Here is a 57,671-nt window from a genome sequence, read left to right as displayed (position 1 = left end):
ACCAAATGTCATGACAAGAATAACTGTCGTCATCCCGACGATGGCTCCTAAATCAACGAATCCGGCAACCCAGTTTTGACCTGCGACTTTCAACGCAAGCGAAACCGGACTATCGACACCTTCAAATTGTTTGAACGGGACGATTCCGACCATGATTGCAGAGACGACGACGTATAAGACAGTAACGATTGCGAGCGATCCTAAAATGCCAACCGGTAGATTCCGACCGGGATCTTTTACTTCTTCAGCCGCTGACGTCACTGCATCGAAGCCAAGGTAAGCAAAGAAGGCAATCGCCGACGCTTGCAGGACGCCGCTGATTCCGAATGGTGCAAATGGTGTGTAGTTGCTTGGTTCAACGTACCAAATCCCGACGACGATGAACAAGATGACGACGGCGACTTTGACGAGTACCATCACATTGTTCACGCGTTTTGTTTCCTTGATTCCAAGTGACAACAAGAACGTAATGACCATCAAAATCAAGAAGGCCGGTAAATTAAAGAACGTGTCACTGCCAGGTACGGCGCCCGGTGCCGCACGGAGCGCCGTCGGAAGTTCGATGCCGAATCCTGATAACAACGACTGGAAGTAACCTGACCACCCTGTCGCGACGGCACTCGAAGCCAGACCGTATTCTAAAATCAAACACCACCCGATGATCCAGGCAACGAGTTCGCCAATCGTAGCGTAGGTGTACGTATATACACTACCCGAGACAGGAATCATCGAGGAAAATTCGGCATAACAGAGGGCGGCTAACGCACAAACGATGGCTGAAATAATGAATGAGACCGGTAATGCTGGACCTGCGTATAAGGCGCCTGTTCCTGTTAAAACGAAAATACCTGTACCAATGATGGCACCGATTCCGAGTAAGATTAAATCGAAACCAGATAGATGACGCGCAAGCTTAGAATGACTTTTATTTTCCATCATCACGCTGACATCTTTTTTACGAAGCAAACTCATGATTCATCCTCCGAACTTTTCACTTTTTTCTGAATATTCAATTCATTTTCTGATTGACCTTCTCATCATAACAAACGATGTTAGCTTTTATAAGTCGCCCTTTCTGTGTTTTTTCACAAATTGGTCAAACCACTTTTGTTTACTTACTACAATGCATATATGCAAAGATGCGTTGACGCACTAAAAACCCCTTCGCAAGTGCACGAAGGAGTCTCTTTTCTACTTACGGACGATCATTCGGATGATCGAGGTTCGGTCCAAGATCCGGGTCAATCGGATAATCATCCTGTTGTGCCAAATCATTTTCAGGAAGCGCACCTTTTGGCTTACCGTGCGTCGGTTTCTCATCAGTCGATTCCGTCGAACGGGAAGCACGTGGGGCACGGTCTGGTGTGACATCATCTGCTGCTTTCGAAGCTGCATCTTTAGCCGCTTCTTTCAGGCTCGGCTTAGGAGCTGATGGAGTTCGGTCCGAAGCAAGACTCGACGTATCAAGCTCTGTCTCTTCTGCTTTCTTCTCGAGACGATCAAGGTAGCGCGAAGCATTATCGCGACCACCTAAACCAAAGGCGAGGCCGAAGGCAAGGGCGGCTGCTCCGAGAATCAAGATGAAGGCCGAGTTGACGATTGTCGCTGCGACCCCAAGTTGATCGAGTGCCATGAAAATCGCGAGGGCTAAAATCGCATAACGTGCAACATTCGATAAGACTTTAAGATCAGAACTGCCGAACAAACTATCCATCGCGCGTTTGACCAAGTTACTGACGATAATCCCGATTGCGAGAATGACAATCGCCGTCAAGACACTCGGAAGGAAGGCAAGGACAGCTCGTCCGAGATCGACCATGAAGTTCAGACCAATCAGGTTAAAGGCTTCGACGACGAACAGGACGACGATGATAATCTCAGCGAGAGCACCGACGAGTGAAGAAGGTGACATCGACGTATTGTTAGCATCCCAGTTTCCAATTTTCAAGTGACGTGTCAAATTGTTAAAACCGAGTCGGACGAGAAGGTCGGTGACGAATTTTTTTACGAATCGTCCAACATAGACACCGACGAGAATCAAGACGACGCCGATTACAATGTTCGGAATCATTCCGAGGACATCGTTTAGCATGTTGATTGCTGGTGCACTGATTCCCTCGATGTTCAGTTGATCAAGTGCTGAAATCGTGATTGGAATCAAAATCAAGATGAAGACGACTGTCCCAAGAATTGACGAGACCGATTTTGAATCTTTTTGATTGTCTGTCCCGATGTTAAAACGGGAAGCAAATTTATCCGTCCCAATCGCATGAAGGAAATTCGTCACGATATCGCGGACGATTTTTGCGACCAAGAACCCAACCAGTAAAATAGCTGCTGCTGCGATCAGTCGTGGGATGAAGCTTAAGAACGAGGATAACAATTGACTGAACGGTTCCGAAACACTGTCAATGTTGAGGGCATCGAGTACACCTGGTAGGAAAATCAATAAGACCAAGTAGAAGACGATATCCCCGGCAATTTTCGGATAGTTCGATAGATCGGCTTGTCCTTGTAACATCTTGTTTGAACGAACCTTTTCGTTCGCCATCAACTTCGTTCCACCTTTGACGATGACCATCCGTAAGACGACGGCAATAATATAGGCGAACAGTAGAACGAGTGCAGCTTTTAAGATGTTCGGAATTGCCGCAAGCAGCGTGCTCATCGTGTCTGCGAGTGGTGCTGCAATGATGCCAAGATTAAGAATGTTGAACACTAAAATTAGTACAAAAACCATTAAGACCCAAAAAATAACTGTTCCAACGACTTTTTCTGGTGTCCATTTCTTTTTCTTCGTTGTTGCTTCAGCTGACTTTTCTGGCATCAACTTCTTGACGACACCTGACTTTTCTAATGCCTTTTGAATGCCGTTCGCAATCAATTTCGCGATCAGCCAACCAATTAGGAACACAATCAGTGCACCTAATATGTTACCAAGAACACCGAACATTCCGTTCAGGCTCAGCGAAGTATCATTCCATACATTGTTCATCCTGTCACACTCCTTTTTTCTAAAGATGGATTATCGGCATACCTTTACATCTATCATTTCCCCCTGTTGTGAATGACGTAAACGCGCTTTCAGTCAAATTGACAGACAATTCAAGAAACACTAAAAAACGGATGGTTCTCGCGAGAACCCTCCGTTTCGACATTGTTTATTTGATTAATGTGACGTTGCCTTTCCGGCGACGGTCTGATCGTGTAAGACGTCTTCAATCGCTGCATACCCGCCATCGATGTTGATGACATTCTTCACACTGAGTGATTGGAGGACGCTGACCGCCATCCGTGACCGGACCCCTGACGCACAGTGGACGGCGATCGGTTGGTCGCTCGGAAGCTCTTCATGACGTGACGCAAGTTTTCCGAGTAAAATCCGGTGAGCCTGTTCATAATGGCTCTCCTCCCACTCTGTTTTATTACGGACGTCAAGGACATAGACGTCACCGGCTTCAGCTGCTGCGATGGCTTGGTCTGCAGTCCAGTCCGGATAACTTTCTGTTAACTGACTCGCTGTCAGTTTTTCGACATCAATCAATGTCACGAAACGATCCAGTCCGATCGATTGTAAATCCGTTTGAATCGTTTCCAGTTGATCCGTTGCTGCGAGAATGGCGATATCCTGATTGAAATCGACTAACCAGCCTGCCCAGGCGACGAATTTCAAATTGTAGGGAATGTTGATTGTCCCCGGTACATGTCCCGCACCAAATGTTTTTCCGTCTCGTGTATCGACGACTTGCATCGTCTTGACGAGTTCTTCCACCGTGTTCGCTTCAGCAAGGCGTGGACGATCGACTTCTGTCGTCACGACAATGCCTTCTTTGTTAACTTTTTTCATCATCGCAAAGTAGTTCGGTGGTTCTGGTTGATCCGTTGTTAATTCTTTAACGAATGCCGCTTCATCCTCCATCCGGAGTGCCCAGTTCGTCACTTTTTCGTAGCCGACCGTCGATGTCGGAACAGCACCGAGGGCTTTCCCGCACGCGCTTCCTGCACCGTGTCCCGGCCAGACTTGTGTGAAGTCAGGCAGTTGTTTGAAGCGTTTCAAGGACTGAAACATTTGCTTCGCACCGAGGGCTGTCGTTCCTTGAATACCGGCTGCTTCTTCCAGTAAATCCGGACGTCCGATATCGCCGACGAAAACGAAGTCACCTGTGAAAATCCCCATCGGAACTGTTTGGTCACGATCGTATAAGACAAACGAGATGTGTTCCGGCGTATGACCTGGTGTATGCATGACTTCAAGCGTCACATTCCCGACTTTGAACGTCTCCCCGTCTTTGACGAGACGGGCATCAATCTCTGAAGCAAAACCATACTTCCAAGAAGCATCGCCTTCGTTTGATAGATAAGCTGTCGTTCCGAGACGTTTCGCGAATTCGCGTGTCCCAGAGACGAAATCGGCATGAATGTGTGTTTCCGCCGTCGCCGAAATTCGAAGCCCTTCTTTTTCCGCTTCTTTGAGATACGGTTCGATGTTTCGTGCCGGATCGATGACGATTGCTTCCCCCGTCTTCTGGCACCCTACCATATATGAAGCTTGTGCTAATTTTTCATCATAGAAATAGCGTAATAACATAACGATTCCTCCTTTAGTTGAATGGTCGTACTCGATTGATCGTTGCTTAGCGTGTGACGTTTCCTTCCCAGCTCATCATTCCGCCGTCGACGTTCGTGACGTCGAAGCCTGCTTGCTCCAAATACATCGAAGCATTCATGCTCCGTCCACCCGATAAACAAATGACGTGGAGCGGTTGAGAGGCATCCAGTTCAGTCGTACGTTCCGTCAATTCAGATAGCGGAACATTTTTAGCTTGTTCGATATGACCGCCTGCGTATTCATCCGTTTCCCGGACATCAATCAACTGGATTGATGCATCCGTTTGAAGTGTTTGTTCAAGTTCAGTCGTTGATATGTTTTTCATGGAAGTTTCTCTCCTTTTGTTGCCCGTTCGGCAAAATGATTTCTGCCCATAATATACCCCCTAAGGTATTAAAAATCAAGAGAAAGGTTTATCTCGACAAAAAAGCAGTCCCTCTCCTCGAGGAACTGCTTTCATTATTCTCATATTGTCATACGACTTCTTTTTCGGAAAACTGGCTGTTGTAGAGGTCCGCATAGAAACCATCTGCTTTTAACAACGCTTCGTGCGTTCCTTGTTCGATGACACGCCCTTGATCCATGACGAGGATTAAGTCCGCATCTTTAATCGTCGACAACCGGTGGGCGATGACGAAGCTCGTCCGTCCGTCCATCAAGCGTTGCATCGCCTGCTGGATGAAGATTTCCGTTCGCGTATCGACGCTCGATGTCGCTTCATCCAAAATCATAATCGGCGGATCGGCGAGGACCGCACGGGCGATCGTCAGCAATTGTTTTTGTCCTTGTGAGATGTTCGAGGCCTCTTCGTTCAAGACCGTCTCATACCCGTCCGGTAACGTCCGGATGAAGTGATCGGCATGGGCTGCTTTTGCCGCATCGATAATTTCTTCTTCCGATGCTCCGACTTTCCCGTAAGCTAAATTATCGCGGATCGTCCCGTTAAAGAGCCACGTATCTTGTAAGACCATCCCGAAGGTCGTCCGTAAGTCTTCCCGGGACATGTCACGTGTGTCGATTCCGTCAATCCGGATCGCACCACCGTTTAATTCATAGAAACGCATCAACAGGTTGATTAAGGTCGTTTTCCCGGCACCGGTCGGACCGACGATTGCGACGGTTTGTCCCGGTCGGACATCGATGTTCATGTCTTCAATCAAGAGGTCTTTTCCGTAACCGAAGTCGACGTGTTCAAACGCGACGGCACCTTTCGCACGCGCGAGATGATGCGTTGTCACTTCTTTGATTTCCTCTTCTTCATCTAATAATTCAAAAACACGTTCTGCTGCTGCGACCGTCGACTGGACGATATTTGCGATGTTCGCCGTCTGCGTGATCGGTTGTGTGAATTGTCGGGTATACGTGATGAAGGCTTGAATGTCCCCGATCGAGATACTGCGTTGCGTCACTAAAATCCCGCCGACGACACTGATCAAGACATAACTGATGTTCCCGATGAACATCATCATCGGCATGATGATGCCGGAAATGAACTGCGCTTTTCGTCCGGCATCATAAAGCTGTTCATTGACGTCGTCAAACTCTGCGACGGCTTTCCGTTCGTGACCGAACGCCTTGACGACCGGATGTCCCGTATACATCTCTTCGACGTGGCCATTCAGCTGACCAAGCGTCCGTTGCTGATCGGCAAAATATTTCTGTGACCTTTTTAAAATCGGACGGATCGCAAAAATCGATAACGGTAACGTCACGAGTGAAATCAGCGTCAAGAGCGGACTGATCGTCAGCATCATGATTAAGATCCCGACGATCGTGACGATTGACGTAATGAACGATGTGACACTTTGTTGGAGCGTACTCCCGATCGTATCGATATCGTTCGTCACCCGGCTGAGCGTTTCCCCGTTCGGTCGTCCGTCATAATACTTCAGCGGTAGTCGCTCGAGTTTCTGATTGACGTCCTCCCGTAAGTCATACACCGTTTTTTGGGCGACGCTCGACATGATGTATTGCTGAATGTAACTAAATATACTACTGATGACATAAAGCCCCGCGAGGAGCAGCAAAATCTGACCAATCTTCGTAAAGTCGATTTCAGCGCCCGGCACCCCTTGGAACTTCGCATACGCCCCTTCGAACAGTTCCGTAATCGCTGTCCCCATGATTTTTGGTCCGGCGATCATAAAGACCGTACTGAGGATCGCGGCGACAAACACAGCAATCAGTGCCGTCCGCCGTGGTTTTAAATAGGCGAGTAACCGACGGAACGTCGCTTTGAAGTCTTTCGGTTTCTCCCCCATCATCATCATGTTTCCACCGCCGGGACCGCCACCCGGTCCACCCGGAGGTCCGCCGGCAGGTCGTTTCGTTGTCTGACTCATGCGATTTCCTCCTCTGACAGTTGGGATTTAACGATTTCTTGATAGACATCGTTTGTTGCGTACAGTTCGTCATGCGTGCCGATTCCTGCGACGCGCCCTTCTTCAAGAACGATGATTTGATCCGCATCCATGACCGTGCTGACACGTTGGGCGACAATCAGAACGGTCGCTTGACGCGTTTCTTCTTTTAATGCTTTTCGGAGTGTCGCGTCCGTCTTGAAGTCGAGGGCGGAGAAGCTGTCATCGAACACATAAAGGTCGGGTTTTCGGACGAGCGCCCGGGCAATCGAAAGCCGTTGTTTTTGGCCACCGGAAACGTTTGACCCGCCTTGTTCAATCACGGAATCGTACCGTTCCGGCATCCGTTCGATGAAGTCGGTCGCTTGGGCGACACGCGCTGCATGTTCGATTTCTTCTAATGAAGCATCCTGTTTCCCGAAACGGATGTTGTCCGCAATCGATCCCGTGAACAATAGGGCTTTTTGTGGCACGAAGCCGATTTTCGAACGTAATTCCTCTTGCGGGACGTCACGACTGTCGACGCCGTTGACTTGGATGCTGCCACTCGTTACGTCGTAAAAACGGGGAATCAAATTGACGAGCGTCGATTTCCCGGCACCGGTTCCGCCGATGACAGCGGTGATTTCACCAGGACGTGCTTTGAAGCTGATATCCGACAGCACCGGCGCTTCCGCACCCGGATAGCTGAACGTCACGTGATCGAAGACGAGCGTGCCCGGCTCACGGTCTGCTGAAGCGGTTCCTTCATCGACCATCGTCGGTGTCATCTCGAGGACTTCATTAATCCGTTTCGCTGAGACCGCAGCACGGGGAATCATGACGAACATGACGGATGCCATGACGAGGGCGAACATGATTTGCATGACGTATTGGATGAACGCCATCAAGTCACCGATTTGCATGCCACCGTTATTGATCCGAATCCCTCCGAACCAAATGACGCCGACGACCGTCAAGTTCATCACGAGCATCATTGTCGGCATCAAGAATGCCATGATCTTATTGACCTTAATCGAGACGTCCGTCAGATCCGCATTGGCTTGCGTCAAACGGACTTTTTCTTCTTTCTCCCGGTTGAAGGCACGAATGACACGGATGCCTGTCAAATTCTCGCGTAAGACGAGATTTAACCGGTCTAGTCGTTTTTGGACTTGTCCGAACAGCGGCACCCCTTTCCATAAAATCAACAAAATCGATACAACGAGGACGGGCATCGCGGCGACGATGACGAGTGACAGCTTGGCATCCTTTGAGACCGCCATGATTAGACCACCAATGAACATGATCGGTGCACTGACGACCATCCGTAACATCATGATGACGACTTGTTGGACTTGTGTGATGTCGTTTGTCGTCCGTGTGATCAGCGATGCCGTCCCGACTTGGTCGAACTCTTGCAGTGAAAAACGTTCGACGTGGTTAAAGACTTTCCGGCGAATGTCACGGCCAAGTCCCATCGCCGCTTTTGACGAATAATAACTTGCGGCAATTGCAGCCGTCGCACCGAGTGCCGTGATGCCCAGCATGACCGCACCAATTTTCCAGATGTAGCCTGTATTCCCGACGACAACGCCTTTATCGATGATGTCTGCCATCAAAGTCGGTAAATACAAATCGGACATCGACTGGGCAAAGACGAGGACCAATACGGCGAGGACCGCCCATTTATAGACTTTTAGATTTTTGAGTAACTTAATCATCTGTACAGCCTCCGTTTCCTGATGACAGGATGTCTTTTAAACCTTCTGCAATCTGTTCATGCGTCTTGAGCATTTGTTCAAAGGCAGCAGGATCAATTTGATCGAGGATTTGTTCGAGCCGTTGCTGCATACCCGCTTCTTGTTGTTTGATCGCATCAACGAACCGTTGCCCCTGGTCACTCAGCGTCAACACGACTTCACGCCGGTTGTCCGGATTCGTATCCCGGATGACCCAGCCGGATTGCACCAATCCCTCAATCGATTGACTGAGCGTACTCTTCGGTAAATGTGTGTGTGCCGCCAGCTCTTTTTGTGTAATCGGACTCCTTGGTGCAATCGTCACCAGGCTATGGAATTGCGGTAAGCTCAGTCCGTTTTCCTGTGCCGTCTGATGTGCCGCCCGGACGAGATGCCGCTGGACATTCCAAAAAGATTGCATCATTGCCGTCGAACGGACCGGCTCACGTTGTTCGGTTTCCATCCTTCCACCTCCATGTTCCATTTGGAATCGTTCCATTTGGAATGATTATCTATGTAAATTAATCTACGCCGATTAGTTCATAATGTCAATAAATAAACAATGTGAAAATGCACATATTTATAATCAAGAATGAGGTATTTCCAGTATAATGAGGATGAGCAGAAATCAAAGGAATTCTGAGTAAGGAGAGATGGCTTTGTTACATCAGATGGGATTATATCAAAACCCTTTTCAATCCATCGTTTCCGGAAAAAAAGTAGTTGAAATTCGCTTAAATGATCAAAAACGACAAGCAATTCAAGTCGGAGATTTAATTAAATTCACTAATTTATCTACGGCTGAACAAGTGATTGTCAAAGTGACAGCGCGACAAACTTTTAAAGATTTCCAAGCATTGTATGAGCATGTTCCTCTCGAACAAATGGATTGTATCGGATGGTCCATGAACGACTTGTTAGACGCGACCTATACGATATACTCAAGAGAATCAGAAAAAGTATTCGGAGCACTCGCATTAACGATTGAACGGAAATTTTAAATGAAAGGAGCTGATCACCATCATTGCCGCCATTAAGCGATTGATCGATCAGCAATATGCACATCCTACAGGGAGATTCGGCACATACATCGGGGAAAAGATGGTTAGGCAACATCAACCTGAGACTGAGTGGACCGTCCACCTTCTGAACGTCCAACAAGATGACGCTATTTTAGAACTTGGTTGCGGAGCAGGATATGCCATCGAACGTCTTGTACATCAAACAACAGCAAAACAGATTACGGGTGTCGATTCTTCTTCCACCATGCTACGTTCTGTAAAAAAAAGAAATAAAGAGGCTATACAGTCACGCCGTGTCGACGTTTTGTACGGTGATTTAAACAAATTAGCTTTCCCAAATGATCAGTTCGATAAAGTGTTCACCATACACACGCTTTATTTTTGGGAAAATATCTCTGGTACGTTAGTAGACATCTATAACGTATTAAAACCGGGTGGTCACTTCGTCATCACGTTCTGTGATGGGAAAAATGATGTCATCTGGACGAGCATGAAAAATTTAGTAGAAAACGAACTGCTTCCTTCCGCAAAAAAACATGGATTTTCCGAAATCACCTTTATCGAAGGCCCCCTTTCAAGACAATTTCATACGGTTGCTGTAATCGGATATAAACCTCTTAACTAAAAAAGGAACGATCGTCTTTTGACGATCGTTCCTTTTTTGTATGTTTCACTCTGGTTCAACATGGACATGAATGTCGTAGACGCCATATTCGTCCGTCAACGTATCTTCGACTCGTGTCGCGATATCATGGGCTTGGTGGATGTTGAGTGTCGAATTGACGAGAATCACGACATCGACGACTTCATTATTGCCGTAGTTCCGTCCTTTAATCGACTTGATTCCTTTGACACCTTCGAGGTCAAAAATCACGTCCTCATACATCTTCAGCTTTTGTTCATCAAAGCCGTCCGTCAGTTCGTGGGAAGCTTCCGAGAAAATATCCCATGCCGTTTTACAGATTAAGAAACCGACGATGATCGCCGTCACGATATCAAGCCACGGCATCCCGAACTGGGAACCGATGATTCCGATCGACGCTCCGATACTGACCCAGGCATCCGACCGATTGTCTTTCGCCGCTGCCATGACGGCCTTGCTGTCAATTTCTTCAGACAGTTTGCGGTTATACCGATAGACAAAATACATGACGACTGCCGAACCGATTCCGACATAGGCAGCTACGATATCTGGAGATTCTTGTTTTCCTTCAAATAAACTTGAAATCGTATCAATCAACACTTGGAGACCGACCGCCATCATAATGAAAGAAGCGACCATCGACGCAATCGTCTCACTTTTCCAGTGACCGTATTTGTGATTGTCATCTGCCGGACGACGGGAAATCCGTAATCCGATTAACACAGCAATCGATGCGATGATATCCGTCGTATTGTTCAAACCATCTGCCCGTAAAGCGGCAGAATCCGCTGAATAGCCGACAAGCAGCTTAATTACGGATAATAGGATATAGGCGGCAATGCTAATCATCGCACCGCGTTCGCCCCGTTTTAAATTATCGAATTTTTGTTCGTCCATCATTCCGCCCGCCCCCACTTACTCGCTTAATTCCGAAAACTTATCGTAGCAGTTCAATACAAGTGGGTCTAGAGAAATCATTTTGTTTATAACTAGATAATTAATAAATGACCAATTTTGTTTCTCATAGGCAAACTAACTCAAGTCTTAATATCCCAACATTCTTGAACAGAAAAACCGCTTACATCTCTTGAACAACCAACTTTTTTGCGGGAATTTATTGAACAAAAAAAAGCATAATCCGTGCATCTTCGTACCGGAGTCAGTAGACTAAAGACAAACGATCATACTATAGGGGGATTTACACATGAGTAACTACATCAAGAGTGAAGACACGTTCAAAGAGTTAATCGCAAGCGATACACCCGTCATCATCAAGTTCGAAGCTGACTGGTGCCCGGACTGCAAACGGATGGACTACTTCATGCCGGACGTCGAGTCACAGTTTAAAGAACTTCCAATCTATACGATCGATAAAGATGAGTTCCCGGAAATCGCATCCGATAATGTCGTCATGGGAATTCCAAGTTTACTCGTTTTCCAAAACAACGAGAAGCTTGGTCACTTGCATAGCGCCAACGCAAAAACACCAGGAGAAGTGACAGACTTCCTCAAAAAGAACTTTAACTAAACGCATGAAGCCCCACTTTCCATTCAGGAGAGCGGGGCTTTTTTTAGCGTTCGCAGGCGATGCCGTCTTTGTCACGGTCTTTTGACTTATTGAGATTATACGTCGCTAAGCTTACATGTTGGGCGTACTTTGTTTTCTTATAAATGGCTTTCCCATTTTTATCGTAACCCGTTCGGTTTTTCAAACCCTTTTTCTTCGAGACGCCACCTTTATACGTTTTTTGCATCTCCGTACAGTTTTTAAACGCCTTCGCCTTAGTCGCTGCGTCACTTTGACCAGATGTAGCGCTAAGTAATGAAATACTAAGTACACCTGTCATGACAATCTTTAATGCTTTTTTCATCAGGTTACCTCCGTTTCTAAAAAACCAAATCTTAGTGATAATTTGATTATAATAGATTTCTTTAGAAATAGTTTCCTATTTTTAAACTTTAGATGTATGACTTATCTGACAGTTCAAAAGACAAAGAAAGACCCGCTTCATTATGAAGCGGGCCCTAGCGTGTAGACAAACGCTTATTAAGTGTGAACATGCCGATTTGAGACGGATTGCGCTCAACTGTCTGCATGCCCGGCTTTCTGTCACGGTATTACCTAAAAAGCGTCACGTCTCGTTGACTCCTACGGGAAAAAGTGCGTTTTTAACGCGACTTGCCAGAGGCAGGCAAGACCCTGCTCGTTGTCCGTGAGGATCAAGGAGCAACGGCTTGCGCCTCGCCCGAGGAAAGCAACGAAAAAAGAGACGCTTTCTCTCCCGATAGCACATAGTTCGTTGTCTACAGTCTGAGACCCGCTTCGTTATGAAGCGAGCCTTTATTTGTAATTACTACTTAGTAACGTAACCGTTCAATCTTGATTTTCTTATACCGTAAGCTTAGACCAAAGGCGATCAAGAGATAGAGGAAACCAATTAAAAATGAAAAATCACCATACGGAATTGCAGTAAAGGCATTCCAACCAAACATCGGCACGACAAACAGAACATACAGTGGATATTGGATTCCTGACATCATGTCAAACCACGACTGATCCCAGAGATGATTCTCAAACAATGTGATCAAGTAGACGACCATCCCACCGATGAAGCCAAAACGAAGGTAGTTAAACAGAAAACGGATGAGCGATGTGTTTTTAAGGATGAGGATTGATCCCATCAAGAAAGCAAACCAGCCAATCGACGTAAGAATTTGTACTATACCAATCGAGCCATCCGGATAGATTCCGGCTGGCCAGCCGTTCAACATAATCGAAACGAGTAATAGCGTACAAAAAAGTACGAGATAAGACTTTGTTCCCTTCGGCATTTTCAAATTCCTCCATTACTTTTGATATGAACTAGTATTCGACGTTCCTTTCGTCAAACCTTCCATAAAAAGTAAAAATATTTAATTACATAACAAACGAGCCCTAACAGGTCAGGGCTCGTCCGGTTTATTTCACTTCCAGCTTCACATCATCAATCATGATGTCATGCGCTGCAAACGGAGAGCCTGCCGCTTTTCCCATCAAGAACTTTAGACCAGCCGTATCATCTTGTCCCATCGTGAACTCGTATTGGTACGTGTTCATCGTCGGACTGACTGCTACGACCTGACTGAAGTAGCGTGTATACGCCGCATTTTCGACCGTCACTTCGAGCGGCCGTGCAACCGTCGACGACGCCTTAAACGTCAACTGGTACGTCTGTCCTTTGACGAGCGCTAAGTTCCCTTGTTCCAGTAAGACGCTCCATGGCTCCTGTCCTTCTGAAGCAATCGCGATTTTTGCAGCTTCATTCACCGTCGAGACGACCGCTTGTGCATCATAATGAACGTAGGAACTCCAGAAGTTCAGCCCTTCCGTGAACGAGCCGTTTTTTAACGGCGACTTGTCGATCTCGATCGGCGTCGTGTCAAAGAGTTCAACATCATCGATGGTCACTTCCCCTTTCTCTGATCCAAGAATGAACTGGAGACGACTTTTTAAATCCGTCGCTTCTGTCATCGTAAACGGTACTTCAAACGTCTCCATCTTACCGCTCAGCGCAATCCGTTGTTTCGGCAAGTAAGCCATCGTTCCTGTCGCATCCGTCAACTGAACGTCCATCTTGTTCACTCGTTTTGCTGCTGCTTTGAAACGCAGCACATATTGATGGTCTTTTACGAGTTGTACGCCTTGTTGCGACAGTGTCGCGTTTTGTCCTTTTTTCGTATTCGTTTTGAATGTGAAGACGCGTGTTACCGGGTCGACCGATCCCGTCCCCTTCGTTTTCCCGGCATCAAACTGCCAGTACGTCAAACGATCCATCGCTCCTTGGTCAAACGTTCCGTTGTAGATTTGATTGCCGTCCGGTAAAGCCGGTTTTGTTGCCGCTTCATCGATTTCACCGCGTGGAATCTGTTCGACACGGACGTTGCCGATTTTAACGCCCGCTTGCGCGAGACCTAAATTGAATTCGAGCCGGGCCGCAAGATCCGTTTCACCCGTCATGTCGAACGTAAACGTGTAAGGCTTGACGGTCGTCGTTAAATCAATTGATTCTTCATTCGAGTATTTCGTATAACCGCGTTCAGCACCACCACCGACTTTGACCACCATCTTCCGCGCCTGGTCGCTACTCGCGTCGAAGCTGACTTGATAACGGCCACCTTGTGCGAGCGACACGTTTTGAATCAATTGGTGCGAGTACGTCTGTGCCCCAGGCTTTGTGATCATCACGTCAGCAAATCGTGTTCCGTCCTGCTCCGTCACGTCGACCGATCCCGTGCCGCCAAAGTCAGGCAACGTCACATAGTTCCAGTAGGTCGGATCAAGTGTCTGCGCGCCGTCCGTAATCGTCTTGATCGCTTTTTCGTACGCTTGGTCATAAACGAGGTTACCGTCTTCAAGCGGTTGCTTCGCCCCGTCCGGTAACGTCACGTCTTCATAAACCGGTTCGACCGGTTCCCGGTAGGCGCGGTTCTTCAGGTCATAGACCCGGACGTAATCGACTTCCATCTCAGCCGGGAACTTCGTCGTCGCGTCGACTTCCCCGTCGAACCAGCCGCCGACAGCGAGGTTCATCACGAGATAGAAATTTTGGTCGAACGGTGCCGGATAACTGTAGTTCGTCGCCGTATTTTTTCCTTTGCTGTACCAATCGTTTTGTGTCTGATAGAGGTTTCCATCCACGTACCAACGGAGTTCACCCGGCTCCCACTCGACGGCATATGTATGCCACTGGTCAATTCGCTCACCGTCCGGGAAATGATAATCCTTGCCGGTATATTTATTGTTCGGCCAATTTTCGCCGTAATGGATCGTCCCCGCGACCTTTTCAGGCTGACTGCCCCAAGATTCCATCACATCGATTTCACCGGATGATGCCCAGGCACCGTACTTGTCCTGCTCCGGCAACATCCAAAATGCCGGCCACAGTCCTTTTCCCGTCGGCAGCTTCGCTTTAATTTCGTAACGGCCGTACGTCTTGCTGAACAATCCCTTTGTCTTCAATTTTGCCGAAGTGTAGTCATAACTTCCGAAGGCGTCCGTCGTCTTTTCCTGTTTTGCGCGGATGACAAGTTTTCCGTCACGGATGAAGGCATTGTCTTTTTTGTCAGTGTAATATTGTTTTTCGTTATTTCCCCAACCGGATGACACCCCGTTGCCGTCCGCATCGACGATCCAGTTTCCCGTATCATAGTTCCACTTCGTCCGGTCGAGTTGTCGTTTCGTAAACTCATCCGACCAAACCACTTTCCATTTCGTTTTGTCCTGTTTGTCTGCTTTTTCAGCATGCCCTGTACCGGCATAAGTTAAGACTAAGCCTGTCCCAAGTGCAATTGCGAGCCATTTCTTCATCTGTAATCCTCCTTTGACAAAAAACAGGCAAGACCGATGTAATTCGACCTTGCCTGCGACTGAGTTACGCTTCCTGTGAGAGTGTTGCTTTATGTGTCTGGATGACATCGGCATACCAATGCGCGCTGTCTTTCCATGTCCGTTCCTGTGTTTCGAAATCGACATAGACGATGCCGAATCGTTTGTCATACCCGAAGCTCCACTCGAAGTTATCGAGCAGGGACCAGAGGTAGTAGCCTTCGATATTCATTCCCTCGTCGTTCAAGTCGGAGACTGCCTGCAAGTGTTGCGCAACATAGTCGATCCGGTTTTGGTCATGGACACGACCATCGACGAGTTGATCGTCGAACGCTGCCCCGTTTTCCGTGATGAAGATCGGGAGTGACGTATATTCCGCGCGAAGGCGACGAATCAAGTCCTTGAACTCGTTTGGTGCGATGTCCCAGCCCATGCCGGTCTTGTCGTAATCCGAATACGCATCTTTGTGCAAGAAGTCATTCGCGGCACTGAACTCAACTAAGTTGCGGCTGTAGAAGTTGATCCCGAAGAAGTCACAGGCAACTGAAATCGATGCCATGTCGCCTTCTTGGATGAAGTCATACGTATGGACGTATTTCGAGAACAGGTTCATCATGTCGACTGGATACTGTCCCTTGAAGATTGGGTCAAGAAACCAGCGATTCGCATACCCGTCCGCATTGTTCATCGCCAACTGATCATTGACGGAATCCGTCTTCGCGTACTTCGGTGCGAGATTCAATGTGATGCCGATCGGTGTCGCCGAGTTGAACTCCCCTTTGAGCAGTTCGACCGCTTTTCCGTGTGACAACAGCATGTGGTGAACGGCACGGACGGCTTCGTTCATGTCCGTATGACCAGGTGCATGGTGTCCGAGGTGGTAGCTGAGGAAACCGGCACACCACGGTTCATTGTGCGTGATCCACGAATCGACGATGTCGTCGAGTTCTTCGAAGCAGACACGGGCGAAGTCGAGGAACCAGTCGACTGAGTCACGGTTGACCCAGCCCCCTTCGTCGTATGCCCACATCGGTAAATCCCAGTGGTAGAGCGTGACGGCCGGTTTGATCCCTTCTTCGCGTAAGCGTGTCGCGAGTGTCCGGTAAAATGCCATGCCTTCCGGGTTGTAGTGACCTTTCGCCGGGAAGATCCGTGGCCAGGCAATCGAGAAGCGGTACGTATCGACGCCTAGTTGTTTAATGTGTTGAATGTCTTCTTCAAAGCGGTGGTAATGGTCGCAGGCGACATCGCCATTGTGTTTTTCAAAAACTTTTCCGTCCGTATCGCAGAACGTATCCCAAATGGATGGTGTCCGTCCCCCCTCGTCGTGTGCGCCCTCGATTTGATACGAAGACGTGGCCGTTCCGAAGACGAAGTTTGATGCAAATTTCATACGCGTACTCCCCTTTAACTAACAGATTATTCTTTGACGGCACCAGCCGAGATGCTGCTGACGATGTATTTCGATAGGAACAAGAAAGCGATCATGATCGGGACGACGGAAATCGCGATCCCGAGATAAAGTGCCCCTAAGTTTTCTGCGACTTGTGAACCTTTCAAGAAGCCCATCAAGACCGGTAACGTGTATTTTTCTGGTGAGAACAACAGGACGAGCGGCATGATGTAGTTGTTCCACGAACCGATGAACGTAAAGATCGACATCGTCGCGATCGCCGGCATCATCATTGGCAAGGCGATCGTATGGAAGATGCGCCATTCGCTCGCGCCATCCATCCGCGCCGCCTCAATCAAACTTGGGTGCATGACGGTCTGCAAGTATTGACGGACGAAGAAGACCGTGAATGGACTGGCAATCGCCGGAACGATCAGCGGGATAAAGCTGTCGAGAATACCTAAATTCTTACTGAGTTCGTAGAACCCGATCAATCCGAGTTGTCCCGGAATCATCATCATGACGAGCATGAAGACGAACAGGACGTTTTTTCCTTTGAACTGATAAAAAGCAAATCCGAACGCTGTCATCGCTGAGAAGTAACCCGATAAGACAGTGACGAGGACGGCGATGATCAGACTGTTCTTGAAGCCGGACCAGATGTTGACGTAGGAGCTTAGCGCCGCATAGTTCTCAGCGAGCGAGTTGCCGGGAATCAAGGAGAACCCGGACAGGACTTCTTCGTTCGACCGGGTCGCGTTGATGATCATCATCAAAAATGGAATGATACAGGCAATGGTTAAAGCAATCAGGCTGACATAGATCAGGCTCTTGCCGAACCAGGCTTTTTTCTGTTTCGGTGGTGCCAACTTCAGCGGACGTTCTGAACGCTCCGGTTGTTCCTCCGTTTGCGGGACGATCCGCCGTGCTTCTGCATTTCGTTCCATCGGTCAGGCTCCTTTCGGTGAACGTTCTTTTCGGAACATCCCTTTGAAGACGATGATTGAAAAGACGAGCGTGATAGCAAATAATCCATAGGCGACGGCAGCAGCGTAGCCATAGTTGTTGTACTTAAAGGCTTGATTGTAGAGATAGAGGACCATCGTGTTCAAGGCACCATCCGGCGCACCGACACCGTCCGTGATCAACATCGGGAGATCAAACAGTTGCAGTCCGCCGATCAGTGACGTGATCATGATGTACAGTAAAATCGGTTTTAACAGCGGCAACGTGATTCGCGAGAAGATTTGCCAGCGTGTCGCACCATCAATCAAGGCCGCTTCGAAATAATCTTTCGAGATGCCGGATACACCGGCCATGACGACGATGAACGAGTGACCAAGCCACATCCAGGTCAGGATGAGTGAAACGGAAATCTGGGCTGTGACCGGTTGTGTCAACCAGTTGATCGGGTCGGAAATGATTCCGACTTTCATCAACATCATATTGAGTGATCCATGTTGCCAGTCGAGTAAAATCCCGAACAACAAGGCAACCGAGCTGATCGTGATTAAGTTCGGTAAGTAGAACGTCGCCCGGAAGAAAGCAAGTCCTTTTAACTTGAGTTGTAAGTCTGAGAACAGTAAGGCGAGCATCAACGCTCCACCAATTTGCAGGATGAAGTTCAGTCCCCAAATCTTGATCGTATTGAAGAAGGCTTCAATGAAGTACGTATCTCCGAGCAAACGCGTATAGTTCGCGAGTCCGACGAGTTGTTCGCCTTCTGCGCCTGTATAGTTGGTGAAGCTGTAATAGAACGTCAACGCGACCGGATAGATGCTGAAGATCAAGAAGACGATCCAAAACGGTGCAATGAACAGATAACCATGGCGATCGAGTTTTTTCACAGGTCAAACCCCTTTCTTAAACAAGAAGAGGTAGGGCGAGGTCCGCCCCACCCAGTCTCCTTATTCCGGTACTTTGACGTCCGGATACGCATTTTTGACTTTTTTGTAGAATTCAGCAAGTGCTTCGTCTTTTGATTTTTTGCCTTGGACGTATTCCATGACTGACGCACCGTATAATGTATCGAGCTGCTGGTCGTACTTCGTCACGATACCTGGTGTGATTTGATCCGCTTGATCGAGGAAGAACTCATAGTTGTTCTGTCCGCCGAGGAACTCATCTTTGAAGTCTGTTTTGATTTTGTCGGTAACTGGTGTGTATGCAAGGACGTCACCTGTTTCTTTCGCCCAATCCGTCAAGAACTCTTCGTCTTGCGTCATCATTTTGACGAAATCATATGCAAGTTTTTGTTTCTTCGAATCTTTGTAGACACCTAACCATGTACCGCCCCAGAAGTATGGGCTCGGTCCGCTTGTGACTGCCCAGTCACCCGCTGATTTCTTCGCATTTTCTTTTAAGACACTGTGTAAGCCCCATGTTGGAAGGACATACGAGAAGATTTCTGTTTCGGTTTCTTTACCGTTTTCTTTGACTTTGACCGGCTTATCCATCCCGGCGAACCATGATGGTGACCACTCTGGCGCAAGTGCTGTGTATTGTTTTGTCCGTAATTCTTTTGCGTAATCCATGTAGTTCTTCTTGTCTTCTGTCAAGACGAGCTCTTGCTTATCGTTGACCCAGGCCTGAGGATCATTACCTTGTGCGAACCAACGGATTGAACCTTCATCCGGGAACATTTTGTAGCCTTTGCCTTTCATCTTCTCAGCGACATCGAAGACGCCGTCCATCGAGTTCATCATCGCGCCGACTTCTTTTGGATCATCCGTACCGAGGACTTTTTTCGCGATGCTGCGTTTGTAATAGACGCCACCTGGTGTCGTTTGCCATGACAGGGCACGGACGTTACCGTCTTTGTCTTTCCCCATGTCATAGACATACGGGATATAGTCGTCTTTGACTTCGCCTGCGTTAAACGTTTTTTCAGATAAGTTCGCCCAGTAACCGGCATCGACCCATTGTTTCAAGAAGGCGATTTCACCAGTGAAGATATCCGGTGCACCGACGCCGCTCTCAAGTGCCGGTTTCAGCTTCGTCGGGTAGTCGGCGATCGGAACGATCGTCAACTCGACTTTGACATCATTGTTCTCTTCAAACTTTTTGATCGGTTCTTTTAACTCATCCGTGAACGACCAAATTTTCAAGACTTGTTTGCCGCCGCTCGTTTTTTCCTCTTCGCCGCCTGAACATCCTGCTAAAACGCTTGCTGTTAACGCGCCGACTGTCAAAACACTGACTAACTTCTTACGCATGTCATCCCATCCTTTTTCTGATGTACTCGCTCACCATTCTAGTAAGCGGTTTCATTTATTATCCGAAAATATCGAAAGCGCTTTCGAAAAATGCTAGAAAAAAGTTCCGAAAGCCCTTTCGGAAAGCTTTAAAAAAATATACTGTTTCGAAACCGCTCTCGCTTGTCCTCGCCTTCCACCTGCGAGAGCGATTTCGAAATCGATTGTTAGTCGTTGACGGGGCCCGTTGAATGGCGGACGATCAACTCGACGGGAATGATGTCCGTCGTCTTGAGACGTTGCTTGTTGACGATTTGTTCGATCAATAAATCCGCTGCATGTTGTCCGATCCGTTCCGTATCTTGCCGGACGGTCGTCAACTTCGGTGTAACGTATTTCGACATTTCGATATCATCGTAGCCGACGATTGAAATATCTGCTGGTACGTGTAACCCGGCTTCATGGATTGCTTCCATCGCACCGATCGCCATTTGGTCACCGGCAACGAATACTGCCGTTGGACGTTGTGGTAAGGCAAGTAACGTCTGCATCGCTTGTTTACCTTCTTCGACCGAGAAAAAACCACCGTTGATTAAGTAACCTTCTAAAATCGGTAGTGCGAGTTCAGCCATTGCCCGTTCGTACCCAGCAATCCGTGCACTTCCTGCGTCAATCGTCGTATCTCCCGCGATATGGGCGATTCGGCGATGACCGAGTTCATGCAAGTGATTGACAGCGAGTGCTCCGCCTGTCAGATTGTCCGAGAAGACGACGCTACAATCCGCGCTGTCCATATCGACGACGACGATTGGAATCGTGCTCTGAATTAACTCTTGGACGTGCTGGTCCATTTGATCGGAACAGATGACGACGATACCGTCGACCGCCCGGTGCTGAAAATGCTCGAGGTAACTCATGTCGCGGTTGCGGAGATTACGTGAAGCAAAGATTAAGTCGTATCCTTGTTGCTCCGTCGCTTGACGGAAGCTTTCGATGATCGCGTTGAAGAACGGATGCATCATCCCGACTTCGTTCGCTTCCGAGAACATGACCCCGATCGTCCAGGACCGTTTCGTCGAAAGGGACTGAGCATGCGCATTGGGTAAGTACCCCATATCCGCTGCCGCCTGAATGATTTTTGCTTTCGTTTTCTCACTGACATCGGAATAGTTGTTTAATGCCTTTGAGACTGTCGTAATCGAAAAACCTGTTAGTTTTGCTAAATCATAAATTGTGCCCATCGTTAAAACCTCATTTCACCGAAAGCGCTTTCGATAAACTTAGTATAGACGGGAATTTGGAAAGACACAACCATTTTTTTCGAATTTATTTGGAATTAAAAAAATAAATGATATCGCTTTCATTTTTAATCAGAAAAAACACAAAAGAGAACAAATGTTTGGTATACTATAAGCATCAGTCAGTCGTGCTCAAATGGAGAGGAGCATTACCATGCCGATTACCCCCTATCTGGTCTTCAACGGCAACACCCGTGAGGCGATCCATTACTACGCTAACATCTTCGGTCAAGACATCCCTGAGATCATGGAGTTTGGACCCGGTAACGGTCCGGACGGTCAACCGTTTGCAAAAGACGTCCAGTCGCTTGTCATGCATTCACAATTGATTGTTCACGGTACACGCGTCATGTTTTCCGACGCCATGCCGCACGATCCGGTGGCGATTGGCCAAAACGTCACACTGGCTCTGCATTTGCCGGACATCCAGGTCATTCACGAGACATTCGACAAGCTGGCGCAAGACGGCAACGTCATCATGCCGATTCAAAAAACATTTTGGAGTGAAGCTTACGGTATCGTCGAAGATCCGTTTGGTGTGCAGTGGCAGCTCAATCATGAAGTGAGTGAAGTGACGGCGTAAGTTGTTTCGGCTGTCATGTTTCCGTTCTCACTCGCTTTCTTCTACGAGTCTAGTGAGGAAAAGTATTCCTATTGAAAAACAAGATCCAACGAAATTCGTTGGACCTTGTTTTTTACTACTTAAATAAGGCATATCTTCGTAAGTTCATTCATAGACTGTCTAAAATAATCTCTAAAAATCAACATCAATTTTATCAGAAAACATAGTTTCACTTTTTAAATTTGTTAAATACCCCTTGAATCCGATTTGTTTTTTCGACTGAAAGAGGTATTTCTAGTACGGATGTTTCTTCGGTCATTTTATTATTGGCTGAACCAGCTATTCCTGTTACTGTCCCAAACAAACCCTTCACCTTACTTGCCGCCTCACCTTTTGATTCTTCATATTTTAGCAACTCAATATCAATTCCCTTATGTAATTCTTCCATTTCAAGCATATATTTATGACTTTCGGATTGAGCTTTTGAATATCTGTCAACTAGTGCATTATATTCAGGTAATTTTCTCTTTTTTTCCGCTAAAGAAGCATTTCCAAAGAAAAAGTCTAATCCAGCGTAGACGACTGAATCATTTAATTTACGATTATGTTGATCCTCTTCTAATTGAATTTCTAAAATTTCTGCTTTAAGGTTCGAAATATCATCTTTAAACAATCGTTGACCTTCTTGTAATGAGACGATTGACTTCTCAATCCAATTTTTTGCATCTTTCGGAGAATCTATCATTAGCCAAGTGATACTGATGTAGGATTGAATAAAGCCCGTAAAATGAACATCAAAAGCTGTTTTTCTAAATTTTGCCCGCTGTACACCGTACGCTTTAATAAATTCTTGCAGAGCATTTTTTACCATCTTTTTAGATTCCCTCGGGCTTCGATGATCATCGTTTGCTTGCTCTAAATAGGTTAGACCTACATAAAATGGCCCTTCTTGAATCGCTTTAATCTCATTCGTAAACATATCAAATAGACGCGTTTGCGCAGCTTCTAGTTCAATCAATTTGCTTGCCATTTCTTTTTTCTGCTGTACTCCGTTATAGACTTTAAATGCTGTTAACGTTCCTGAAAACATAAAATCAATCATTCATCATTCTCCTTTTATGTATGAAAGGTACTATCTAGATTGAACCTTACTTCATTTCATTTGTACTTCTTATAAAATTTTATCAAAGGGCGTTAAAGATTACCAATAAATGGAGTCAATGTTCATTTTAAAAGTCAATTTTTCTTTATCTTTAGCTTGATGGATACACACGCCCGCAAGGAATATACTATTTCTTTTAATTATCTGACGCCTTGAAAATCAGTCGAAACAAGATGCTCGATTGATTTCCAAGGAGTCTTTTACAGATATGACTAAAAACGTACTCTTCATTGTCGAGGAAATAAAATGAATTCTCTTAACGGAACTCTACTAAATCCCAGTGAGTTACGATACCTAGTAGGCGCTCCGTTGATTTTCCATGTTCCGTAATCAACAATGCCTCGAGCTTTTCTCCCTTACTAGCCGCTCGGATGAAATATTCTTTGGCTTCGAAGATGTTTTCTGTTCGCGCAATGAAACGATACGTATAAGTACGTTCATCATGCTTCATAATTTCTTTAATTTTAATTTCTTCGAAGGAAATGATATCTTCCTCCACTTTATGTGCGAGCCAATTCGTAATACCACTCTCCGTGACAAGTGCAACAAAACGGCCATCTTCGTCAAATACAGGAAACTGTGAATATTCTAATTCATTAATTCGCATTAACATCGTACTCATCGTATCGGTAACGCTTAAATAGGATACTGACTTAAAGAAAAATTCCATGCGTTTTGGAAATCTCAATTTTCGTTCAATCTCAGTTATTTCTCGAACGATACTCTCATGCGGTTCTGCAATCTTCTCTGCACCGAAGCCTGTCCCGTGCTGAATTGCATTTCTTAACTTGCCAAATGTTTTTAAACGATATGCGTTTTGTCTAATCATTGCATTTTTCTCACTAGCCTTGTCTATCAATCGTGAAAAAGGAACTTCATCGCTAGAAGTTGTCACTTCGCGAAGTATAGATTCAATCGAATGAATTCGATCAAGAAATATATCTGAATTTCTCATCGTCGACTCCTTTCTCTACTCCAATACCGTTCTCATAACTTTACAATCTTAGAAACCTATTTATATTCTATTTATCCATTTTCACAATTTTTTAATGCTTTTTCCGACGTTTTTCTATTGCTTTCAAAGTATTTTCTCTACTTTCTAATATATTTTCACTGTATACTAAGAGTGTCCTAAAATTAGGAATTAATCATTTCTTATAAGAATTTGCCCCCATTTCCTAACCTTATTTTTTATATAAAGGAGTTTTCATGCCATGAGCACTACCCGGTCAAAAGCTATTAACTTATTCCAATTCATGGCTGCTGTTAAAAAACTTGGTTTGAAGACGCAGCGTGATACGAAAACATATACAAGCATTTTAGAAGAGACGATGATGGACTATCCGAACGTCAAAGCGACGTCCGACGACAGCGGACAGACCGTCGTCGAAGTGAAATTTCTTCCTGCCTTCTCCGTCAGCCGTCCTGCCCTTCCGAGCGGATTGAACGACTGGACTGTACAGAGTGGTGAGGACATCACACCGAAGGCTTCACTCCCTGAAGAATTACGTCAGCAGTGGACGACCTATGAACTCGCAGTCCGGGACTGGAAGGACAAAAAACGCCAACACGAAAAAGCTCAATCCCTATATGACCTCATGTACCGGATGTACCAATTCCAGTCGACCGATAATGACACACATGAAATCGTCTGGACATTCGGCATGCTCCATTGGCCTTTGCACTACATACAACGTCCCTTGTTCGCTCGCCCTGCCGTGATTGAGTTCGATACGGAGAAAAGCGTCTTCCGGATCGAGACGACGCCAACGCCTTCAAAACTTGAACTCGATATGTTGCACTGGGATTCGGTCTGGATGAAGGCTGAACTTTCACAATATGAACTCGACTTCAAGGAAGACCATGCCTTTGACTTCAATCCATGGAGCACAGACGAGGTGAAAGAACGAAGCGAACAAGTATTACGCCTGTTACATGCGGATCATGCTTACGGTCAAGAAGCTGACGTCTATGTCATGCCAAGCGTCCGACTTTACCGCCGACCAAAATCAAATCACGGCTGGGTCGAAGAACATGAGCACCTGGCACAAGCCATCGAGGAAGAGTTGCCGATTTCTCCTGCACTCGAACAATTTTTCACATCGAATGATGCGGAGATTGCGGCACTCGATCAACAGGACCGCCCACAATGGACAGCTGTCGGGGAAGAAATCCTGTTCCCGCTCCCCTACAACGAAGAACAAAAGCGGATTTTGCAACAGTTGAGCAACAATGCAGGTGTCGTCGTTCAAGGACCTCCCGGAACAGGGAAAAGTCATACGATTTCGAATCTCATCTCGCACCTGCTCGCCCACGGAAAACGCGTCCTCGTCACGAGTGAAAAAGAACATGCCTTGACCGTTCTACGTGATAAGTTACCTGCTGAAATCCGTGAACTTGCCGTCTCTGTTCTCGGGGCCGATTCAAAGACCATCAAGCAGACCGAGACTTCCCTCCACGGGATATCAACGTATCTTAACAAGACATCCGCCGAAGAACTTGCACAGCGTGCGACGACGATTCGCGAGCATCTTGAATCGATTCGACGGGATATCGCAAAAACACGACGGACGATGATTGATCAAGCCGTCCTCGAGCATGAGAGCCTCGCGATCGGAGGCGAAACGAAAACACCTCTCGAGTGGGCAAAATGGGTCAGTCAATCCCCGACGCAGACACTGGTTCCGACGCCGATCCTGACGGAAACGATTCCGCTCAGCGCACCAGACATTCAGGAACTTTATGCTTTGATGCAAGACCAGGAAGCACTTGCTGAATTGAAGGTCCTCGGGCGCCGTCCAGCACGAACGGCATTCTCGGAACCACGCCGCTTTGAAGAACTTGCCCAAGAAGTGACGGTCTTACGCGCGCTTGAAGCGGAAGCTGCCCCTGTCGATTGGATGCGCCCTGCGTCAGAAGAGACGAAGGTGCAGACGCTCGACTGGTTACACCAAGCTTCTACAACGTATCCGACACTTGAATCTTGGACACATACTTTGTATCGCCATTGGCTAGCCCATCCGTCTGACGCAGAAGATTTGGAGCGAGAACGTGCCCAGTTCGAACAGACATTGCGTGAAATCGAACGACTCGAACGGACCGTCTCACTGCATGACTTCTCGCTTCCGACGACGGACGTCGACCTCTTCTCGCTCGCGACCGAACTCGTCCCACTCTTCGAAGCAAATAAAGTCAACGGGATGTTCTTCAAATGGACGAAACGGAAGAACTATACGGTCATCCTCGACGAGGTGACGATTGACGGGAAAAAAATATCCCAGTCAGAAGATGTCACGCTGTTGCTTGAGCACCTGACCTATACGGAAGAGCTACGGAAACTCGAGCGGACGTTTACCCACCGATTCGCTCACCATGCCATCGAGATTCCAGTCGTTTCTTTAACGACATACCGGAAGGCGCTTGACGTCATGCGTAAGCTCGATGCAGTGCTTAATCATTTTAAAGAAGTCGTCCGCCCGCTTCAAGCAGTCTATGCGACAGCGACGTTTTCGTATGAGCAAGACTGGTTGACGGCACAGACACATGCCCTCGAAGTCTTGTTCCGTCTCGAACGCCTCGACGAACTGGATCACCAACAGCAAGCTTGGCTCGCAACACTCGAGAATACCGAATTCACGCACCCGATCACGGCACGGGTGATGCAAGCGATTCGTGCATGGGATGCGTCACAGTATACGGAAGTCTATGAAGAACTCAGACTCTTAGAGACGAACGAGCATCGCGCGAGTCGTCTGCAGGAGCTCAGCGACCTGCTCGAACAGGCTGCACCGAACTGGGTGACGGCACTGCGAACAAACAGTGCCCCGACCTTCCACGCCCTCGAGCTGCGTGACGCCTGGCACCTTGCTTATGTCAAAAGCCGCCTCGACGACTTAAGTGATGCCGATGAGCGGGATCACTTGTATCGATTGGAACAGGAGGAAGGTCAAACTGTCGCTCGCCTCTGTGCGACACTCGCGTGGAAGGAACAACTTAAACGGATGACCCCTTCGAAGCAGGAACAACTCAACAGCTGGGCGACCTTGATTCGTAAAGTCGGGAAAGGAACAGGGAAACACGCCTCCCGTTACCGAAAGGAAGCGGCCAAACAGATGATGCAGGCGCAGGATGCGATTCCCGTTTGGATCATGCCTGTCAACCGTGTCCTTGAATCGTTCAAGGCAGCGAGTGATTTGTTCGACGTCATCATCTTTGATGAGAGTTCACAAAGCACGATGGATGCCATCTCGCTCCTGTCACGGGCACGTAAAGCCATCATCGTCGGCGATGATCGCCAAATCAGTCCGACAAGTTTTGATAACCGGGATAACGTCGAAGAGAAACGGAAAACTTATTTCGGGGATGATCCAACGATGACGCTGTTCGATGGGACGAGTAGTCTGTATTCGCTGGCCTCGGTCAAGTTCAGTACGAAGGTCGGCCTACGGGAACACTTCCGCTGTGTACCGGAAATCATCGGCTTCAGCAATGCCCATGTCTATGAAGGAACAATCGTCCCGCTTCGTCTGCCGCAACGCGCGGAACGGCTCAGTCCCGCCGTCAAAAGTCACTTCGTCAGTGACGGTTATGTCGACGAACGCATGACGGATAAAATCAACTTGCCGGAAGCACGCGCCATCGTCGCGGATCTCAAGCAGATGATGCAGGACCCGATTTACGCAGAGCGGACGTTTGGTGTCGTCTCTTTACTCGGAAACGCCCAAGCGAACCAAATCGAACGGATCGCGACGGCTGAAATCGGAATCGAGACGTTAATGAAACATCACGTCCGTTTCGGGGATGCCTATACGTTCCAAGGCGACGAGCGAGACGTCATGCTGCTGTCGATGGTCGTCGCTCCGAATAAACGCTTCATGGCGATGACGAAGGAAACGGATAGTCAACGTTTTAATGTCGCAGCGAGTCGTGCCCGCGATCAAATGATTCTGTTCCATTCGGTCTCGTTGAACGATATCGGCAATAGCAACTGCATGCGTTATAAATTACTTGGTTATTGTCAAAATCCACTCGGTGACCAAGCTTCACTCGAGAGTATTAAACATCGCTTCGACTCCCCGTTCGAAGAAGCCGTCTACCGTCGCCTCGTCGCTCGTGGCTATCTCGTCACGCCACAAGTCAAGGTCAATGGCTACCGGATCGACCTTGTCGTCGAAGGCGAACACAATCGTCTTGCCGTCGAATGTGATGGCGAACGCTGGCATGGACCGGATGCGTATGAAGCAGACATGTTCCGGCAAAAAGTCTTGGAACGAGCAGGTTGGAACTTCTGGCGTGTCCGTGGCCGTCATTTCTATCAAGACGCCGACCGGGCGATGGAATCGTTATGGACGACGCTTGAAGAGATGGAAATTAAGCCGACTTTGCTTGAATATGTCTAAGGCATACACACGATAAACAACTTGTACACCATCAAAAAAACACCTTTCATTGTCGGCTTGAGCAGTTCAAGCGACTTTTGAAAGGTGTTTTGTTTTACTTGCTTATTTAACAATAATTTTACGTTTTATGCTCGTCAGGTTCCCTGCTTTATCCGAGACACGATAAGTCAGGTAATAGGAACCTTTCTTTTTCGTATTGACGGTTCCGCTGACTTTTATCTTCTTCGTCAAAGAACCGTCCAGGTTATCTGTCGCACGTACACCCGTCATCGGGTTAAACGACGATTTGTACTTGATTGATTTTGCTGTTGACACTACCGCTCACCTTGATTGATTTCGTTAACGTCCCGTCGACATTGTCTTTGGCTGATACGCCTTTTCGTACATCAAACTTTTGATTCAGAGCAACTGTCGTACTCTTCACCCCGCTGATCACCGGCTTGATCGTGTCCTTGACCGTAATGACGCGGCTTACTTTCGTGACGTTACCTGCTTGATCCGTCACGGTGTAGATCAACGTATAGCTGCCTGCCCGTTTCGAATCGACGGTTCCTGTAATCTTGATTTGACTCGTCAAGTTTCCGTCCGTTTCATCAGTAGCCGTCACGCGATCAGATGGATTAAATGTTTGCCCTACGTCGATCGTTTTCTTCGTCGCACCGGAAATGACCGGTTTGATGACGTCACTCACCCGCTGTTCGACCTGCTCACTCTGATTGTTCGAAGCGTCTGTTGCACTGACGCGAATCACCGTACCTGCAGGAAGAACGGTTGTCGAATGAGCGAATCGTCCCGATTGATCGGCCGTCAATGCGACCGTTGTCTTTCCGATGAGAAGTGTGACGTACGCACCAGGCTCCACCTGCCCTGTGATGCGTGTTGATTGATTGGTCACTTGATCGACGACTGGTTTCGCCGGTGCCGTCACATCTTTCAACGTCACCTTCTGTAGCTTACTCACGTTCCCAGAAGCATCGGTCGCGACGACATACAACGCGTTTCCTTGCGGACGTTCGAATGAAATACTGAACTTCCCGTCCGCTCCGGCCGTCCCTTTACCAAGTTGCTTGTCTTTCGATTCATTTTCGTAAATCGTGATCGTCGCGCCTACTTCTGACTCCCCTTTGAGCTGAAGGACATCGTCCGTTGTCTCGAGTGGGAGTTTCATCGTTGGTGGGACATGATCCTCTACCACGAAGCTATACTCCTCGTTGATTAGACCGTCGATTTCAACTTTAACAGCTAACCGTGTGCCGATTTTTTGTTGGTCCAGCTTTAATTCAAATTGTCCAGAAGCACCTATGACGGTTTTTGCGACACTTTTTCCTTCTTTTAAAACGGTAACACTCATTCCGTTAGCGCCACGCCCTTTAAGCGTGCTCGATTCTTCTAAGAAAGAATCTACTTTATACGTATAGAATTGTTGCTTATTGATGTCCGACTGAATATTAAGTGCATCAATGGCGACATATCTAATAGTCATACTATTTTTAAGTGGAATGGTATCAGTAAACACTGGACTCCCTGATGTAGGTGTCGATCCATCTAATGTATAGTGAATTTTTGCACCTTTTGTCGCACTTAAGACAACCTGCTCTCCTTCAGTATAGATTCCACTCGATAACGAAGAGGTAACAACAGGCTTCGAACGATCTAAAACACTGTACGATTTAGTCCATGTATTTCCGAAAATGTCACGGAACGAAAAGTCCAACTGACGCTTTGTTCCAATTGGATAGTCTTTGACACGGAATGTTCCATCGGAGTTAATATTTAATTTTTCACCTTCCAATGTCACATCGACTACAGGAACAGTAGCACCAGAAAACGTGACTTTCCCATCCGTTTCGACGATCGGGTCTTCATAAAGTTTAAATGGCAGATTTTTATTTAGCGGGTTATTGCTTGCCGTCATACTCGATACACTATTGCTGCCGCTCATGACGACTCCACCTTGGTAAAGCGAACCTGAACCGTAGCTAAAACTATTAGCATAAATCGTCCCAGTGACACGGACGCCACCATAAATCCGCATCGCTCCAAGTACATACACATTTCCATAGACAGTAGTTCCGTTTAACGTCGCAACAGCCTTTGGTCCGATATAAAGATCTCCAGAAATTGTTCGGTATGTTAAGGATGTATTTTCTGTATAGAATGTGTTAGCTAGTGGCTCGATTCGTTTAAATACCGTAAATGTATGGCTGCTTAATCCTTCGGTCACAATTGTTTTATTTCCGTTTAAGTCTTCCACTTCAACAGAACTAATCTTCCATTCACCAGCATCTAAGCCTTCAGTCAGTTGAAGAGATGTTTGGTATTCATCTACCTCTGTCGAAGGAGAAAGTGTAACGACTTGTTCCTTCTGAGAAGGACTATGTTGATATGTTACCTTGACACCTTTTACTTTCGTGTCATCCACTGCACTAACTTTTATTTCTAGGGGCTGTGCTTGGTCAAGAAACGATTGGCTGAGTGATAGTGACTTGAATACAGGCGGTATTTTGTCGTTTTGATAATCGTTTAGATTGAACTCACCTAAATTGTTAAACGCGCCCTTCGAGGAATAAAACCACGCTTCATTCTCAGCGTTATCCTCGATGTATAGAGAGCTTGGCTTCCACACACCTGACGGTTTATCTTCCGTCATCATAAGACGCGCAACATAGACTTTCTTCTCACTATCGTAACTCATGTTTAAGAGTTCCGATTTATCAGTCTGGGGGACCTTATAAAATATCATGATTCGCTTGATCCCACTCTCAGCATCACTCGCCTTGACCGTTATCGTCACTTCTTCCCCGACCTTCACGTCCTTTTTATCTACTGACAGGCTTTCAAAAACGGGCTTTGTTACATCGGCAGAAGTGCCGGACAACGTAAAGTCGCCCGATTCATCGAATACTCCCTTCGAGGAATAAAACCACGCTTCATTCCCAGCGTTATCCTCGATGTATAGAGAGCTTGGCTTCCACACACCTGACGGTTTATCTTCCGTCATCATAAGACGCGCAACATAGACTTTCTTCTCACTATCGTAACTCATGTTTAAGAGTTCCGATTTATCAGTCTGGGGCACCTTATAAAATATCATGATTCGCTTGATCCCACTCTCAGCATCACTCGCCTTGACCGTTATTGTCACTTCTTCCCCGACCTTCACGTCCTTTTTATCTACTGACAGGCTTTCAAAAACGGGCTTTGTTACATCGGCAGAAGTGCCGGACAACGTAAAGTCGCCCGATTCATCGAATACTCCCTTCGAGGAATAAAACCACGCTTCATTCCCAGCGTTATCCTCGATGTATAGAGAGCTTGGCTTCCACACACCTGACGGTTTATCTCCCGTCATCATAAGACGCGCAACATAGACTTTCTTCTCACTATCGTAACTCATATTTAAGAGTTCCGATTTATCAGTCTGGGGCACTTTATAAAATATCATGATACGCTTGATCCCACTCTCAGCATCACTCGCCTTGACCGTTATCGTCACTTCTTCCCCGACCTTCACGTCCTTTTTATCTACCGACAGACTTTCAAAAATAGGCTTCGTTACATCAACCGCTGCTTCAACTTTCTCCACAGGAATAAAACCGATTAATAGAACTATTAAAAGTAAATATGAAATCCATTTTTTCATCATTTTTCTTTCTACCTTCTTCTTTTACATATTTTTAGTTTTTTAGAAATTCGATTTCATTACAAAAGCAAAGATATTTACAACTCAATATTACTTTATCAATTAATTCCCAATAAATGATTTTCTAACTTTAGGTCAATACTTTTTACTACTTAATTACTTTAGAAAATCCACAATCTAAAATACCTTAATATTACATTATTTAAATTATAATGGTATATTAAGTGTGAACAGTTTTTTAATTATGGATGGAAAATAAAAAGGTTTTTTTAGATATTTATAGAAAATATATATACATTATGTAGTTTATTGAGAAGGAGGATTTCATCATGGAATTTCACGTTTCTCAGAAGGAGGCGGAGTGGTCTTCTTACTGGCAGGAGCATGACCTCCAGTTCGCTCATGAACTTCCTTTAAAAAGTGAAGACATCGTGGCACTTCAGAAATGGATGAATAAACAATTTCAAAGTAGATGGCATGATTCAAGCCGTCGTATTGTAAACAGGCTTTGGAGTCATTACCCCTTCACTTGTTTACTTGCTACATCGACTATCGCGCTAAATCAGGAAGATGCAGGGTTTTGGACATTATTTGCTAACTTCTATTCAGTAAACGGCAATTTCGTTAATGATTGGAAAGAAGAAATGGACATCGCTCTACTCCGAAACTCAATCTATCGATCTGTGGATAATCATCGACGCTACTATCTCACGGCTTTAATCCATTCAGGTGTCACTTCAATTTATGCTTTAGAAAATATATACAATTATTTTATTAGCCAAGTGATTGAACAAAGAAGACAATTACCCAGTGCCATTCGTCAAGTTATGAACGGACAATGGCAATGGTCAGATCAATTAAAAAAACCAATCCTCCTTTATATCGAACAAAGTTTACGGAATCCAGAACCTCTTTTTCGCTTAAAAGAATTCTTCATGGAAAAGCGAACAATTAGTTCCTTTCCACCCTATATGCATAAAAATCTAAAGGCAATTCAAAAAATTGCTCAGGTAGAACGAAAAAAACATTCTCGGCGACAATTTATTTTTTGGGATGAAGTGCGTCACCGTCCACGTCTTAAGCTTCCTATCGTTGAACGAGAAAATGCTCATCGTGCCTATTGGATGATTGGAAATCAAACGATTCCTTGTCAACGTGAAGCTACTGAGCATTCAGTTCGTTTTCACCCTGTTGATACTGAAATTGATTATTCTCCAAGCCAAAAAATACTAACACTGATGATTGACTCAGAAGAAGAAGTCTACGAATTAACATCAACTTATCCCTATTACTTCAAGCAAAAGTTAGAGACGAGTCACTATGATTTATTACGAGGAAACTACGTTGAAGCTGGAACAGAAGTGGTTATCGTCAAACCATCGAATTTTTCAACGAATGAATCCTATCGACCTGTTTCTCATAAGTCTTGGAGTGGTTTTGAATATAAACGTTTTTCGATTCAAAGTGATACCGAACTTTACTTCCAATCAGAAGAGGGTTTCATCAGAAAACAATTCGTCACAACGTCAAAAGTAGAAGTCACTTTAGATACACCACCACTTTTTTACTCGACCGAAAAGCATTATGCGGAATTTCCAAAGTTACGATTCCATGACCTTGAAAGTTTTCAGAATTTATTAAATTGGTCTTTACAGGTCAATAATTCACCCTTCACCTTTGAACAATTTTCAGACGGCTTGATGCAACAAGGAGAAGATTTGATTTTAGATTTGCAAAAATTAAATATTAATCGGAATTTACTACAACGGGTTACCTTACATCTAAAAGATCAACATAAAGATCATACTTACAATTTAAGTTTCGTACTTTTTCCACGAGATTTTTATTATCGACGTTATCAAGATCATATTCGTTTTTCCTCACGACATCTTCAAAAAATTCGTATTTCGACAAAGACATTCAGTTCAAAAGAACAGAAGATTGATATATCGAATGATTACTTAAAGGCGTCTACACCTTTGACATTCACAATTGCTGGTCACCCTCTTTATAGTGTCGACTTCAATAAAGTATTTTTCGAATATGAAATCCTCTCTAAAAACGGTGTCGGTAAAGTATATACACCAGAAGAAGTAGATGATATCTCAATCCGAATCACTAGACTTTATCCATCACAAGAAATTCTTCATGCTTATTTATCCGTTAGTAACTCAAAAAAATCTGAACAGATACCAATTTCGATTAAACGTAATTATTATACGAATGTCATCTCCCTTAACATTTGCCATCATGTACTAAAACGTTTCGAATCTGGCAGCATCACACTCGTTATTAATGATCAATCCGAATTCATTTGTCATTTTACAGATGAGCTTCACCCTTTACTCCACATGGATGAATCATTCACTATCCATCTGGAACATCGACTTGAGTATGATATTAAATTCAAAGTTTTTCATCCATATAGCTTAGTCGAAAATGAAGCAATCTTTATTTTACCTCAAGGTTCCAATCATCTCTGCCTGAGTCCCTTTTCTGACCACGACGTCATTGTCAATGGAATCAAGGATGAGACAGATTGGTTCGGGAGCGATGACGATGTCATCACCTTCCCGAAATTGCAAAGGGCGTTATCCACCGAAAAACTAATCTCTTTAGTTCATTCATTAGACGAAACAAATTGGGCATCTTTCATCCATAAATTGAATACGTATGGAACAGCCTATTTTCAACAGCTCACCGACATCCAACCGTTCCTATTAAAACGAATTATAGAATCTTCAAAGCTAGCAGAATTAACAATTGCTACAATCGATACGAATCATGTTTCATGGGAAAACTGGGTCGACGCCTTCAGTATCTATTTATGGCCATTAAAACACCAACAATCATTCTATACAAAAACTGGAACGACAAGGCTCACCGATGAGTCATTTGGTCACTTAAGGACGTTCTCGCAGCTAAATTTATCTGACCGACATGCACTACGTCAGCAATTCAAACGATTTAACCCTGAAAATTTACATCCTCTTGATTTCAACATCATTGATAGCTGCAATCCTTATCTCGATGATCGTTTTTATCAAGATCCGAACGAAGTCATCTTATATAAACTGCATATTGAGAGTGAGCTTAAGTGGGCAGACTCTCAAATTCAAAAATGGATTAAGGCGGACAAGCTTCCACTCAAGGTACAAAAGTTGATTAATGAACGAGAGTTTCCGATAAGTGTCAATATGAATCAATTTCCGACACTCTTTTATATTACTTTACGAACAAAACTATTGGCTTTAGGGCTTTCACCTCGTTTAAACACACGTGCTAAACAACAAATCAATCAAAAGCTAAGAGGTCTTCCAGCTGTATCTATTAAAGACTTAAGTCACGACAGCTATCATCTTGTAACCGCTTGGGAGGAACGAACATGAGTATTCATCCGATAAATGCCACTGCCCGTCTCCAAAATCGATACATGGATTATTTGACATCTTTTTTTAAGATCAATAATCAAACGTTGCACGAACAGTTCAAACAAATCCTTCGTCTTAACAATCAGTTTTTAAAGGGTCCCTATCTAGAAGCAACGCTCCCTTATAAACCTGGTAAAACGATCACAGAGCTAATTCAAGAAAATATCGTCCATCCAGATATCGCACGTTTCTTGCCTGGTGGAGATACGTTTCGTTTATATCGTCATCAAGAACGTGCCATACGTCTCGCTAAAACGAAAAAATCCTTTGTCGTCGCTACTGGAACCGGGTCTGGTAAAACAGAGAGCTTCATGTTACCAATTTTTAATCACCTTCTCGAACAGAACGAAGCAAACGTTCTGACAGACGGTGTCCGTGCGCTTCTGCTGTATCCGATGAACGCACTTGCTAATGACCAACTTGATCGTCTTCGTGAACTGTTAAAAGATACGCCAGAAATCACATTTGGTCGATTTACTGGTGAAACAGAAGAAAAGAAAATAAATGCTCTTCAATCTTACAAGGCACAGTATAAAAAAAATCCACTTCCGAATGAACGATTGTCACGTGAAGAAATACGTCGTAATCAACCACACATCCTGATTACGAACTATGCGATGTTGGAGTACTTGATGATGCGTCCAGAAGATAACACCCTTTTTTCAGGACGATTTAAGAAAAATTGGCGTTTCGTCGTTTTGGATGAAGCACATACGTATGATGGTGCGACAGGTGCTGAAGTCGCTATGCTGCTTCGACGATTAAAGACCGAAGTAGAGCATGAATCGCCTTTACAGTTCATCGCTACTTCTGCGACACTCGGATCATCCGAACAAGCAAAAAGAGATGTCATGTCATTCGCAAGTAAACTGTTTGGTCAAGCTTTCTCGTTAGAAGCAGGGCAATTGGTCATGTCTGAACGGATTGACTACGACGAACTCTATTCAGCAATCGAACTACCTGACTCGACGATTTATCTTGAATTACAGACTTGTTATGCCGAAAATCGTCTACCCGACTTAAAACGCTATGGTTATCTAAAAGATTACTCAGGGCATCCTAAACAGGTGATTTATGATTTACTCGCACACGATCGACGGTTGCATACCTTACGCAAAAAATTGAGTGATGTCCATCTGTTGATTGATTTAGCAGATGAAATCTTCTCGGAGTTAAAGCGAGAAGATGCAATCGAGCGTTTAATCGCACTGATTGATATCGCGACGCTCGTCCAAGATGAAGCTCGTCCCAAACTGCTACCAGCTAAATATCATACTTTTTTCCGGGCTCTTGAAGGTGCTTATCTTGAATTTCATCCACAAGAAAAGCTCCATCTATTTCCAAAGTATAAATCCGAATCTGGTCATCCTATTTATGAGATGGGTGTCTGCCGCCGTTGTGGAGAAGTACATTGTTTTGGACACTCCCCTCATTCCGGTCTACTCGTACCCCAAAGCTCGAACGGAAAAGTCTTGAACACGATGTTTTGTTTTAAATCGACTGATGGGATGTCTTCTGATTTAGAAGACGAGCCAGTTGCAACCATCTCTCAAAAGGATTGGTGTCCGTCTTGTGGTAAAACAAGGTTTGCTTCTGAGACTTATTTACCTTGCGAATGTGATGTTCCTCTTCGTCAGATTTCAACGATTGATATTTCTGAACATTCTGCGTCCTGTATGTCATGTGGTCTTCCTTCCCATCGTACTGATGCGATTCGTCGTTTTTATACCGGAGCAGATGGTGTAACTTCAGCACTCGCAGCCCAACTGTATCAAGAACTTGTCTATGGGAATCCAACAACATCCACTGGACAAGCTAACAATGCTATCGAAGATGATTGGTTCGACAGCGATGAACCTATCGTGATAGAAGAGCAAAAAGAAACATATGAAACTCAGAACTTGATTGTTTTTTCCGATTCTCGACAGGATGCTGCCTTCTTTGCACCTTTCTTGGATCGAACATATCGTAATTATCTGTGGCGTTCTTACTTTTGGCGCGCCATTCAAGGAACGACTGACACCGTCTCTATCATGGAATGGAAAAACCTTACCCTCCATCTAAGTGGTGCGCGCTCGATTCATCTTTTTGATGATTTGACGGTTGATCAAGAAATCAAGCTTCGACTTTTCCGTGAATTCATCTTAAGTGATGATGATTTTTCATTAGAGAACCTTGGAATGATTGGATTCGACTTACCTTTAGATTCGGATGATAAAATAAAGCTCGAAACCATCATCTCAAAACAGATGCAAATCAAACCTGAACATGCTTGGTCTTTCTTAATGACCATCTTTTATTATTTACGTCTTCAGGCAATCGTCGGAATTTCAAAAGATTTAGATCGAAGACACGTTTTACTAGCGCCGAAGGACCATGTTTATGGCATCGTAGCAACCGGTGGTCATCCAACGACGTATATAAAGAATTTCGTACCCGAACGAACAAATGTGTTTTTGCAATGGTTTGAGCGGTATTATGACCGCTATGAGATTCCTTATACGACAGAAAGTATCAAAAACACACTCATGAATTTATTTAATAAAGTACTTGTTAATCCAAAATCACCGCTTCATAAAGTTTTTGATCATTACGACTCTGAGAAGAATCAGTCTGAACGTTGGGTTTTACAGGCAAATCATTTTCACGCGTATATCCCAGAACACCTCTATGTCTGCACGCTTTGTAAGGTAGTTCATACACACGATGCTGGTATCTGTAAAACACGCAACTGCAAGGGGCATCTCGAACAGACTACAATTACTACACTCGAGCAAGGTGCACATTATCGAGAAATGTACCAGACGATGCTTCCGATTGATATGGTCGTCAAAGAACATACGGCCCAACTATCAAATCGTCTCGGACAAGAGTATCAGAATCAATTCATCAAAAAAGAAATCAATGTTTTATCTTGTTCGACGACCTTCGAGATGGGGATTGATGTCGGGAGTCTAGAATCCGTCTTCATGCGCAACGTACCTCCGAAGACAAGTAACTATATCCAGCGGGCTGGTCGCGCCGGACGAAGTTCGTCTGCTGCCGCATTTGCCTTAACATTTGCTCAAAAGAAATCGCATGATTTAACCTATTTCGAGAATCCGAAAAGTATGATTGCTGGCGACGTCAAAGCACCGATATTCTCAATCGATAACGAAAAAATCATTCGTCGTCATATTCATGCGACCGCGCTATCTTTATTCTTTAAGGAGCAATCACACTTTTATGGTAATTGTGAGCGCTTTTACCGACTAGAAGAATCGGGTGATAAAGGACACGAAGCGTTCATCGAGTGGTTAAAGACACATCCGGCATTATTGAAACAACAACTTTTCTCTATCGTTCCAGTTGCTCTTCAAAAACATCTTGGAATCGAAAATTGGGATTGGATTGATGTCGTTGACAGTCAGGAAGAAGCCTTTTGGACTGCTTCCTTACAGTACGCAACAGATATCGAAAGCTTAAATACAATTTATGAGGAGCAATCTGCTCAACGAAATAGAGTGGATTCGTACGGAAAAATGATTACGACACTTAAAGAAGAGCAATTGATCGGTTTTCTCTCTTCGAAAGGTTTTTTACCGAAGTATGGATTCCCTGTCGATACGGTCGAAATGAAACTGCTCGATTCAGACTATCGTTCGAAACTGCGTTTACAACGTGATTTGAAACTAGCGATTTCTGAATATGCGCCAGGTAGTAAGTTAGTCGCGAATGGGATGTTAATCGAATCCACAGGTGTGAAGTTGATTGAAGGCAAGCAATTGCCAGTACATCACTATACACATTGTCGTCACTGCAATAAATATAGTTATGTCGGTAAGTATGGTGTTAACGATGACCGCGAGATGGACTGCGAAAAATGCGGAGAGCCACTTCAAGTTAAATATTATGCCATTCCGAAGTTCGGCTTTTACGGAAAAGCCAAGCCTCTCAGTACGGAGCGGCGACCAGAAAAAGCATTTGGTTCGCGTGTCTTCTTTGCAGAGTATGGAGAGAGTCAGACACCAGAACCCATTCATTTAGAAGGGAATCGTTATGAACTCGACTATATATATTCCCATTATGGAACGCTCTCTGTCGTCAATGATAATAAAGGTCAACAGTACTGGATTTGTTCGACATGTGGCACACAAGTCGAGGGGAAAAAAACTCATAAAACTCCTTTCAACGGAACCTGTCGTTCGCATCATCGGATGACCGTCCATCAAGCACCCGTTTCACTTGGCCATCACTTCACAACGGATGTCTTACGCCTATCCTTCCGATTTTCGAATGGAATCCGTCTCTATGAATCGTACCAGTCCTATTCCTTACTATTTGCGTTGATTCGTTCTACAAGTTTCCTCTTACAAATCAATGAGGATAATTTAGGTGGGGTCATCCATTATGAAGCATCGACTAGCACATATGATTTAATTCTATACGATGACGTTCCAGGTGGAGCTGGATTCGTTCAAGCAGTTAGTCATAAGCTACCAGAAATCATGGATCATGTTCGAACGAGTATTCAAAACTGCACGTGTGATGTGGATACGAGTTGTTATACGTGTTTACGTTCCTATCGAAATCAGTTCTTACACGATCAATTGAAACGACAACATGTAATCGACTTGTTTAAGTAAATACCTACAAAAAATACCTTCCATTTCTGATTCACATCAGCTTTGGAAGGTATTTTTGCGGCTCTAACTTACACCAAGTGCTTTAAATACAGCATCTGTTGGGTCTGCATAAAATACTGGTTGTACTTTGACTAATAAATCAGGTGGAACAGTTTGTAAATCCATAACAGATGATGCAGGGATTAATACTCTTTTCGCGCCTGCATCGACACAGACTTGTAAAACACTTGCAAATTCTTCAACCTTTGCGATTGTTCCCCCAACAGTCATATTACCAATAACGACTGTACTCTCTTGAACCGGTTTGTCCAATGCTGCTGAGCAAAGGCCAATTAGTTCCGCAATCGCAAGTTCATTCGTCAGTCCAATTCCTTGAAGATCACTAATATGCATCAAGTAATCTTTGGTTTTGGTACTAATAGTATTACTAATGTTTTTACTGTTAGCTGTGAAGAAACGAAAAGCTGTGTCTAAGCTTTCTTTTGTCTCTCGAGAAGAACCAACACCCGATTTATCAAACTTACCCGTTCCACTGACAACTTGATTTTCGAGTTTGTAAACGCCTATCATACCTGAGTTACCATGCCCTACCACATAGATATGTCCGGGCTTACCCATGCCTTCAGGAATGAGCTTTCCACCACCTTGTTCCGGTACGGAAATATGTTCTTCTTCCAGTGTCTCTTTATCGATATAAGAAAACATCACATCATAAAATTCCATGCCACCAATTTTCTTTAATTGTTCCTTGACTCGGCGACGTCCTTCTAATGCATAACGCAAAATTTCTTCAATATCTTCCTTCGTATAAATTCCATTTGGGTAGATGAGCTTTACCATCCCTGATACTGTTTTGCGCACGGCTATAGTATCTCGTTGGTTTAAGTTATTACCTAATTTAAAATAACTGTCTGTTGAATCCGCAAACGAGCGTTTTCTCATTTCTCTAAAGAATTCAGCGATATAGTCTACAATGAATCCGTATTTATCAGTAAAGAAGTCTGGTCGCATTTTGGGAATTTCCCAGCCCGGCATATAATAATGCATTCGATCAAAGAATGCCGTATCATTTGCCATTTCTTCAGGAAATGGTGCAAATAAATGTGAGGTTTTTAATAAGACATCTAAACTTTGATTGATATTACCAACAAACACCATAGAGGCCGAAGCATTTTTTTCTTCTTTACCTCTGGCAAACGATCCTGAAGCCATATAATCCTTCATAATTTGAATGCCATCTTTGTCTTTAAATCGAATACCTGCGACTTCATCAAATGCGACGCAATCCCACATTCCAACCAGTCCAACTTTTCGAGTAGACATATTATAGAACAAATTGGCTACTGTTGACTGTCCACCCGATACTAAGATGGAGTTAGGTGAAATTTCTTTGTATACATGTGATTTTCCTGTTCCACGAGGTCCAAGTTCACACATGTTGTAATTATTTTCTACGAGAGGTACCAGTCGTAAAAGTAAATGCCACTTTACACGTTCTTCTAATTGTGTCGGTTCCATCCCAGTCGATCGAATCAATGCATCGATCCATTCATTTTTTGTAAATTGCTTGCGCCCTTCAAATACCTCATTCATGTCCATATTCGGCATTTGAATTGGCTGAAGACTGCTAACACTAAATGGATTTGAAGCTCGCCCTTCCTCATCGTAATAATAATCAATCTTGACCATACACCAAATGCCACCGACAAGAAGTTTATCAAACTCTTTTACAAAATTAGAAGGAATCGGAACACCTTTTAATCCAAGATTCGAAAACTCCGCTTCATACGTATCAATCTTCGGATTTAAAGCTACTGTCACTTTATCAATAATTGAATATTGTCCCAGTTCACGAATTCTTGATTTGATTTTTTCTGATTCGTCTGGACGAACAAAGTTATCAGTCAAGATTTTTTTTACGCGATCTACACCTTCTTGAATGCTCTGTTCATCATCAGTCGCTGCATACATTCCTAACAAATACTCAAGTACATATACAGGAACATTTGCACCTTCTTTAATGAGCTTAGTTAAGTCTTTACGAACAACTCGCCCAGCAAATACATCATTTAATTTCTTATCAAGATCTAGTGTCGAAGCCCCATCTGTTTCTTCTGCCACAAGTACACCTCCTCAATTAAAAGTCAAAATCACTGACAATTCCTAGATTAATGGAGAATGGTATCTTCTCTGTTACAACTCCTGTTTCTAAATCTTTTACAAGTAAATAATAAGTTTTGCTACGATCATACGAAATACTTTTTAAGACAAATTGAAGCTTAAATATACGATCCCCAGGGTTATCAAATGTACGATCTCCAATAATTGTTTCTTCATTGGATAAAACCGTTCCATCGATATCTTCGATACAAATAACCACTGTACGCGGAATCATCTTATCTTCGACTTTTTCTGTTTGGAAAAAATTTAAATTGAAAATACTGTTCGTAATTTTGCGTGTCGAACTTGTGAGTTTAATGTCTACTTTTTGGAGAGCATAAGATCCCTTTTGACCAGCTCTTTTGTTTTTGTAGACAACTAACGGAACCACAACTTCTTGTAAACTTGCACCACCATGAACAAAGTTGACGCCAGTCCCTTGCATGCGATTCCGAATCGTCCCATTTGGTACATAGGCTGTCAGTTGCTCTTCATTATCTACAATTGAAGACAAGTTAATGCCAAGCTGTCCAGAAATTTCGCGTTTTTCTTTCGACAATACATAGCGACGCTTTACTTCGACCGCATTTAATACTTCATTACTTATTTTATCGCTGTCTTCTAAGGCATCACGTTGATATAAAAAACCATGGTCAGCAGTGACGTAGATGTTCGTTCCACTTAAATCATCGCGAATCATTTTAACTAATGCCTTTAACTGATTTAGGGCTGTTTCAACCGCATTGAACGTATAAATTTCAGTAGAAGCTTTATCGCCCATTGCATCAATTGTGTCGTGGTAAATATATACAACGCGTTTCCCTTTAAAGGTTTCTCGACGACCGGCTTTATTCATGGCAAGCATATCTTGGAAATGAATGGCTAGACTATCTTCTACATAAGATTCGATAATCTTTTTGCGACTTTCGAGTCCTGCCGAATCCCTTCCGTCTACCAGCATACGACCGTTTTCATCAAAATCTAAATTACGATGTGGTAGCAGTGCTGCCATACCTAACTTCGTTACAGAAGGAACTACGCCAAGCATGGATTGCATTTCACAAATACCTGTCGTTTCAAAGTTCAAAAGATCTATCAGTTCCAATCCCACTTCATAACGCATGGCGTCTGAAACAATAACGAAAACACGTTCACCTTTTTGAACATGCGGAGCAATCGTTGACGAATAAAAACTTTGCTGACTTGGAACTCCCGGAAGCGACCATTCCTCAATCATTTCCGACTTAACCGATTTCGACCAATGGGAGCTTAATTCGCCGATAAACCAGTTGGTATACAAGTGTTCGACAAGTTCTTTTAACTTTTTCACTAACTCGTGATTACTTTCTTCATCGTAGGCCACATAGAACTTCCGGTAATACGTATCCATAACGAAATACTCATCACAATAAGCTTTGTATAAATCAATGGCTGGCCCTTGTGAAATCCCTTGTTGATGAGCTTTATAAAACTCATGCATTTTTACTGTGTAATAAAGAGATTCATAAATCGATGCGTATTTTTCGTAATAATGTTTTACACGTCTTAATTTAATAAGCTTTGTATACTCCTCGTAATCCTCCAGCTTTTCCATTAAGTTATTCGCAATATAGAGGATAATAGCTTTATCGGTATACGGGAATATATCTGCCTGTTTAAGCTCATCTACCGGGATATCTTGCAGAATATTTGGCAGTTGGATTTCCTGTTCTACCATTTCAGCATACTGATCAAAGACTACACCATGTGCTTTATGATGCATCCAGTGATCAATAAACACCAACACATTCGCCTTATTTCGTACAGCTATAAAATCCTTTACACTCGTTAAATATTCATCATTTATAGAATGCGTGAACGCTGTAACGGTTAAATGGATAAACAAAGTCTTCAAGGTCTTGGTTTCGCGTACATATCCATAGTATTTTGCGACATATTGCCAAAATATATCTATATCAAAAAATCGTTTTAGTTGAGATAAGGGTTGGTTTTCATTCTCATCAAGCGTATCCATCAACACTTCTTTTAACACCGCTTCAAAATCCGGTGTTTTTACATTACACAATACACTCATAATCGCCAACTCAATTGTTTCTTCCGAATAGGACTCGATAGCGAATGACTGAAATTTACGGAAGCGTTCTTTATTGTTAAAAAATCGTTCATTTTTCTTAATAATTGTTCTCAGAGAGAGATCCATCTGAAGTTCATTTAATATAAGTGAGATTCGATCCGCGAAAAAGACCTTAGAATAGAGCACTGTATCCGCTAACCAATTATCTTCTACACCTAATTCTAGATTGGTATAAATCAGATAATAAGACGTCGGATCTTCTTCTTCCAACAAATACTTTATATAAAATGAATTTCGATCAGATAATGTTTGGACTTTAACATTCGGTAATGCTAATTGACCAATTTCCTCCGTAAATTCTTTGTCTTTATCCACCCAAAACACAAGCTTTCGTTGTTCGCCATCATTTAACAGTTCATCGAAGATGTCTTGTAGCGCGGACTCAATTTGTGTCATGTTCATAGCATTTACCTGCCTTTTAATTACTTCCAACTATATCTTTACCACTAAACCCTTAAATTTTTCATAGTTCACTTTCACACCATCATCTAGGTCAATTTCGATTTGCATATCTGCCATGTGATGAAGTAACTCGTCGTAAGCTTTCAATTCATCAATTTTTTTGTCAAGCGACTTGAGTTCTTTCTTAGCGTTACTGATTTCCTTCGTAGTCGAATCTCCTTCAATAATATCAAGCAAGTCTTTCTTTTCCGCATCTAAGCGAATTTGAACTTCGTGTAAATAGTCCGTCCGCATACGAGAAAGCGTCGTTTTATCATAGCGATGCATATAGATTAAGCAGTTAAATGCCTTTTCCTTACCTGATGTGAATAACCAGTAAATTGGTCGTTTCTTATATAGTTGCACATGATCTTTATAAAAATCATTTAAAAAATAACGACGCAAACTTTCTCTTGGTGTTTCATTTTTCTTTCGACCAATCGCCTCTACAATAAAGTCTAGATTTTCTTCAAGTGTCTTTTCACTAAATGTTAATCGAATAAAGTCAATAAATTTTGTGACGATATCGTCATGGAAATAAGCACCTGAAAGAATTGGGATAACATTATTTCCAATCGGATTTCTTTTATATTGTGGATTATTAATATCTTCCCCAGCATTTATTAATCCTTCTTTTTTTAGAGAATAACGTTCAAAATAACAACCAATAAAATATGAAATAAAGCTTTTTATATCCATATTCAGATTTGCTCTTCGGACTGTAACATCTTTATCATCAATGTCTGATGAAAGCTCATTATTTAAATTATATATATTTGTAAAGATATAATTTAATTTTTCTTCATTAGTTTTAAGTTGGTTAAATCGAAGCGCAGAATCTCTTTCCCATAGATAAAAATTCTCTTTAATAGTAGGTGAATTATATTTTAATAAGGGGTGTTTTTTAAAATCCCATGATTCTTCGTATGAATCCCAATCTTCTTTTGAGAGTCTAATACAGTTTGACACGGTAAGATCAATTTCATTTTTATATTCACTTGAAATATTTACTGGAATCGTCGATACTACACCTGAACCAGTATTAATTGTTGGATTAATAATCTTTATAACCATATTTGCAAATTTTGAATTTAATAATCCTGCAAAGTAGTAGTAGTGGTCATCATCATGTACAAAGAGTCCATTAGCTCCTGAATCAAATATCATTCCTTTACCATAACATCGAACACCAAATGTATTCATAGTTACTCCTGACCATGTAATACCTTTTTTGAAATAATATTGTTCATTACTGATTTTCCAGCTTAAATTATCTCCGAGTTGAGGATAAACTAATTTTGTATTCTCCTTAATTTCTTTACCATCAAATTCCCAATTAACAACAAAATTGTTATTTCCGTACCATTTCCTGAATGCCCCTCCTTTATTATATGGTATCCATTTTTTCTTTTCATTTATAACATCATTAGAACTCTCTAAACCAATCCCTATTTTTTCTTTACCAACTTCATGCCAGTACCTCAAGAATCTATCGTTATCCCCTGTTCTCATACCAATACAGGAATCAGCATAATGGCTCAATTCTTTTAATTCATTGAATATTCTACTTACATTTTTACTTATCCAATATGCAAAAGGGGACCCTGGTATAGTATTAAACGATTTTTGATTTATTGTGTAAAGATTTTTTTCTGATTTCCCACTTAACACGGACATAATTTTTTTTCTTTTTTCGACAGCAGAACGTTCATCAACTACTCTAATGTATATTCCTTTAAAATCATTGGAGAAAGTGTTTCTTAACACAAATGTTGTAGACTGCACTACCTCACCACTTATTTCTTCAAATGCTCTAGGTCCTAGATGGATCATTGAATCTATATTCTTTATACTTATTATTTTTTCACGTAACTTTTTAAAACTTGATAAGAACATCCATGAATGTTGATTAATTGCAGCATAAAATGAATTCTTTTTTAAATAGTGATTTACTTCCATGAAAGCGGAAAACAAATCTGATTTAGAATCGGGATAGTTCTTTTTTAGAAAATCTGATAACTCTTTATTCATACTCCCCGAACCCATATAAGGTGGATTCATAACTACAATGTCATATTGCTTACTCATAATTTTCGTTTGCTTGATCAGAAGCGGTAGCTCAGTTATTACTTGATCACGCTTTTCAGTGTCGAATATGTCAGCTACTGGACTCTCTTTAATCTCGTGCAGCCTTTCTTCTAAATACTTTAAATCAGTTTCATCCACTTGAATGAGCGAACCAAATGTTTTAGCAGTTTGATATTGTTCAATAAATACTCTGGTTTGTGCGAACCTAGTTCCTTCGCAGTCTCCAACAATATAGGAAATGACATCGTTATCCCAGCTATTCGTTTCCTGTATAGCTGCTAAGTTTAATGAAAGTCCTTCTTTTTCAATACTTCTTAGGAAACGCTTATTATATTGCAATGCTTTCATAACCACGGAAAAACTTGCTAATTGATAAGCGCGATCGTCAATATCTAATCCATACAAATTGTTTTCAAGAATTAATCTTGGGATTTCTCGTTCTGTATACCCACACTTATTATAAATCTCATACAACACATCAAACATATATAATAGAATATGTCCACTGCCCATTGCAGGATCAAAACATTTAATTTCTTCTACGTTTAATTCTTTATCTATATACGGAGCAATTTTTTCTTGGAAATTTTCTTGTTCATGTTTCAAGAAAAACTCCCAATTTTCTATTAAGTCGTTATGTTCAGGATGAGCTTCTGTCCAATAACGTCCGAGTGAATTTTGCACCATATATTGAACAATCCAATCGGGTGTAAACAGTTGTGTAGCAAAAGGGATTTCTTCTGCTTTATACTTATTTTTCGCTTTGAAGACTCGATCTTTTTCTTCTGCAATATAGTATTGGTACAGCCAACCAATGACCTCTGTTTGTTTCCAATTCTCTTCTGGTATAAATTCTAAATTTATCATTTGACTAATAAATGAATCTGTTCCAAGTAATCCTTCAGGGAAAAGAATTTCAGAATAATCTTCAATCGTCTCGAACATAAATGGCATATAACGATTCAAGTCATTGCAATGCATTTTGATCAAGTATTTAAATAACTCATCTGTTTTATTATTCAGTTTTAAGTCGTACACATACTCTTTATCCAAATTTAAATTTAAAGACAATGCTTCTTTCATCATGTCTGGCTCCACACTATCTGAATTGGAAGAAAGCACGCGGACTTTTGTTGGAAGGTAATCATTTACCTCCATGTAACGCAGTGCGACAAAACGATTGAACCATGTATATGCCGTTTCATCCATTACACGGTCAAAACCTATGTCATTAATTCGAGAAATGAGTTTATTTCGCTGTTTTCTTTCTGTATCGGAAAGCTGTCTACCTTCAATAAAAACAGCGTCTGAGCTTTCTACATTTACTTCTTGAATTGACTCCGCAGTAATACCCAATTTTCTAGCTTGAAGTTCTACTTTTTCAAGTAATTCTCTTCTTGCTTCAGTTGCGAATTTTTTTAATGCTGATTTGTTCAATGCAATCACTCCTTATAAAAATCACAGACACCGACAAACTAAATTTTGTCGGTGCTCATGTCTGCTAGAAATCCATGCTTTAATCTATAAATTTGATTTCTTTATTTGATTTAATTATTTGTTTTAACTTATGAGACAAGGCATTAATATACTTGTCTACATCTTGTTCTGTCTTTAATGTATTTATATCAACTAAGTTTTTTACTTTTACACTTTCTGTACGAATTTCTAGTGGGCTAATTGGTGGGTCAACAACCTCATCGCCATGTCCTCCTTGATGCTCTTCTTTTTTCTTACGTTGCCATTCAGCAATTTCTCGTTTGATGCTGAGGATACTTTTTTCTTTAAAGCTTGTACTTTGAGCAATCGTTGCATCGACTTTATAAATATCAGTAAATACGCTCAAATTAGTTTGCAAGATTTTATAGCGTTCTTCGATTTGCTGCTTTGTTTCGTTAGATACTCCGTATTGTCTTAAGTATAGAAATAACTCGTCATAATCCTCTTTCAGCTTTTCTTGAACATTAATTTTTTTCTCAGATAAAAGGGACGTCATTTGCTTTTCTAATTTGTAGACCAATTCTGGAATTTCTTTAATCTTACGATAAGGAATTGGGTTTTTGATAATATCTTCAAGACTTACCATAGCTTCTGTTACAGTGTCCTCTGACAAATATGCTTTGTTTTCTTCGTACTTATTCAATCCGGCTAAGCCTTGATCAAAAATCTCTTTCTGATTCGTGTCAAAGAAACTCTTCACATAAACGATATCTTCTTCCCAGTCAATCAAGTCTTCTTCGTGCTCTGTTAACTTGTTAAAGAATGTAACGTTATCAATTTTTTGATTAAATTGAGTAAAGTACTCAAGCCCTTTATCAAGTAGGCTCATTCCTGGATACTTCCGTCCTTCGTAACGTACTTTATACGAATTAATTTCGTCTATTTGTTTACTGATGAGTGCACGAATATCTTTGACAAGACCATCCTCATCATCTGCTAAATCCGTGGTGTTGAAAACTTCTCTGCAGACCCGCTTGGCTGTCTGAATGAGTGCACCGTCAACCTTCATCCGTCTAAAAAGGAGTGCTTTATCCGATTCGCCTGCTTTTCCAAAGACTGTTATTAATTTATTTGTGTCTACCTCAGGTTCTAAATATTCTGCATTGTATCGAATGCGAATACGTTGTTCTTTTAACAACTCTGCAAGCAAACCGGCAATGTCCAGCTGCTTCCATCCAAATGGCTTATCTTGAAAGCGATCATATACCAATTTCACGCGGTTTTGTTTTTGTGCTTGATCCTGCATATCGATAAATTCATAGACTTCTCGTTTAGCTAATTCATTTGGTTTTGTCACGATGCTATCGTCTAAAGATAATTGATCGTTGGTTGAAGCTAAAATAACGATCAATTGTCGCTCATTCTCTATATTCTCTTTTATATATCCTAATTTAAAATATACATTATCGATTAATTGTTTAAAGGCAAAGTTAACTTTTTCTTTTACGGAAGAACCTTTACTATCCATTTTGTCTCCATTGACAAAGAAAGATCCATTTTTAATCGCATCATCTAGCAGCTCACGTACTCTTCGTCTTCTTTCACGCACTTCAGCTTGCTTGTTGTTTAAGATGTTTTGAATATTTTCTGGAAGCTGTGTAATGTTCTTTTTCTTACGAAATTCTTCTATTTTAAGTGCTTCTTCTATTTCCTCAACGTATGCTTCACTACCACCTAATTTAATTACCATTTCACTACTGTCTGAAGTCATCATCATCATTTCCTGATCTGACTTTTGATAGTTGTCTGATAGCGGAGATAAGATATGCAACCCGATACTAGATGTCTGAGCCCCATAATTTTTTTCGTCCATTTTTTGATTAAAACTAAAGGAGTAAAATTTATTATAGGTGAATCGTTTATTCTCGTATAAATCTTGGAAGATATAGTTGGCTAACTCACGTTTAATAATGTCTTCATCAATATTCATTTGTTTAATTTCACGGTTAATATCTTGTTCATCATCTGTTAAGAAGAGATAGTGCTCGCCATTTTTTTGAATCAAGGTTTGTCCAATTAGCTTTCTTAAAGAAACCTTAATTTTTTCTTTAAGCTGCAGTTTATCTTCATTAATATGGGTAACCATAAGTGTCGCAATATTATCGATGCTTGCTGGCAATTCTTTAATATATTTAATCATGAACAGTACTTTCAATAAATCCTGATTAAATCGATCATCTTTCAACACAGAATTCTCAGTTGCCCCTTCAATAACTCTAGATATCGATGGGTTTAAAAATTCTTTGATTGTATCGTAGAAGGAATAAAAAGGGATTAGAGAGCCTTCCTCTTCGTCTTTATATCGTAGTCCTGCTTCTTTAAAAGCAGAAAGCATCGAGCGTTCACCTTCAGATAAATGCTTGCCCGATGAGCCATGTTTACGTACTTGCTCAAATACATTTTGTAATAATTTAAATTGGTATGGGATGAACGGGTAGACTTCAGCAAACTCTTTCTCATTATTGTATCCTCTAAGTTCCGCTGTACTACCAGTAAAACTGATAAGATTTTTTAAAATTGGGCTTTTTTCAGGGTATAGCACTTTTAGTTTGTCATTAACGTGCTTATGCTTCTCCAAAATCCGCTTTTTAATAACTTCATCGACTGATATCGAAGATAACGATAGTCTTGTATCAAAGCGTCCTTGAATACGAGAAAAATCATCACCTTTAACTTTTACTATGGAGTCAATACTTTCTTGTGATGTCACCATAATCCACACTTTTCCTTGCGCATGTGTCCCTAAATCCTCTGTTAATGTTTGCAAGTTAAGCATTAAATCACGACTATCTCCTATGTATTGACCAATCTCATCAACTAAAAATACCAAGTGAAATTTTGGTCCTTTTTCATCGATGTACTCTTTTACGTCTCTAGAGAATTTTTCAATACTAATTTCAAAATTGTTTACACCTTCATTAAACCAGTCACGTGCAGTTTCTTCCGACATATCTGTCGCTTTGGTTAATGCCCCGATGATATAATCTGCATCAAAGTAGAAGCTGTTACGACGTTCCTCCCATATCTCACCTGCTAACGTATAAAATTCTTGTTTAAACGTTTCATAAAAGCCTCGTTTATCCAGGTATTTCTCCATTTCAGCTACACCTGGAATATCCCCATAATAGCCTCTATGTTCGTAAAACACTTTCATGAAAACGCGCAAAATAGCATCTTCTTTTGATTTGCTACCTAAAGAACTTTTAGAATCAATGTTAAATAAAATTACTTCTGTATCCACATCAGCAGTACGTTTCATATTGGAATAGACTAATGTATCTTGTACTTTGTTTTCAAAGAAATCGATTGGATGCTTTCCTTTAACAGACTGATTCTCTAATAGATATGCGAGAATTTTAAGAAAGTGAGATTTACCGGATCCGAAGAAGCCACTAATCCAAACACCCATCTTATCTGTCTTTCCATTAATTCCTTTTTGATAATTGTCGTAGAACTTCGAGAAATGTTTGTGCAACTCTTGCGTGACCACATATTCGTCAAGTTCTTGATAAATATCCTTTTCGTTCGTTTGTGCGACTTTAATAACGCCACGTATATCACGTTCAATATCCTTTAAGAACATCTCTTTAAGTAGCATGTAAAATCCTCCTCGTCTTATCTAAAATTAAATCAAATGCCGTATTTTTTTAGTCAACTAAGCGAAATGCTCTATAGTAATTATCGTCTTTGAACTTACTGAATAATTGCAATGATTGACCATCGTATGTTCCAGGGAAAAACATTACTACGGGCGTCTTATCCAATACTTCTTGAAGGTTATTTAAAATATTGTGTGAACGTACAAATGGATAAACCTTCCCGATGCCAGTAAGAAATACAACATTGTAATCGTCCAGCTGTTCCTTGATCTTCTGTACAAATACTTCCGGTTTGGCAAAGGCGGTCATAGCTCTAAATAAGGCATCTTTTCCTTGACGTTCTTCCATATCAAAGACGCGATCAAAGATACGCTTTTCTTTTGTAATCTCGATAAGCATTTTGTACAAATCGAATTCAATGATTCTTCTATCAGTTCCCTCATAATTGAACTCTTTTTTTATGTGTTTTACATAATCTCTAACAATAAGTTCATCCTTTGGTTCATAATCAAAAACATAAAAACTAATTTCATTCCCTAAGCCGCGCCCATCAATAAATTTTTCTTCTTTGATTTTTGGAATGATACTATCTAGTCTTGCATTTAAATTAGCCATACTTTCTCCTCATTCACCCATCGCTCGTACATATCGAACATCGCCTATACGGTTAAGGTATTCTTTGATTTGTTCGTCGATGATGATGTGTCCTAGTTCTTTGCTTTGTCGACTTTTGAGAAATCCACTTTCGAAAAGGACCTGCATAAACGCTCGCTTTAACTTTTCGATATTAATATCGCTCCAACTCGATATTTTTTCACTCTGCTCTAACTTTGCTTCGAAAAAGAGATTGATATCCTTCTTCTCAATCAAATAATCATTATTGTGTAACTTTTCACTAATTACTTCATCCATAAATTCAAAAAAAAGAAGATCGGTCTTCATAATTGCATATAAATTAACTACCTTACTCATTTCAATAGAACCTTCTACCATAAGAATTGCTAGATCCGAGTCAATTACATGAGCTCTTTTCATCACTGATGGTAATGTGCGCTTGATTCTCCCTTTATTTTCAAACTGAAATAAATTTTCATCCACTACTTTGTGTCGAATTTCTTCAATAGACAAACCTTTTTGTTTCAATTTAACTACTTGTTTCAGTTCAAACAGTAAGTACGACGCCCCGTTCATACTTGAAGAATACTCTAGTTCTATTGTCATATAATCAAACCTCTCAAACAAGACTTCATACTTGTTTATTTCCAAAATCAGATTTTACCCTACTGTTTTTTCCTTTTCATTACTTAACTATTTCTATAATCATTTCTCTCTTAATTTGATCCAAATGGTTTTGTATACAATATTCCCTAGTTTATTTCATTAATATACGCACACATTTCATCTATCTTATTTTTTATTTTAGTCTTACTTTATTTATTAGACAATGCAGATAAACAACAGTATTTTAGCTATAACATATATTTTAAACTTAGTAAATTAGTAATATCTACCTTGGAATAAGAAGCGTAATTTTTCTGAAAAAAGAAAAAGAGCTCTCAATTTGGAGCTCTTTTTCTTTTATGAATGGTATATTTATCGCACTTAGAGACTTAATTATTTTCATCGAATGGCTCACAAGAACGTACAAGTAACTTTACTCAGACGTAATATTTATACATAATCATTTTCTATGTTTTGCATGACACACTATAAGAACGAACAGTATATAAAACCATCTTATCTTATTTTATGAATTATCAACTCATGATATACCTTTTTATTTTTAATCAAAGAGCAAGTTCGACTTGCTTTAAAAGTTTTTGATAAGTCTTTAACTCTTCAATTAAACGTTCAATCGAGTCTACATTTTTATTTTTGATATCTGAGTGTAACTGTGCCACGTGTTCTTCCCACTTATGCCCCAGCTCATTCGCTGCCGTATCGAATCCTACTTTTGTTTCGTTCCAATAACGATCAATTTCCTGAGCATATTGTTCTTCAACACTTTCTTTTTCAAATGCCTGTATGATGCTTTTCGCTAGTTTTTCTTCCCAACCTGTTGCTGAAAGGAAAGCAATAGTCGATACACCAACAAGAACTGCCATTCCGATACCAAGTGTCACTGGACCACCAATTGCTGCAACACCTGACATAATTCCGCTCATTCCACCCAAAACACCAATATTAAAGCCTGTACCTGCTAATAATCCTGCACCTTTTGCTACAAGGATGTAGCCACCTAGATTTCCCATTCCTGCTGCGTAAGCTGCCATTCCACCTAACGCAGCCGCTCCAGCAGCTCCACCAAGAAAAACATTTTTTACATCAAAGGCTAATCTCATCTCATTCTTCTGAGGGAATGATTTTTTGATATCCGTTTCGAAGTCTTCTAGATAATCTTGTACACCTTCTACGAAAGTCTCTGTCCGGTCTAATAAAAGTATATTCAACTGACGTTGTAATTCATTCGACAAATAAGTAACAAGCTGTTCTTTTCCCTGATTGTCTTTTTTGAACGCGTTCTCTTTAATTACCTTTTCGATTACCTCTTTGTTCATTACATTCTGATAAACGTCCTCAAATTGAAGTTTACTTTCTCTACTTAACGTTTTAATCATTTGATTGACGTCTACACGTTTCTTCAATTGACGCTCATTTCGCAACGGTTCTTCCCGTTCAATTCTGTGTAATTCATCTTGAAGTATCTCACGCTTTGATAACAGAAGTTCTTGATTGATTAGTTCTTGTTCAGTCAAATCATATTGATCTTCCAGTAATTTTGAAACCATCTGAATCGATTGATACTTCATTCTTTCTGGTAAGTCGGCTAACAATGCCTGTAACTCATTTTCAAACTTCTTTTGTAACTGCTCATCATTTGTTGTGTAAGCATAAAAACGCTGACGTAATGCTGCTTTCGAGTGTACTCTACCCGATAACTCACTTCTATTTTTCCAATCACTTTCTGGTACAGAGTGATAGAATCGGTCTGTTCCAGCATCTAAAATTCTTTCAAGCTTTTCTTGCTCTCCAATGATATGTGCTTGAGAAGCAAGAACGAATAAATTAGCGAATGCTTTTGCTTCATCATTTTCAACATCTGCTGATGAAAGAGAGTCAAGTGTGTTCTTCAAGAAATTAATATCAGTTCCACGCATGAATGCATTAGATACAGACATGTAGACAATGACATCTGCAAGTCTCTGTGAGTGATGCGCAAACTGATCATCTGATTGACGGTCACCCGTACCGAATCCGGGAACATCTATAATATCGCAACTCTTTAAAATCGGACTGTCTAAATAAACAATCGCTGCCTGAATATTCCGTGTCAAAATTTCATTTGGTTGACGGATTGCATATTCTTTTAATAGATTCTCTCCACCCTTAGCAATCATATGTCTCTGAACATACTCTTCCTCATCCAGGCGGCTGACATCGAATCCATTTTCATCTCCACCGAAGATCAGAATTTCTTCTTCGAGGAAATGTGGCCGATCTTCAATATGTTTAATGTAGATGTTGACTGATGTAGTAGGTGACCAGTCTGAAGGAATTTTTTCTGTCTCTAATAATGTATTGATCAGGTGGCTTTTTCCTACATCCGACATACCTACAATCGCTAACTTCGGTTTAACCAAGGATTTTCGGACTAGATTTTCTAATGTATCTATGCGACTTTCTATTTCTACACTCCACTTTGAAGTCTGTTTTGCTTTTTCAATGAGGTGCAGTAAGCGATTTCGTAATTGTTCAGATGAATTTGATTGGTTTTCTTTATTCGCTACTACATCTTTTAACGTGTTTACTCCAGCACTTGTTGCATTAGTTACTAACTTTGTCATTTGTTGAAGTCGATCTGTGATTTTTTTTGAATCAAACATCCCTATCACCTCTTAAATTTTTTATTCTCACGTTAGATGGATTTCACATCAATCATTACCACATATCGTAGTCTGGATCTTCTCCTTTTTCGATTTCCTCCCCAAACTCAAGAACACTTAATTCATTTAAATTGAATATCGCTAACATCCGTTTGTGATCATCTTGTAGTTTTTTTTCCGCGGTCTCCTTAATTAGTTTAGCCTTATCAAGATCCCACTTAATTTCACCACCATACTTTTTCAAAATAGCAGTAGCTCCTTCAGCAATATTCCCTTTCGGAAGAGATGTCCAAATTGTTCCGATGTTTGGTATCAACTTGCTTAAGGCCATTGTCGTCACACGCTTCAATCCACTGATGGTCGTTCCGGAGCTAGAAGCTATATTTTTCAAAAAAATACCCATATCTTTTTCTCGTTCGTACTCATCCGGATTAATACATTCTGTTTCCTTTAGACGTTTTAAGATTTCATACGAAACAGAACTAAAAAATGCATATCCTAAAGCCTTTGTCATTTTGGTTGGATCTTGCTCGATTTTTACAATAGTAGGCCTACTTACTCCCATCATCTTTGCTAACTCTTCTTGTGTAATCCCTAGTATCTGACGAATTTCCGCCATCTGATTTCCAATTGATAATAAATAGTTGTTCAATTTCATCACCTCTAATAATTATTATAACTCCAAGTAAAAATAAGTACAAAAAAAATAATAAAAAACATTTTGTAAAAATATTGACACTAAGTAAATTTAGTTATATATTGTTAACAAGAAGTCGTCACATATTTTACGAAAGGAGGTAAAATTTTATGAATCCTAATTTTGCTAAACTTTTAAAATCAATAGTTAGTATCGTCTCAACAAGTCTTATCTACATTATCAATAAAAAATTCAATGGTCCGACACATTAAAAAATGATGGAGGTAAAATCATGCAAAACAAATTAATCAAGCAGGCTTTATTGGCAGCAGTCCCATTAGTCGTTTCAACAATCAATCAGCTGATTGATCGTCATACCAAATAATTAAAAATGAAATTCAAATCCACTAACTATAAAGGAGCGATTTATTATGTTAAGTAAAAAAAATGAGCTTGTAGGAAAAACTACAGAGTTCCTCATGAAACAAGTACCATCACTCGTCAAAATGATTCACGATCACCTAATTTCAGAAGAAGATTTTAAAAACCAACCAGTCAAAAGCAAGTTAGCGTATCAATTAACAGAAACTACAGTTAAGCATTTTCTTCCGAGTTCTTTGAAGACAGAGAGTAAGGCTATGACTGATTTACTTATGAAGGTACGATTCAATAAAAAAACGACGAGCGATGGGTCTACTAACATTTAATAGTTCGTTCCTACAAAAATAACGATACATCTGTTCGGTCTTCTTACCCGTTCAGATGTATCGTTATTTCCGTGTATACTTATACTACTTTTAATTT

36 protein-coding genes (1 of these 36 cut by a window edge) are annotated in these 57,671 nt (G+C 42.2%); 8 read left to right on the top strand and 28 right to left on the bottom strand.

Translation table 11 applies throughout. The annotated features are described in order from the left end of the window. From AC0VYQ_RS01940 to AC0VYQ_RS01910, 7 genes are all read right to left on the bottom strand, one after another. Positions 1-972, bottom strand: partial view of an amino acid permease gene (locus tag AC0VYQ_RS01940; RefSeq protein ID WP_214803496.1) — the 5' portion only. It extends 414 nt beyond the left edge of the window; only the first 972 of its 1,386 coding nucleotides appear in the window; it begins with the start codon at positions 970-972; the stop codon falls past the left edge of the window. 223 nt (positions 973-1,195) lie between these two features. Continuing rightward, complete coding sequence (locus AC0VYQ_RS01935) at positions 1,196-2,995, bottom strand: mechanosensitive ion channel (RefSeq protein WP_475404124.1); 1,800 nt, start codon at positions 2,993-2,995, stop codon at positions 1,196-1,198. Between the two features lie 174 nt (positions 2,996-3,169). Continuing rightward, on the bottom strand, positions 3,170-4,588 hold the full coding sequence (locus tag AC0VYQ_RS01930; protein ID WP_475404123.1) for an MBL fold metallo-hydrolase: 1,419 nt from the start codon (positions 4,586-4,588) through the stop codon (positions 3,170-3,172). Between the two features lie 46 nt (positions 4,589-4,634). Continuing rightward, entirely contained in the window at positions 4,635-4,934 is a 300-nt protein-coding gene (locus AC0VYQ_RS01925) for a rhodanese-like domain-containing protein (RefSeq protein ID WP_475404122.1), read from the bottom strand. A gap of 148 nt (positions 4,935-5,082) precedes the next feature. After that, positions 5,083-6,951 (bottom strand): ABC transporter ATP-binding protein, encoded by a 1,869-nt coding sequence (locus AC0VYQ_RS01920; protein ID WP_214893928.1) that lies wholly within the window; start codon positions 6,949-6,951, stop codon positions 5,083-5,085. Continuing rightward, the gene (locus tag AC0VYQ_RS01915; protein ID WP_475404121.1) at positions 6,948-8,672 is read right to left on the bottom strand and encodes an ABC transporter ATP-binding protein; all 1,725 of its coding nucleotides are present in this window, start codon (positions 8,670-8,672) and stop codon (positions 6,948-6,950) included. Before AC0VYQ_RS01915 ends, AC0VYQ_RS01920 begins: the two co-directional genes overlap by 4 nt. Further along, positions 8,665-9,153 carry a MarR family winged helix-turn-helix transcriptional regulator gene (locus AC0VYQ_RS01910; RefSeq protein WP_475404120.1) on the bottom strand — a complete coding sequence of 163 codons (489 nt, stop codon included), beginning with the start codon at positions 9,151-9,153 and terminating at the stop codon, positions 8,665-8,667. Before AC0VYQ_RS01910 ends, AC0VYQ_RS01915 begins: the two co-directional genes overlap by 8 nt. 196 nt (positions 9,154-9,349) lie before the next feature. Here AC0VYQ_RS01910 and AC0VYQ_RS01905 point away from each other — a divergent pair, with 196 nt between their 5' ends. Together AC0VYQ_RS01905 and AC0VYQ_RS01900 are read left to right on the top strand one after the other, a co-directional pair. Further along, positions 9,350-9,691, top strand: coding sequence for an ASCH domain-containing protein (locus tag AC0VYQ_RS01905; protein WP_475404119.1), 342 nt, complete (start codon positions 9,350-9,352; stop codon positions 9,689-9,691). 100 nt (positions 9,692-9,791) lie between these two features. After that, positions 9,792-10,337, top strand: a complete 546-nt coding sequence (locus tag AC0VYQ_RS01900; protein ID WP_475404118.1) for a class I SAM-dependent methyltransferase — start codon at positions 9,792-9,794, stop codon at positions 10,335-10,337. Between the two features lie 45 nt (positions 10,338-10,382). On the opposite strand, the gene AC0VYQ_RS01895 is transcribed toward AC0VYQ_RS01900, so the two are convergent. Continuing rightward, entirely contained in the window at positions 10,383-11,252 is an 870-nt protein-coding gene (locus AC0VYQ_RS01895; RefSeq protein ID WP_088838402.1) for a cation diffusion facilitator family transporter, read from the bottom strand. A 307-nt stretch (positions 11,253-11,559) separates the two neighbouring features. Here AC0VYQ_RS01895 and AC0VYQ_RS01890 point away from each other — a divergent pair, with 307 nt between their 5' ends. Continuing rightward, on the top strand, positions 11,560-11,883 hold the full coding sequence (locus AC0VYQ_RS01890; RefSeq protein WP_029332472.1) for a thioredoxin family protein: 324 nt from the start codon (positions 11,560-11,562) through the stop codon (positions 11,881-11,883). Between the two features lie 43 nt (positions 11,884-11,926). Here AC0VYQ_RS01890 and AC0VYQ_RS01885 read toward each other — a convergent pair whose 3' ends face one another. From AC0VYQ_RS01885 to AC0VYQ_RS01850, 8 genes are all read right to left on the bottom strand, one after another. Further along, positions 11,927-12,226, bottom strand: a complete 300-nt coding sequence (locus AC0VYQ_RS01885; protein ID WP_088836165.1) for an excalibur calcium-binding domain-containing protein — start codon at positions 12,224-12,226, stop codon at positions 11,927-11,929. 487 nt (positions 12,227-12,713) lie between these two features. Further along, positions 12,714-13,187, bottom strand: coding sequence for a hypothetical protein (locus AC0VYQ_RS01880; protein ID WP_475404117.1), 474 nt, complete (start codon positions 13,185-13,187; stop codon positions 12,714-12,716). Positions 13,188-13,314: 127 nt separating this feature from the next. Continuing rightward, positions 13,315-15,702, bottom strand: coding sequence for a carbohydrate binding domain-containing protein (locus AC0VYQ_RS01875; protein WP_475404116.1), 2,388 nt, complete (start codon positions 15,700-15,702; stop codon positions 13,315-13,317). Positions 15,703-15,766: 64 nt separating this feature from the next. Next, the gene (locus AC0VYQ_RS01870) at positions 15,767-17,113 is read right to left on the bottom strand and encodes a GH1 family beta-glucosidase (RefSeq protein ID WP_475404115.1); all 1,347 of its coding nucleotides are present in this window, start codon (positions 17,111-17,113) and stop codon (positions 15,767-15,769) included. Between the two features lie 26 nt (positions 17,114-17,139). Then, positions 17,140-18,060: a carbohydrate ABC transporter permease gene (locus tag AC0VYQ_RS01865; protein WP_214808707.1), complete on the bottom strand. Its 921-nt coding sequence runs from the start codon at positions 18,058-18,060 to the stop codon at positions 17,140-17,142. A gap of 3 nt (positions 18,061-18,063) precedes the next feature. After that, the gene (locus AC0VYQ_RS01860) at positions 18,064-18,960 is read right to left on the bottom strand and encodes a carbohydrate ABC transporter permease (RefSeq protein ID WP_088836160.1); all 897 of its coding nucleotides are present in this window, start codon (positions 18,958-18,960) and stop codon (positions 18,064-18,066) included. Positions 18,961-19,020: 60 nt separating this feature from the next. Next, positions 19,021-20,328 carry an ABC transporter substrate-binding protein gene (locus tag AC0VYQ_RS01855; RefSeq protein ID WP_475404114.1) on the bottom strand — a complete coding sequence of 436 codons (1,308 nt, stop codon included), beginning with the start codon at positions 20,326-20,328 and terminating at the stop codon, positions 19,021-19,023. 206 nt (positions 20,329-20,534) lie between these two features. Beyond that, positions 20,535-21,548: a LacI family DNA-binding transcriptional regulator gene (locus AC0VYQ_RS01850; protein ID WP_088836158.1), complete on the bottom strand. Its 1,014-nt coding sequence runs from the start codon at positions 21,546-21,548 to the stop codon at positions 20,535-20,537. A gap of 211 nt (positions 21,549-21,759) precedes the next feature. Here AC0VYQ_RS01850 and AC0VYQ_RS01845 point away from each other — a divergent pair, with 211 nt between their 5' ends. Then, a complete protein-coding gene (locus AC0VYQ_RS01845; RefSeq protein WP_475404113.1) occupies positions 21,760-22,188 on the top strand; it encodes a VOC family protein in 429 nt (142 codons plus the stop codon). 208 nt (positions 22,189-22,396) lie between these two features. Here AC0VYQ_RS01845 and AC0VYQ_RS01840 read toward each other — a convergent pair whose 3' ends face one another. Together AC0VYQ_RS01840 and AC0VYQ_RS01835 are read right to left on the bottom strand one after the other, a co-directional pair. After that, positions 22,397-23,269: a hypothetical protein gene (locus tag AC0VYQ_RS01840; RefSeq protein ID WP_475404112.1), complete on the bottom strand. Its 873-nt coding sequence runs from the start codon at positions 23,267-23,269 to the stop codon at positions 22,397-22,399. 316 nt (positions 23,270-23,585) lie between these two features. Beyond that, positions 23,586-24,284 carry a CBS domain-containing protein gene (locus AC0VYQ_RS01835; RefSeq protein WP_475404111.1) on the bottom strand — a complete coding sequence of 233 codons (699 nt, stop codon included), beginning with the start codon at positions 24,282-24,284 and terminating at the stop codon, positions 23,586-23,588. 259 nt (positions 24,285-24,543) lie between these two features. Between AC0VYQ_RS01835 and AC0VYQ_RS01830 the strand changes: the two genes are divergently transcribed. After that, the gene (locus AC0VYQ_RS01830; RefSeq protein WP_475404110.1) at positions 24,544-28,728 is read left to right on the top strand and encodes an AAA domain-containing protein; all 4,185 of its coding nucleotides are present in this window, start codon (positions 24,544-24,546) and stop codon (positions 28,726-28,728) included. Between the two features lie 102 nt (positions 28,729-28,830). On the opposite strand, the gene AC0VYQ_RS01825 is transcribed toward AC0VYQ_RS01830, so the two are convergent. Together AC0VYQ_RS01825 and AC0VYQ_RS01820 are read right to left on the bottom strand one after the other, a co-directional pair. After that, the gene (locus AC0VYQ_RS01825; protein ID WP_475404109.1) at positions 28,831-29,043 is read right to left on the bottom strand and encodes an immunoglobulin-like domain-containing protein; all 213 of its coding nucleotides are present in this window, start codon (positions 29,041-29,043) and stop codon (positions 28,831-28,833) included. Next, positions 29,003-32,374 (bottom strand): Ig-like domain-containing protein, encoded by a 3,372-nt coding sequence (locus AC0VYQ_RS01820; protein ID WP_475404108.1) that lies wholly within the window; start codon positions 32,372-32,374, stop codon positions 29,003-29,005. Before AC0VYQ_RS01820 ends, AC0VYQ_RS01825 begins: the two co-directional genes overlap by 41 nt. 326 nt (positions 32,375-32,700) lie before the next feature. On the opposite strand from AC0VYQ_RS01820, the gene AC0VYQ_RS01815 reads away from it, so the two are divergent. Both AC0VYQ_RS01815 and AC0VYQ_RS01810 read left to right on the top strand, forming a co-directional pair. Next, complete coding sequence (locus AC0VYQ_RS01815; protein ID WP_475404107.1) at positions 32,701-35,760, top strand: hypothetical protein; 3,060 nt, start codon at positions 32,701-32,703, stop codon at positions 35,758-35,760. Then, positions 35,757-40,427, top strand: coding sequence for a DEAD/DEAH box helicase (locus AC0VYQ_RS01810; protein WP_475404106.1), 4,671 nt, complete (start codon positions 35,757-35,759; stop codon positions 40,425-40,427). Before AC0VYQ_RS01815 ends, AC0VYQ_RS01810 begins: the two co-directional genes overlap by 4 nt. A gap of 63 nt (positions 40,428-40,490) precedes the next feature. Here the strand turns inward: AC0VYQ_RS01810 and brxL are convergent, their stop codons facing one another. The 8 genes from brxL to AC0VYQ_RS01770 all read right to left on the bottom strand — a co-directional run bounded on the left by brxL (position 40,491) and on the right by AC0VYQ_RS01770 (position 56,882). Next, complete coding sequence (brxL, locus tag AC0VYQ_RS01805; RefSeq protein ID WP_475404105.1) at positions 40,491-42,548, bottom strand: protease Lon-related BREX system protein BrxL; 2,058 nt, start codon at positions 42,546-42,548, stop codon at positions 40,491-40,493. Positions 42,549-42,564: 16 nt separating this feature from the next. Beyond that, positions 42,565-45,123 (bottom strand): BREX-1 system phosphatase PglZ type A, encoded by a 2,559-nt coding sequence (gene pglZ / locus AC0VYQ_RS01800; RefSeq protein WP_475404104.1) that lies wholly within the window; start codon positions 45,121-45,123, stop codon positions 42,565-42,567. A gap of 30 nt (positions 45,124-45,153) precedes the next feature. Continuing rightward, the gene (gene pglX, locus AC0VYQ_RS01795; protein WP_475404103.1) at positions 45,154-48,687 is read right to left on the bottom strand and encodes a BREX-1 system adenine-specific DNA-methyltransferase PglX; all 3,534 of its coding nucleotides are present in this window, start codon (positions 48,685-48,687) and stop codon (positions 45,154-45,156) included. A gap of 79 nt (positions 48,688-48,766) precedes the next feature. Further along, positions 48,767-52,345 (bottom strand): BREX system P-loop protein BrxC, encoded by a 3,579-nt coding sequence (gene brxC / locus AC0VYQ_RS01790; RefSeq protein WP_475404102.1) that lies wholly within the window; start codon positions 52,343-52,345, stop codon positions 48,767-48,769. Positions 52,346-52,394: 49 nt separating this feature from the next. Next, positions 52,395-52,961 carry a DUF1788 domain-containing protein gene (locus tag AC0VYQ_RS01785; protein WP_475404101.1) on the bottom strand — a complete coding sequence of 189 codons (567 nt, stop codon included), beginning with the start codon at positions 52,959-52,961 and terminating at the stop codon, positions 52,395-52,397. A gap of 9 nt (positions 52,962-52,970) precedes the next feature. Continuing rightward, positions 52,971-53,567 carry a DUF1819 family protein gene (locus tag AC0VYQ_RS01780; protein ID WP_475404100.1) on the bottom strand — a complete coding sequence of 199 codons (597 nt, stop codon included), beginning with the start codon at positions 53,565-53,567 and terminating at the stop codon, positions 52,971-52,973. 566 nt (positions 53,568-54,133) lie between these two features. Then, on the bottom strand, positions 54,134-56,230 hold the full coding sequence (locus AC0VYQ_RS01775) for a GTPase (protein WP_475404099.1): 2,097 nt from the start codon (positions 56,228-56,230) through the stop codon (positions 54,134-54,136). A 55-nt stretch (positions 56,231-56,285) separates the two neighbouring features. Next, entirely contained in the window at positions 56,286-56,882 is a 597-nt protein-coding gene (locus tag AC0VYQ_RS01770; protein ID WP_214855529.1) for a helix-turn-helix domain-containing protein, read from the bottom strand. A gap of 416 nt (positions 56,883-57,298) precedes the next feature. Between AC0VYQ_RS01770 and AC0VYQ_RS01765 the strand changes: the two genes are divergently transcribed. Then, entirely contained in the window at positions 57,299-57,574 is a 276-nt protein-coding gene (locus AC0VYQ_RS01765) for a hypothetical protein (protein WP_475404098.1), read from the top strand. The last annotated feature ends 97 nt before the right edge of the window (positions 57,575-57,671 follow it).

The sequence above is a fragment of the Exiguobacterium sp. QJM3NY_9 genome, assembly GCF_056173545.1.
This window is presented reverse-complemented; position numbering and strand designations above follow the sequence as displayed.

Coding starts and splice junctions, on each gene's coding strand:
- AC0VYQ_RS01815 (WP_475404107.1), top strand. CDS start 32,701: ATGGAATTTCACGTTTCTCAGAAGGAGGCGGAGTGGTCTTCTTACTGG.
- AC0VYQ_RS01920 (WP_214893928.1), bottom strand. CDS start 6,951: ATGAGTCAGACAACGAAACGACCTGCCGGCGGACCTCCGGGTGGACCG.
- AC0VYQ_RS01765 (WP_475404098.1), top strand. CDS start 57,299: ATGTTAAGTAAAAAAAATGAGCTTGTAGGAAAAACTACAGAGTTCCTC.
- AC0VYQ_RS01915 (WP_475404121.1), bottom strand. CDS start 8,672: ATGATTAAGTTACTCAAAAATCTAAAAGTCTATAAATGGGCGGTCCTC.
- AC0VYQ_RS01775 (WP_475404099.1), bottom strand. CDS start 56,230: ATGTTTGATTCAAAAAAAATCACAGATCGACTTCAACAAATGACAAAG.
- AC0VYQ_RS01830 (WP_475404110.1), top strand. CDS start 24,544: ATGAGCACTACCCGGTCAAAAGCTATTAACTTATTCCAATTCATGGCT.
- AC0VYQ_RS01895 (WP_088838402.1), bottom strand. CDS start 11,252: ATGGACGAACAAAAATTCGATAATTTAAAACGGGGCGAACGCGGTGCG.
- AC0VYQ_RS01875 (WP_475404116.1), bottom strand. CDS start 15,702: ATGAAGAAATGGCTCGCAATTGCACTTGGGACAGGCTTAGTCTTAACT.
- AC0VYQ_RS01850 (WP_088836158.1), bottom strand. CDS start 21,548: ATGGGCACAATTTATGATTTAGCAAAACTAACAGGTTTTTCGATTACG.
- AC0VYQ_RS01820 (WP_475404108.1), bottom strand. CDS start 32,374: ATGATGAAAAAATGGATTTCATATTTACTTTTAATAGTTCTATTAATC.
- AC0VYQ_RS01880 (WP_475404117.1), bottom strand. CDS start 13,187: ATGCCGAAGGGAACAAAGTCTTATCTCGTACTTTTTTGTACGCTATTA.
- AC0VYQ_RS01885 (WP_088836165.1), bottom strand. CDS start 12,226: ATGAAAAAAGCATTAAAGATTGTCATGACAGGTGTACTTAGTATTTCA.
- AC0VYQ_RS01890 (WP_029332472.1), top strand. CDS start 11,560: ATGAGTAACTACATCAAGAGTGAAGACACGTTCAAAGAGTTAATCGCA.
- AC0VYQ_RS01835 (WP_475404111.1), bottom strand. CDS start 24,284: ATGAGAAATTCAGATATATTTCTTGATCGAATTCATTCGATTGAATCT.
- pglZ (WP_475404104.1), bottom strand. CDS start 45,123: ATGAACATGACACAAATTGAGTCCGCGCTACAAGACATCTTCGATGAA.
- AC0VYQ_RS01910 (WP_475404120.1), bottom strand. CDS start 9,153: ATGGAAACCGAACAACGTGAGCCGGTCCGTTCGACGGCAATGATGCAA.
- AC0VYQ_RS01855 (WP_475404114.1), bottom strand. CDS start 20,328: ATGCGTAAGAAGTTAGTCAGTGTTTTGACAGTCGGCGCGTTAACAGCA.
- AC0VYQ_RS01865 (WP_214808707.1), bottom strand. CDS start 18,060: ATGGAACGAAATGCAGAAGCACGGCGGATCGTCCCGCAAACGGAGGAA.
- brxC (WP_475404102.1), bottom strand. CDS start 52,345: ATGCTACTTAAAGAGATGTTCTTAAAGGATATTGAACGTGATATACGT.
- AC0VYQ_RS01780 (WP_475404100.1), bottom strand. CDS start 53,567: ATGACAATAGAACTAGAGTATTCTTCAAGTATGAACGGGGCGTCGTAC.
- AC0VYQ_RS01870 (WP_475404115.1), bottom strand. CDS start 17,113: ATGAAATTTGCATCAAACTTCGTCTTCGGAACGGCCACGTCTTCGTAT.
- AC0VYQ_RS01930 (WP_475404123.1), bottom strand. CDS start 4,588: ATGTTATTACGCTATTTCTATGATGAAAAATTAGCACAAGCTTCATAT.
- AC0VYQ_RS01810 (WP_475404106.1), top strand. CDS start 35,757: ATGAGTATTCATCCGATAAATGCCACTGCCCGTCTCCAAAATCGATAC.
- AC0VYQ_RS01845 (WP_475404113.1), top strand. CDS start 21,760: ATGCCGATTACCCCCTATCTGGTCTTCAACGGCAACACCCGTGAGGCG.
- AC0VYQ_RS01925 (WP_475404122.1), bottom strand. CDS start 4,934: ATGAAAAACATATCAACGACTGAACTTGAACAAACACTTCAAACGGAT.
- AC0VYQ_RS01900 (WP_475404118.1), top strand. CDS start 9,792: ATGGTTAGGCAACATCAACCTGAGACTGAGTGGACCGTCCACCTTCTG.
- AC0VYQ_RS01785 (WP_475404101.1), bottom strand. CDS start 52,961: ATGGCTAATTTAAATGCAAGACTAGATAGTATCATTCCAAAAATCAAA.
- AC0VYQ_RS01840 (WP_475404112.1), bottom strand. CDS start 23,269: ATGATTGATTTTATGTTTTCAGGAACGTTAACAGCATTTAAAGTCTAT.
- AC0VYQ_RS01935 (WP_475404124.1), bottom strand. CDS start 2,995: ATGAACAATGTATGGAATGATACTTCGCTGAGCCTGAACGGAATGTTC.